Source organism: Pseudomonas sp. AU11447 (assembly GCF_001672555.2).
GTDB classification, from domain to species: Bacteria; Pseudomonadota; Gammaproteobacteria; order Pseudomonadales; family Pseudomonadaceae; genus Pseudomonas; species Pseudomonas nitroreducens.
In genome coordinates, this window is the sequence record NZ_LZDG02000054.1 from 1 (window position 1) to 55940 (window position 55940).

General features: G+C 64.2%; 54 protein-coding genes. 21 read left to right on the forward strand and 33 right to left on the reverse strand.

Annotated features, from left to right (window positions below):
• On the forward strand, positions 1–93 hold a 93-nt coding region (locus A6723_RS31425), incomplete at its 5' end, for an electron transfer flavoprotein subunit alpha (RefSeq protein ID WP_083192896.1).
• A gap of 79 nt (positions 94–172) precedes the next feature.
• On the forward strand, positions 173–1423 hold the full coding sequence (locus tag A6723_RS21120; protein ID WP_065348200.1) for an OprD family porin: 1251 nt from the start codon (positions 173–175) through the stop codon (positions 1421–1423).
• A gap of 63 nt (positions 1424–1486) precedes the next feature.
• On the opposite strand, the gene A6723_RS21125 is transcribed toward A6723_RS21120, so the two are convergent.
• Positions 1487–2527 carry an alpha/beta fold hydrolase gene (locus A6723_RS21125; protein ID WP_054911061.1) on the reverse strand — a complete coding sequence of 347 codons (1041 nt, stop codon included), beginning with the start codon at positions 2525–2527 and terminating at the stop codon, positions 1487–1489.
• 241 nt (positions 2528–2768) lie between these two features.
• On the opposite strand from A6723_RS21125, the gene A6723_RS21130 reads away from it, so the two are divergent.
• Positions 2769–3185, forward strand: coding sequence for a hypothetical protein (locus tag A6723_RS21130; protein WP_139093031.1), 417 nt, complete (start codon positions 2769–2771; stop codon positions 3183–3185).
• 255 nt (positions 3186–3440) lie between these two features.
• Here the strand turns inward: A6723_RS21130 and A6723_RS21135 are convergent, their stop codons facing one another.
• Both A6723_RS21135 and A6723_RS21140 read right to left on the reverse strand, forming a co-directional pair.
• Positions 3441–3665, reverse strand: coding sequence for a DUF2798 domain-containing protein (locus tag A6723_RS21135; RefSeq protein WP_054911063.1), 225 nt, complete (start codon positions 3663–3665; stop codon positions 3441–3443).
• Positions 3662–4246 (reverse strand): flavodoxin family protein, encoded by a 585-nt coding sequence (locus A6723_RS21140; protein WP_054911064.1) that lies wholly within the window; start codon positions 4244–4246, stop codon positions 3662–3664. The genes A6723_RS21135 and A6723_RS21140 overlap by 4 nt, the downstream gene beginning before the upstream one ends.
• A gap of 108 nt (positions 4247–4354) precedes the next feature.
• Here A6723_RS21140 and A6723_RS21145 point away from each other — a divergent pair, with 108 nt between their 5' ends.
• Complete coding sequence (locus tag A6723_RS21145) at positions 4355–4786, forward strand: helix-turn-helix domain-containing protein (RefSeq protein ID WP_054911065.1); 432 nt, start codon at positions 4355–4357, stop codon at positions 4784–4786.
• Between the two features lie 236 nt (positions 4787–5022).
• On the opposite strand, the gene A6723_RS21150 is transcribed toward A6723_RS21145, so the two are convergent.
• Entirely contained in the window at positions 5023–5886 is an 864-nt protein-coding gene (locus tag A6723_RS21150) for a LysR substrate-binding domain-containing protein (RefSeq protein WP_054911066.1), read from the reverse strand.
• Positions 5887–6019: 133 nt separating this feature from the next.
• Between A6723_RS21150 and A6723_RS21155 the strand changes: the two genes are divergently transcribed.
• The 4 genes from A6723_RS21155 to A6723_RS21170 are packed head-to-tail and all read left to right on the forward strand — an operon-like array spanning position 6020 to position 10194.
• Positions 6020–7075 carry an agmatine/peptidylarginine deiminase gene (locus A6723_RS21155; protein ID WP_054911067.1) on the forward strand — a complete coding sequence of 352 codons (1056 nt, stop codon included), beginning with the start codon at positions 6020–6022 and terminating at the stop codon, positions 7073–7075.
• A complete protein-coding gene (aguB, locus tag A6723_RS21160) occupies positions 7075–7977 on the forward strand; it encodes an N-carbamoylputrescine amidase (protein ID WP_054911068.1) in 903 nt (300 codons plus the stop codon). The genes A6723_RS21155 and aguB overlap by 1 nt, the downstream gene beginning before the upstream one ends.
• 2 nt (positions 7978–7979) lie before the next feature.
• Positions 7980–9080 carry an extracellular solute-binding protein gene (locus tag A6723_RS21165; protein ID WP_054911069.1) on the forward strand — a complete coding sequence of 367 codons (1101 nt, stop codon included), beginning with the start codon at positions 7980–7982 and terminating at the stop codon, positions 9078–9080.
• 10 nt (positions 9081–9090) lie between these two features.
• On the forward strand, positions 9091–10194 hold the full coding sequence (locus A6723_RS21170) for an agmatine/peptidylarginine deiminase (protein ID WP_054911070.1): 1104 nt from the start codon (positions 9091–9093) through the stop codon (positions 10192–10194).
• A gap of 237 nt (positions 10195–10431) precedes the next feature.
• On the opposite strand, the gene A6723_RS21175 is transcribed toward A6723_RS21170, so the two are convergent.
• The 3 genes from A6723_RS21175 to A6723_RS21185 form a co-directional block, all read right to left on the reverse strand.
• Complete coding sequence (locus A6723_RS21175; protein ID WP_054911071.1) at positions 10432–11196, reverse strand: NAD-dependent deacylase; 765 nt, start codon at positions 11194–11196, stop codon at positions 10432–10434.
• Positions 11193–12716, reverse strand: coding sequence for a sensor domain-containing diguanylate cyclase (locus A6723_RS21180; protein WP_054911076.1), 1524 nt, complete (start codon positions 12714–12716; stop codon positions 11193–11195). The genes A6723_RS21175 and A6723_RS21180 overlap by 4 nt, the downstream gene beginning before the upstream one ends.
• A gap of 105 nt (positions 12717–12821) precedes the next feature.
• Complete coding sequence (locus tag A6723_RS21185; protein ID WP_054911072.1) at positions 12822–14015, reverse strand: GGDEF domain-containing protein; 1194 nt, start codon at positions 14013–14015, stop codon at positions 12822–12824.
• A 214-nt stretch (positions 14016–14229) separates the two neighbouring features.
• On the opposite strand from A6723_RS21185, the gene A6723_RS21190 reads away from it, so the two are divergent.
• Complete coding sequence (locus A6723_RS21190) at positions 14230–14859, forward strand: FMN-binding negative transcriptional regulator (RefSeq protein ID WP_054911073.1); 630 nt, start codon at positions 14230–14232, stop codon at positions 14857–14859.
• A 123-nt stretch (positions 14860–14982) separates the two neighbouring features.
• On the opposite strand, the gene A6723_RS21195 is transcribed toward A6723_RS21190, so the two are convergent.
• The 3 genes from A6723_RS21195 to A6723_RS21205 all read right to left on the reverse strand — a co-directional run bounded on the left by A6723_RS21195 (position 14983) and on the right by A6723_RS21205 (position 20846).
• Positions 14983–15384 (reverse strand): hypothetical protein, encoded by a 402-nt coding sequence (locus A6723_RS21195; protein ID WP_054911077.1) that lies wholly within the window; start codon positions 15382–15384, stop codon positions 14983–14985.
• Between the two features lie 126 nt (positions 15385–15510).
• The gene (locus A6723_RS21200) at positions 15511–17514 is read right to left on the reverse strand and encodes a U32 family peptidase (RefSeq protein ID WP_054911074.1); all 2004 of its coding nucleotides are present in this window, start codon (positions 17512–17514) and stop codon (positions 15511–15513) included.
• A gap of 155 nt (positions 17515–17669) precedes the next feature.
• Positions 17670–20846: an autotransporter outer membrane beta-barrel domain-containing protein gene (locus tag A6723_RS21205; protein WP_054911075.1), complete on the reverse strand. Its 3177-nt coding sequence runs from the start codon at positions 20844–20846 to the stop codon at positions 17670–17672.
• Positions 20847–21291: 445 nt separating this feature from the next.
• Between A6723_RS21205 and A6723_RS21210 the strand changes: the two genes are divergently transcribed.
• From A6723_RS21210 to A6723_RS21220, 3 genes are all read left to right on the forward strand, one after another.
• On the forward strand, positions 21292–22308 hold the full coding sequence (locus tag A6723_RS21210; RefSeq protein ID WP_065348202.1) for an alpha/beta hydrolase: 1017 nt from the start codon (positions 21292–21294) through the stop codon (positions 22306–22308).
• Between the two features lie 73 nt (positions 22309–22381).
• Positions 22382–22936, forward strand: coding sequence for an antibiotic biosynthesis monooxygenase (locus A6723_RS21215; RefSeq protein WP_054911183.1), 555 nt, complete (start codon positions 22382–22384; stop codon positions 22934–22936).
• Between the two features lie 19 nt (positions 22937–22955).
• Positions 22956–24794 carry an amidohydrolase gene (locus A6723_RS21220; RefSeq protein ID WP_054911184.1) on the forward strand — a complete coding sequence of 613 codons (1839 nt, stop codon included), beginning with the start codon at positions 22956–22958 and terminating at the stop codon, positions 24792–24794.
• 180 nt (positions 24795–24974) lie between these two features.
• Here the strand turns inward: A6723_RS21220 and A6723_RS21225 are convergent, their stop codons facing one another.
• Positions 24975–25721, reverse strand: coding sequence for an anti-sigma factor (locus A6723_RS21225; protein WP_054911185.1), 747 nt, complete (start codon positions 25719–25721; stop codon positions 24975–24977).
• Positions 25718–26227: a sigma-70 family RNA polymerase sigma factor gene (locus A6723_RS21230; protein WP_054911186.1), complete on the reverse strand. Its 510-nt coding sequence runs from the start codon at positions 26225–26227 to the stop codon at positions 25718–25720. The genes A6723_RS21225 and A6723_RS21230 overlap by 4 nt, the downstream gene beginning before the upstream one ends.
• Before the next feature lie 163 nt (positions 26228–26390).
• Here A6723_RS21230 and A6723_RS21235 point away from each other — a divergent pair, with 163 nt between their 5' ends.
• From A6723_RS21235 to A6723_RS21245, 3 genes are read left to right on the forward strand one after another with little or no spacing between them, the layout of a single operon-like run.
• Positions 26391–27431, forward strand: coding sequence for a catalase family peroxidase (locus tag A6723_RS21235; RefSeq protein ID WP_054911187.1), 1041 nt, complete (start codon positions 26391–26393; stop codon positions 27429–27431).
• The gene (locus A6723_RS21240; protein WP_175405571.1) at positions 27431–27994 is read left to right on the forward strand and encodes a cytochrome b; all 564 of its coding nucleotides are present in this window, start codon (positions 27431–27433) and stop codon (positions 27992–27994) included. Before A6723_RS21235 ends, A6723_RS21240 begins: the two co-directional genes overlap by 1 nt.
• Positions 27991–28233 (forward strand): DUF2790 domain-containing protein, encoded by a 243-nt coding sequence (locus A6723_RS21245; protein WP_054911189.1) that lies wholly within the window; start codon positions 27991–27993, stop codon positions 28231–28233. The genes A6723_RS21240 and A6723_RS21245 overlap by 4 nt, the downstream gene beginning before the upstream one ends.
• Positions 28234–28674: 441 nt before the next feature.
• Here the strand turns inward: A6723_RS21245 and A6723_RS31430 are convergent, their stop codons facing one another.
• The 11 genes from A6723_RS31430 to A6723_RS31440 form a co-directional block, all read right to left on the reverse strand.
• Complete coding sequence (locus A6723_RS31430) at positions 28675–29250, reverse strand: hypothetical protein (protein ID WP_218187790.1); 576 nt, start codon at positions 29248–29250, stop codon at positions 28675–28677.
• Positions 29251–29316: 66 nt separating this feature from the next.
• Complete coding sequence (locus A6723_RS32710) at positions 29317–29889, reverse strand: PAAR domain-containing protein (RefSeq protein ID WP_082450925.1); 573 nt, start codon at positions 29887–29889, stop codon at positions 29317–29319.
• On the reverse strand, positions 29886–30383 hold the full coding sequence (locus A6723_RS21250; RefSeq protein ID WP_054911190.1) for a PAAR domain-containing protein: 498 nt from the start codon (positions 30381–30383) through the stop codon (positions 29886–29888). Before A6723_RS21250 ends, A6723_RS32710 begins: the two co-directional genes overlap by 4 nt.
• A 197-nt stretch (positions 30384–30580) precedes the next feature.
• Entirely contained in the window at positions 30581–31606 is a 1026-nt protein-coding gene (locus A6723_RS21255; RefSeq protein ID WP_054911191.1) for a sterol desaturase family protein, read from the reverse strand.
• Between the two features lie 387 nt (positions 31607–31993).
• Positions 31994–32539, reverse strand: a complete 546-nt coding sequence (locus A6723_RS21260; RefSeq protein WP_054911196.1) for a hypothetical protein — start codon at positions 32537–32539, stop codon at positions 31994–31996.
• Positions 32540–32598: 59 nt separating this feature from the next.
• Entirely contained in the window at positions 32599–33297 is a 699-nt protein-coding gene (locus A6723_RS21265) for a hypothetical protein (RefSeq protein WP_054911192.1), read from the reverse strand.
• A 50-nt stretch (positions 33298–33347) separates the two neighbouring features.
• Positions 33348–34109 carry a phosphate ABC transporter ATP-binding protein PstB gene (pstB, locus tag A6723_RS21270; protein WP_054911197.1) on the reverse strand — a complete coding sequence of 254 codons (762 nt, stop codon included), beginning with the start codon at positions 34107–34109 and terminating at the stop codon, positions 33348–33350.
• 76 nt (positions 34110–34185) lie between these two features.
• Entirely contained in the window at positions 34186–35079 is an 894-nt protein-coding gene (gene pstA, locus A6723_RS21275) for a phosphate ABC transporter permease PstA (RefSeq protein WP_065348203.1), read from the reverse strand.
• Entirely contained in the window at positions 35079–36044 is a 966-nt protein-coding gene (gene pstC, locus A6723_RS21280; RefSeq protein WP_054911194.1) for a phosphate ABC transporter permease subunit PstC, read from the reverse strand. Before pstC ends, pstA begins: the two co-directional genes overlap by 1 nt.
• Positions 36045–36119: 75 nt before the next feature.
• Positions 36120–37151, reverse strand: coding sequence for a phosphate ABC transporter substrate-binding protein PstS (pstS, locus tag A6723_RS21285; RefSeq protein ID WP_054911195.1), 1032 nt, complete (start codon positions 37149–37151; stop codon positions 36120–36122).
• Between the two features lie 381 nt (positions 37152–37532).
• On the reverse strand, positions 37533–38240 hold the full coding sequence (locus A6723_RS31440; RefSeq protein ID WP_082450818.1) for a hypothetical protein: 708 nt from the start codon (positions 38238–38240) through the stop codon (positions 37533–37535).
• 293 nt (positions 38241–38533) lie between these two features.
• On the opposite strand from A6723_RS31440, the gene A6723_RS21295 reads away from it, so the two are divergent.
• Positions 38534–39061: a ProQ/FinO family protein gene (locus A6723_RS21295; protein ID WP_054910267.1), complete on the forward strand. Its 528-nt coding sequence runs from the start codon at positions 38534–38536 to the stop codon at positions 39059–39061.
• 124 nt (positions 39062–39185) lie between these two features.
• Here A6723_RS21295 and A6723_RS21300 read toward each other — a convergent pair whose 3' ends face one another.
• Positions 39186–39611 carry a hypothetical protein gene (locus A6723_RS21300; RefSeq protein WP_054910266.1) on the reverse strand — a complete coding sequence of 142 codons (426 nt, stop codon included), beginning with the start codon at positions 39609–39611 and terminating at the stop codon, positions 39186–39188.
• A gap of 449 nt (positions 39612–40060) precedes the next feature.
• Here A6723_RS21300 and A6723_RS21305 point away from each other — a divergent pair, with 449 nt between their 5' ends.
• Together A6723_RS21305 and A6723_RS21310 are read left to right on the forward strand one after the other, a co-directional pair.
• The gene (locus A6723_RS21305) at positions 40061–40534 is read left to right on the forward strand and encodes a hypothetical protein (RefSeq protein WP_054910265.1); all 474 of its coding nucleotides are present in this window, start codon (positions 40061–40063) and stop codon (positions 40532–40534) included.
• Positions 40535–40841: 307 nt separating this feature from the next.
• Positions 40842–42002, forward strand: coding sequence for a GGDEF domain-containing protein (locus A6723_RS21310; RefSeq protein ID WP_054910264.1), 1161 nt, complete (start codon positions 40842–40844; stop codon positions 42000–42002).
• Between the two features lie 274 nt (positions 42003–42276).
• On the opposite strand, the gene A6723_RS21315 is transcribed toward A6723_RS21310, so the two are convergent.
• From A6723_RS21315 to A6723_RS21330, 4 genes are all read right to left on the reverse strand, one after another.
• Positions 42277–43548: a RidA family protein gene (locus A6723_RS21315; RefSeq protein ID WP_054910263.1), complete on the reverse strand. Its 1272-nt coding sequence runs from the start codon at positions 43546–43548 to the stop codon at positions 42277–42279.
• Between the two features lie 333 nt (positions 43549–43881).
• Positions 43882–45507 (reverse strand): NADP-dependent glyceraldehyde-3-phosphate dehydrogenase, encoded by a 1626-nt coding sequence (locus A6723_RS21320; RefSeq protein WP_054910262.1) that lies wholly within the window; start codon positions 45505–45507, stop codon positions 43882–43884.
• Between the two features lie 485 nt (positions 45508–45992).
• The gene (locus A6723_RS21325; protein WP_024762473.1) at positions 45993–47345 is read right to left on the reverse strand and encodes a GntP family permease; all 1353 of its coding nucleotides are present in this window, start codon (positions 47343–47345) and stop codon (positions 45993–45995) included.
• A 107-nt stretch (positions 47346–47452) separates the two neighbouring features.
• Complete coding sequence (locus A6723_RS21330) at positions 47453–47974, reverse strand: gluconokinase (RefSeq protein ID WP_054910260.1); 522 nt, start codon at positions 47972–47974, stop codon at positions 47453–47455.
• 234 nt (positions 47975–48208) lie between these two features.
• On the opposite strand from A6723_RS21330, the gene A6723_RS21335 reads away from it, so the two are divergent.
• Entirely contained in the window at positions 48209–49252 is a 1044-nt protein-coding gene (locus tag A6723_RS21335; protein ID WP_054910259.1) for a LacI family DNA-binding transcriptional regulator, read from the forward strand.
• A gap of 303 nt (positions 49253–49555) precedes the next feature.
• On the opposite strand, the gene A6723_RS21340 is transcribed toward A6723_RS21335, so the two are convergent.
• Genes A6723_RS21340 through A6723_RS21360 form a run of 5 tightly spaced genes read right to left on the reverse strand, consistent with a single transcriptional unit; the run spans position 49556 to position 52995 of the window.
• Positions 49556–50083, reverse strand: coding sequence for a hypothetical protein (locus A6723_RS21340; protein ID WP_024762476.1), 528 nt, complete (start codon positions 50081–50083; stop codon positions 49556–49558).
• Between the two features lie 15 nt (positions 50084–50098).
• On the reverse strand, positions 50099–50620 hold the full coding sequence (locus tag A6723_RS21345; RefSeq protein WP_045217996.1) for a methylamine dehydrogenase light chain: 522 nt from the start codon (positions 50618–50620) through the stop codon (positions 50099–50101).
• A gap of 17 nt (positions 50621–50637) precedes the next feature.
• Positions 50638–51270 carry a methylamine dehydrogenase accessory protein MauD gene (mauD, locus tag A6723_RS21350; RefSeq protein ID WP_054910258.1) on the reverse strand — a complete coding sequence of 211 codons (633 nt, stop codon included), beginning with the start codon at positions 51268–51270 and terminating at the stop codon, positions 50638–50640.
• 4 nt (positions 51271–51274) lie between these two features.
• Positions 51275–51814, reverse strand: coding sequence for a MauE/DoxX family redox-associated membrane protein (locus tag A6723_RS21355; RefSeq protein WP_054910257.1), 540 nt, complete (start codon positions 51812–51814; stop codon positions 51275–51277).
• A gap of 35 nt (positions 51815–51849) precedes the next feature.
• Positions 51850–52995, reverse strand: coding sequence for an amine dehydrogenase large subunit (locus A6723_RS21360; protein ID WP_054910256.1), 1146 nt, complete (start codon positions 52993–52995; stop codon positions 51850–51852).
• 457 nt (positions 52996–53452) lie between these two features.
• On the opposite strand from A6723_RS21360, the gene codB reads away from it, so the two are divergent.
• Both codB and A6723_RS21370 read left to right on the forward strand, forming a co-directional pair.
• A complete protein-coding gene (gene codB, locus A6723_RS21365; RefSeq protein ID WP_054910255.1) occupies positions 53453–54712 on the forward strand; it encodes a cytosine permease in 1260 nt (419 codons plus the stop codon).
• The gene (locus tag A6723_RS21370; RefSeq protein ID WP_054910254.1) at positions 54709–55929 is read left to right on the forward strand and encodes a PucR family transcriptional regulator; all 1221 of its coding nucleotides are present in this window, start codon (positions 54709–54711) and stop codon (positions 55927–55929) included. The genes codB and A6723_RS21370 overlap by 4 nt, the downstream gene beginning before the upstream one ends.
• Positions 55930–55940 lie beyond the last annotated feature (11 nt).

Sequence of the window (55940 nt, forward strand, 5' to 3'; positions counted from 1 at the left end):
AAGGACGAAGAGGCGCCGATCTTCCAGGTCGCCGACTACGGCCTGGTCGCCGACCTGTTCGAAGCCGTACCGGAGCTGGAAAAGACCCTCTGATCCTGCTCATTCCCCTGGCCGGGCCAGCTGTCATCGGCCCGGCGTTTTGCCAACACCCCAGTAGAAAGAAACAAGAACAATGAAAAATCGTCGTACCCCTGTGCTGGTCTCCGGACTGGCGCTGCTGCCCTCGTTCGCCCATGCGGATTTCCTCGCCGACAGCAAGGCCAGCATCGAAGCACGTAACTTCTACTTCAACCGCGATTACCGCCAGAGCGGTGCCGCGCAGTCCAAATCCGAAGAGTGGGCCCAGGGCTTCCTGCTGCGCTACGAGTCGGGCTACACCGAGGGCACCGTCGGCGTGGGCGTCGATGCCCTCGGCCTGCTGGGCCTGAAACTGGATTCCAGCCCGGACCGTTCCGGCTCCGGTCTGCTGCCGTACTCGGCCAGTGACAAGCGCGCCGCCGACGACTACAGCGACCTCGGCCTCACCGCCAAGCTGCGCGCCTCCAAAAGTACGCTGAAGGTTGGCACCTTGCTGCCCAAGCTGCCAGTGGTGCAGTACAACGACACCCGCCTGCTGCCGCAGACCTTCCAGGGCGCGCTGGTGGAGTCGAAGGAACTCGACGACCTCGACCTGCAACTCGGCCAGCTGCGCGAGGTGAAGCAGCGCGATTCGTCCAACAACGAAGACCTGTCGATGACCCGCGGCAACAAGCGCAACATCGTCGCCGGCAGCCACCTGACCAGCGACCGCTTCAACATCGCCGGCGGCACCTACCGCTGGAACAGCCAGCTGAGCACCAGCTACCACTATGCCAACCTCGAAGACCTCTATCGCCAGCACTACGTGAGCCTCGTGCACACGCTGCCGATTGCCGAGGGCCAATCGCTGAAGTCCGACATCCGCTGGGCACGTTCCACCGACGATGGCGGCAGCAACGTCGACAACCGCGCGCTCAACGCCATGTTCACCTACAAGCTGGGCAACCAGGCGTTCGGCCTGGGCCTGCAGCGCATGTCCGGCGACACCGGCTTCGCCTACCTGTCCGGCACCGAYCCGTACCTGRYCAACTWYGTGCAGATCGGCGACTTCGCCAACAAGGACGAACGCTCCTGGCAGCTGCGCTACGACTTCAACTTCGCCTCCTACGGGCTGCCCGGCCTGAGCCTGATGACTCGCTACTTGCGCGGCGACAACATCGACCTGCTCAACGGCCAGGGCAACGGCACGGAGTGGGAACGCGACACCGACGTCGGCTATCTCGTACAGAGCGGCCCGCTGAAGAACGTCGGCTTCAAGCTGCGCAACAGCACCTTCCGCAGCAGCTTCGGCAATGACATGGACGAGACCCGCTTCATCGTCAGCTACACCTTGCCGATCTGGTAACGCGCCAGGCAGCACCGAAAAGCCCCGCTCAGGCGGGGCTTTTTTATGCGTTCGATCCGGGCCTTACCACTTGCTGACGTCGACGACGGCCTTGGCGAATGCCTCCGGTGCTTCCTGCGGCAGGTTGTGGCCGATGCCTCCGGTGAGCGTGCGATGCTCGTAGTGGCCGGTGAACTTCGCCGCGTAGGCCTTGGGCGGTGGATGGAACGCGCCGTTGGCGTCGCCTTCCAGGGTGATGGTCGGCACGCTGATCGGCGGGGCCTTGGCCAGCTTCTGTTCGAGTTCGTCATACTGCGCTTCGCCTGCCGCCAGGTTCTGCCGCCAACGGTAATTGTGGAGGGTGACGGCGACGTGGTCGGGGTTTTCGAACGCCTTGGCGCTGCGCTCGAAGGTGGCTTCATCGAAGTCCCACTTGGGTGAGGCCTGCTTCCAGATCAGCCGGGTGAAATCGCGGGTGTTCTTCGCGTAGCCGGCGGCGCCGCGCTCGGTGGCGAAGTAGAACTGGTACCACCAGAGGAACTCGGCTTCCGGCGGCAGCGGTTGCTGGCCGGCGGCCTGGTTGCCGATCAGGTAGCCGCTGACTGCCACCAGCGCCTTGCAGCGTTCGGGCCAGAGGGCGGCAATGATATCGGCGGTGCGCGCGCCCCAGTCGAAGCCGGCGAGCACGGCCTTGTCGATCTTCAGCGCATCCATCAGCGCGATGATGTCGCTGGCTACCGCGGCGGGTTGGCCGTTGCGCATCGTCCTCTCGGAGAGGAAATGCGTGCTGCCATAGCCGCGCAGCCACGGAACGATCACCCGGAAGCCTTGTGCGGCCAGCGCCGGCGCTACGTCGACGAAGCTGTAGATGTCGTACGGCCAGCCATGCAGCAGGATCACCGCCGGGCCATCCGCCGGGCCATCTTCGGCATAGCCGACATTGAGCAGGCCGGCATCGATCTGTTTGAGCGCCTTGAAGGTGGTGTGTGTGCCGGCCTTCAGCGACGCAGTGGTCTTGCTCTTCTCGCTGGCAGCCAGGGCGACGGCTGGCAATTGGGTGGCGGCGAGGGCCACCGCTGCCAGGCGCATCAGGTCGCGGCGGCTGCTATCGAAGTGCTCCGACATGTCTTTTCCTTGTTGGGGTGGGCCGGACAAAGCGTAGGCGAGCATGAATCCTCTGCTGGGAAAATTCCGGGACGAATGGCACGAAAGTGCGTGCTTGAGGGGGTTATTGGCGATTTTTCCCGTGTCGAACCTCTCACCGGGCAAGGAAAAGTCTGGTCAGGGCGCCGGCCCTCGGCTTATAAAACCCCTTCGCCGCTGTAGACCCGCAAGGATGGCGGCCCCACCAGATCAAGGAACGATGATGCGACGAATCACGATGATTCTGCTCGCCGCCGCCCTGTTGCAGGGCTGCGCGCACCAGAAGACCGGCAACCAGTGCGAAGACAACTTCAACACCGAAGGCGGCTTCATCGCCGGCAAGACCTTCACCTCCAATGTGCAGTTGGACATGCCTTACGCCAAGGTCTTCGACCGGGCGCAGAAGACCCTGGTGAAGGAGGGCTTCACCATCCAGACCGCCGACGAGAAGAGCGGCACCATCTCCGCCTACCAGGGCGTGATCCTGAGCAGCCGGAACGCACCGTTGAACATCGTGGTGGAAAAGGCGGGCTCCGGCTCCAAGGTAAGCTATGTCTTCGTCACCCTGGGCGGCATGTACACCACCGAAGGCGCAGTGCGTGACGGCTTCTGCCGGTTCACTGACGGGATTCGGCAGTAACCGCTGACCTCGGGGTAGGAGCGCGCCATGCGCGCGAATCGCGGGCATGGCCCGCTTCTGCAGGTGTTCGCCGATGGAGCCCGCTCGTGCGAGCAGGGTGGGCATCGTTGCCTAGGTAGGATGGGTGGAGCGCAGCGATACCCATGCTGTTGCGCAGCCAGATGCGATGGGTATCGCTGCGCTCCACGCCATCCTACGTTCTAGGCTCTCTGATATTTCGCGGAGTCTGACGTCAATCGCGGTCGGAGTCCGCTCCTACTCGCGTACCAGTCTCTCGATGAGACGGCGCGTCAGCGGGGCAATGACCAGCACCAGCGGGAAGGCGATGCCCCAACTAGTGAGCCAGGCGCCGAGCCAGAGATGGGCGAAGCCTGGTGCGAGGCCGATGGCGCGCCCGGTGGCAAGGCCGGAGACCAGCAGGCTCATCACCCCGGACAGAATCAACGCGAACAGCAGCGGAGCGTAGCGGCGCGGGATCATGCGTGGGCCTCCTGGTCGAACTGTGGCTGGTGAAGGCGGCTGAGGGTTTCGGCAAAGTGCTGGCCGAACAGCCGTGCGGTCTTCAGGTCGCCGGGGCAGAAGTCCGCTGCAGTCTTGTCGGCCTGGGCCATCAGGCCGGACCAGGAACCCAGGCGGTTGGCGGCTTCCTCGAACGGTACGCCCAGGTGCTGCTCGGGCAGGATCGGGTTGCCGGCCCAGAGCATCCCGTGCTGCATGCAGAAGGTGAACAGCGAGATCAGCGTGGACTGCTTGTCGCCCGCCGGCAGCGCCGAGACGGTGAACCCGGCGGCGAGGCGGCCGCGCAGCTTTTGTTGGCGCCACAACGGTCCGGTGGCGTCCATCAGAGCTTTCAGCGGTGTCGAGACGCCGCCCAGATAGGTGGGAGAGCCAAAGATCAGGCCGTGGTAGGCGAGGAGGGCGTCCGGGCGCCCGATCAGCTCCTGGGCCCTGAGCAGCTGCACGTCGCAGCGGGAGACAAGGCTTGCTCCGCTGGCGATGGTCTGGGCGATGCGCTCGGTGCGGCCGCTGGCGCTGTGGTAGACGATGGCAATGGTTTTCATGGCTTCTCCGTGGGTGCACGCAAGGTGAAAGCCACATCCTGGGTTGACCGGGAGGGGCTTTGGCGTGACCCTACAAGTTCAAGTGAACTTGAAGTCAAGAGGTGATCCATGGACATCGCCGATGTGGCGAAACGCTCCGGCGTGCCGGCATCTACCCTGCGTTTCTACGAGGAGAAGGGGTTGATCGTCTCCCTGGCGAAGCCCGGTGCGCGCCGCCAGTTCGCCCCGCAGATTCTCGACCAGCTGGCGCTGATCACCCTGGGGCAGACAGCGGGTTTCAGCCTGGACGATATCCGCTCGATGTTTGCAGCTGACGGTGGGCCCCATATCGACCGGGCGATGCTGGCGGCCAAGGCGGACGAACTGGATGCCACGATCAGGCGCCTGCGGGCGATGAGCCGGGGATTGCGCCACGCGGCGGCCTGCCCGGCGCCCAGCCACGCCGAGTGCCCGACCTTCCAGCGCCTGGTAAAGGCGGCGGCGAAGAGTGCGCTGGAGGGGAAGAAGGAGCGGGGACGGTTGAGTAAGGGGAAGGTTTGACCCGTTGCGCTTTCGGAGGGCGACTAACCCGGAACGGGTTATCCGCCCTACGGAGGTGAAGTCCTGCGTGGGGCTCGCCCTCACCCTGACCCTGGCTGCGCGCCCTGCTCCAGAGGGAGAGGGGACTGTACGGTGCAACTCCCTCCGAGAGAGGGGCTTTCTGTAGGAGCGAGCTTGCTCGCGAACAATGTCGCCCGGTTACATCCACCTTGGGCGGTTCGCGAGCAAGTTCGCTCCTACAGGGGGGGCCTAAGCGCTGCTTCCAGCCACTCGCAGAACCCCTGCGCCTGCGCATTCCGCTCGCTCTGCTGATGTACCAGCAGCGACCAGTTCGGCCCGCGCACGGTCTGTTCGCTGAGTGGGGCCAGCAAGCCATTCTGCCGAGCATCCCCCGCCAGCAACTGGCTCACCAGCGCGATGCCCAGGCCCTGGCTCGCCGCATCCAGCAGCAATCCGGGATCGGAAAAGTTCAACCCCTCGCTGCGCTGGCCGACATCCGCGCCGCCCTGCACCTGCCAGTGCGCCCAGTCCATCTCCCGCTCACCGTGCAGGGTGGTGCGCGACGGCTCCGCCTGTGCCAGTACGGATGGATGGCAGGCCGGGTAGAGACGATCCTCCAGCAGCACGCGGAAGCGGCATTCGGCCTGGGCGGTGAGGTCGTCGCGCACGGCGATGTCGATGGTCTGGGAGGCCATGTCCGGGGTTTCGTCGGTGGTCAGCAGCCACAGGTCGATCTGCGGGTGGCGCGCGTGGAAGTCGCCCAGGCGCGGCACCAGCCAGTGGCGGGCGAAGGCCGGGGTGGTGTTGACCACCAGTTGGTTGGGCTTGCGGTACTGGTCCAGGCGGCGGATGCCCACCGCCAGTTGCTGCAGCATGGATTGCGTGGTGCTGAGCAGGTCGGCGCCGGCGTCGGTCAGCGCCACCTTGCGCCCGGAGCGGTAGAACAGCGGCTGCTCGACAAAGCTTTCAAGGCTGCGGATCTGCTGGCTGATGGCCGACTGGGTGAGGTGCAGCTCCTCGGCGGCCTTGTGGAAGCTGCCCAGGCGCGCGGCGGCTTCAAAGCCGCGCAGGGCATTCAGGGGTGGCCAGTGCTTGAGCATGATCGATAAGTTCGCCTAATCAGATTTGCGCAAAATCTATCGTTTGTTGTCGCGTTTTTACAGGCCTAGCATGGTCATCAGGCGCCGCTTAATCCTTTTCTTCCGATAAAAATTCCTTACCAAAGGTTTGAATATGCATCGCAATGACGATAGGCAGAACGGCTGGCGCATGCCTGCCGAATGGGTCAACCACGCGGCGACCTGGATGGCTTTCCCGCACAACCGTCCGCTCTGGGAGGGTGGCTGGCGCGTGACGCTGGAGCAGGTGCAGGAAGACTTTGCTCGCGTCGCCAATGCCATTGCCCGCTTCGAGCCGGTGAAGCTGGTAGTGGACCCGTCCGCCGTCGCCCGCGCCGCCGAACTCTGCGGGCCGAACGTCGAGCTGGTGCCGCTGCCCATCGACGACAGCTGGTGCCGCGACTCCGGGCCGACCTTCGTCTGCCATCCGCAACACGGCGTGGCCGGTGTGAGCTGGTGCTTCAACGCCTGGGGCGGCAAGTCCGAGCACACCCTGGACGAAGGCCTGGGCCGCCGCATCCTCAACCACCTCGGCCTGGACTGCTTCGGCACGCCGCTGGCCAACGAGGGCGGGGCGATTCATGTGGACGGCGAGGGCACGCTGATCACCACCGAGTCGGTGCTGCTCAACCCCAACCGCAACCCCGGCGTGAGCAAGCGCGAGATGGAAGAAATCTTCTCCCGCCTGCTGGGCGTGACCAAGACCATCTGGCTGCCGGGCGACCCGCAGTACGTTACCGGCGACATGACCGACGGCCACGTCGACGGTGTGTGCGCCTTCGCTCGCCCCGGTGTGTTGCTGGTGGATGCTACCCACGACGCTTCCAGCACCTACGCCGAAGTCGCCCGCGAGAACCGCCGCGCGCTGGAGCTGGCCACTGACGCCCAGGGGCGTTCCTTCGAGCTGATCGAGCTGTTCGAGGCCAGCGCGGCAGTGGACCCGGAGGCCGAGGTGTTCTGCGCGTCCTACACCAACTTCTACCTGGCCAACGGCGCGGTGATCATGCCGGCCTATGGCATCGCTGCCGACGACGAAGCCGCTGCCGTGCTGGCCCGCGCGTTCCCCGGTCGCGAAGTGGTGCCGGTGCGCATCAACAATCTGGCCCACGGTGGCGGCGGCGTGCACTGCATTACCCAGCAGCAGCCGGCCTGGCCGCTGGGAGGCCTGTGATGAGCAAGCTGACCGTCGCCGTGCTGCAGTTCTCCTGCAGCTGGGACCTGCCGCGTAACCTTGCCGAAGCCGAGCGCCACGTGCGCTCGGCAGCGGCGGCCGGGGCAAGGCTGATCCTCCTGCCCGAGCTGTTCGCCACCCCATACTTCTGCATCGAGCAGGACCACACCCACCTCGCACTGGCCCAGCCCTACGACGACAGCCCGCTGCTGCAGCGCTTCGCCAGCCTGGCGGCGGAGCTGAACGTGGTGCTGCCGATCAGCTGGTTCGAGCGCGCGGGCAATGCCTACTTCAACTCGCTGACCGTGGCCGATGCCGACGGCAGCCTGCTCGGCGTGTACCGCAAGACGCACATCCCCAACGCTATCGGCTACCAGGAGAAGGAGTATTTCAGCCCCGGCGATACCGGTTTCCGCGTCTGGGACACCGCCGTTGGGCGCATTGGCGTGGGCATCTGCTGGGACCAGTGGTTCCCCGAGACCGCCCGCTGCCTGGCACTGCAGGGCGCGGAGATGCTGCTGTTCCCCACCGCCATCGGCTCCGAGCCGGGCGCGGAACAACTGGATTCTCGCGATCACTGGCAGACCGCCCAGCGCGGCCACGCCGCCGCCAACCTGCTGCCGGTGCTGGCCGCCAATCGTATCGGCGAGGAAGTGGCGCCCAGCGATGACGCGCTGCGCATGCGCTTCTACGGCTCGTCGTTCATCACTGACCACAAAGGCGCGCTGCTGGCCGAAGCCGGGCGCAACGAGGCCGCCGTACTGGTGCAGGAGCTGGACCTGGACCTGGCCCGCGAAGAGCGCCTGACCTGGGGCGTGTACCGCGACCGCCGCCCGGAAATGTACGGCCCTCTGCTCGGCCTCGATGGCCGCCACCTGCACCCACGCTGGCAAGGAGTCTGACCATGAACAAGCACCTGCTGATCGGCGCGTTGGGGTTGTCCCTGGCGTGCGTCCTGCAACCGGCCGTGGCGGAGGAAGAAAAGGTCCTGCGCCTGTTCAACTGGGCGGACTACTTCGCCCCCGACACGCTGGCGAATTTCACCAAGGAAACCGGCATCCGCGTCATCTACGACGTGATGGACAGCAGCGAGACGCTGGAAGCCAAGATGATGGCCGGGCACAGCGGCTACGACCTGGTCTTCCCCGGCGACACTGTGGCCGAGCGGTTGATGCGCGCCGGCGCCCTGCAGAAGCTCGATGACAGCAAGCTGACGCAGCTGGCCGATATCGAGCCGGGCCTGCAGACGCTGCAGACCAAGTACCCGTACTCGCGCCACGCGGTGGTGCCCTACACCTGGGGCAGCATCGGCGTGACCTACAACCAGGCGAAGATCGAACAGCGCATGCCCGGCGCACCGGTGAACAGCCTGGACATGCTGTTCAAGCCGGAAGTCGCCAAGCGTTTCGCCGATTGCGGCATCTCCATGATCGACTCGCCGGACGAAGTGCTGGCCGTGGTGCTCAACTACCTCGGCCGCGACCCGCGCAGCGGCAAGCCGCAGGACCTGGCGGACGCCCTGGCGCTGCTCAACGGCATTCGCCCGTACATTCGCAAGTTCCAGTCACAGCCGGTCACCCAACTGGTCAATGGCGACCTGTGCCTGTCGCTGGGCTACAGCGGCGACGTCACCCAGTCGCAACGGGCGGCCGACGAGGCGAAGAAGCCCGAGCGCTTCGAGTACCGCGTCCCGCGCGAAGGTACCTCGGTGTGGATGGACACCATGGCCATTCCCGTCGACGCGCCGCACCCGGAATACGCCTATGCGCTGATCAACTACCTGATGCGCCCGGAAGTGATGGCCGCGATCAGCAACGCCACCGGCTACCCGACCTCCAACGCCAAGGCGCGGCCGATGGTCGAGGCGAGCATGCGCGACAACCCGGACATCTATCTTGATGAGAAGGCCTACGCGCGGCTGTTCCCCGGCAAGGACATCCCCCAGCGCGACATGCGCGCGCGGATGCGTACCTGGACCAGTTTCAAGACCGGCACCGGCGGTTGAGGAGGCGAGGATGATGACACGCAGGAACCTGCTCGGCACCGGCATCACGCTGGCCGCCGGGCTCGGCCTGGGGTTGGGGCGCGTCGCCCTGGCCTCGGGCAAGTGGACCATGCCCGACGAGCACCGCAAGCAGGAACGGGTGTTCGTCGCTTACGCGGCGAGCGCCGACGTCTGGGAAGACCTCGCCCCGGACGTCAACGCCACCGTGGCGCGGCTGGCCCGCGCCATTGCCGAGTTCCAGCCGGTCACGGTGCTGTGCCGGCCTGAACAACAGGCCGAGGCCAAGCGTGCGTGCGGCGGGCAGAATGTCGACTTCCTGCCGGTGCCGGTGGATGACATCTGGGTGCGCGACTACGGCGGTTGCTTCCTTGTCGACGGCACGTCGGGCGGCCTGGCGCTGGCCGACTTCAACTTCAACGGCTGGGGCGGCAAGCAGCACGCCGAGCGCGATCGTGGAGTGTCGGCGGCACTGGCCGAGGACCTGGAGGCCAAGGCCATCGTCAGCGAGCTGTGCGGGGAGGGCGGCGGCATCGAGGTGGATGGCCACGGCACGGCGATCTTCACCGAAAGCTGCTGGGTCAACGACAACCGCAATCCTGGCTGGTCGCGCCCTCGCGTCGAGGCCGAGCTCAAGCGCATGCTGGGGCTGCGCAAGGTGATCTGGCTGCCGGGCATCCGTGGCAAGGACATCACCGATGCGCACGTGGACTTCTATGCGCGCTTCGTCGAGCCGGGCGTGGTCGTGGTCAACCTGGACAACGATCCGCAGTCCTATGACCACGCTGTCACCCGTCGCCACCTGGAGATACTCAAGAACGCTACGGATGCCGATGGCCGCGCGCTGAAACTGCACACGCTGCCGCCGCCGATGAAGCCCAAGCCCAGCGCCTACAACCGCGACAACCCGGATTTCGCGGCCGGTTACATCAACTACCTGCCGGTGAACGGCGGGGTAATTGCGCCGAAGTTTGGCGATGCGGCGGCGGATGAGCATTGCCATGCCTTGCTCAGCGAGCTGTACCCGGACCGCGAGATCGTGCAGTTGAACATCGACCCGATTGCCGCCGGTGGTGGTGGCATCCACTGCGTGACGTTGCAGATGCCGGCGGTGTAGAGCGGTTACACAGGCGGGCTCCTTGTAGGAGCGAGCTTGCTCGCGAACAGCCCCCGGGGCATGGATGCCAGACGGGTTCGCGAGCAAGAACTGGGCGTCCCCCTCGTTCCTACAAGCCCGTTATCGCTGGATGTGCCACGGGGGTCGGTGAATTCGTTTTCGGCGAATAACCCGTTCCGGGTTATTCGCCCTACGGTGAGGTGAGCTTCGTAGGATGGGTCGAGAGTCGTTGCGCGATCAGCGCTCGGCGAAAGCCTCGTTCAGCAAAGCTGGCAGGGCCGTGCCAGCCGCGCTGGCGAGGGCGAAGTCGCGCTCCCCGTGCAGCGGGCCCGGTGCGGGGTTGATGTGCAGGACAGTGGCCCCAGCGCGCCAGGCGATCTGCGGGACTTCGGCCGCCGGGTAGACCACGCCGGAGGTGCCCACGGAGATCAGCAGGTCGCAGTCTTCGGCGGCCTGGAAGGCGTGGTTGAGGGCATTCATCGGCAGGCCTTCGCCGAACCACACCACGCCAGGGCGCAGCGGGCCGCCGCAATGGGCGCAGGCCGGCGGCGGTACGCGGCGCCCTGCCTCAGGCTCATCCGGAACCGGCAGCGCTGCGTCGGGTTCGCGCTGGCAGTCGAAACAGCGCGGGCGCTCCAGTTGGCCGTGCAGGTGGGTGACGTCCTGGCTGCCGGCGCGTTCGTGGAGATCGTCGACGTTCTGGGTGATCAGCGTGAGCTTCGGCACCTTGCCCGCCAGCGCTGCGATGGCCAGGTGAGCGGGATTGGGCTGCGCGCGATGGACGACACTGCGTCGCCATTCATACCAGCCCCAGACCAGCGGCGGGTCGGCACGGAAGGCCTGGGCGGTGGCCAGGGATGCGGCGTCGAAACGCTGCCACAGCCCGCTGAGGCGGTCGCGGAAGGTGGGGACACCACTCTCGGCGGAAACACCAGCACCGGTGAATACCACCACGTGATGGGCTTTGCGCAGGGCGTCGAGCAGGGCGGGTTCGAATATCACGGTGCGGTTCCCGGCAGCGTGGGGGCATTTTCCAGGCGATTGCGGCCGGCCGCCTTGGCGCGGTACAGCGCGCGGTCGGCGGCCTCGATGAGCGTGGCGGCGGAGTTGTCGCTGCCGCCGGGCAGCGTGGCAATGCCGATGCTCGCGGTGATGCGGCCCAGCGGACTGCCCGCGTGAGTGAGATTGGCCTGCTGCAGGCGCTTCATGAACTGTTCGGCGACGGCAAGGGCACCGTCCGCTGCCGTATTGGGCAGGATCACCGCCAGTTCCTCGCCGCCGTAGCGTGCGGCGAGGTCGCCGGGGCGGCGCACGCTGTCGGCGAGGATGCGGCCGATGCGGCGCAGGCAGTCATCGCCGGCGGGGTGACCGTAGGTATCGTTGAAGCGCTTGAAGTGGTCGACGTCGATCAGCAGCAGCCCCAGCGGCGTGCGCTCGCGGTGTGCGCGGCGCAGCTCGGCGATCAGGTGGTCGTCGAAACTGCGGCGGTTCTCCAGGCCGGTGAGGGGGTCGCGGGAGGCGAGGACCTCCAGTTGGCGGTTGGCCTTGATCAGGTCCTCGCGGGCGTCGCGCAGCAGGCGTTCAGTGCCGATGCGGCGCTGGATGGCGAGGATCAGCAGGCTGCCGATCACCACGATGACCATCAGCAGGCCGAAGGCGATGGCGACCGTGCGCAGGGCGTCGGCGCGCCAGGCGGCCAGGGCTTCGTCCTTGCCCAGGGCGACCGAGGTCACCAGCGGATAGCGTTCGTTCTTGCGGAAGGCGTAGATGCGCTCTATGCCGTCCAGCGAGGAGGCGAAGGTCGCGCTGCCGACCGTGGCTTCCTCCAGGTACTGGGTGAAGATCGGCGAGCGCGAGAGCACGCGGCCCATGTCGCTCTCGCGGAAGGGATAGCGCACCAGCACCTGGCCGCTGCTGGTGGCAACGCCGATGGCGCCGGTCTTGCCGATATCGATCTTGCCGAACAGGCGCAGGAAGTCCTGCACGCCGAGCGCCGCCACTATCACCCCGGCAAAGTTGCCCTGGGCGTCGTTGTAGCGGCGGCTGACGGTGATCACCCAGACGCCGGTGGAGCGACTGTGGATCGGCCCGTCGATGTAGGCGTCCAGTGAAGGGTTGTCGCGATGGTGGATGAAGTACGCGCGGTCGGCGCTGTTGGAGCCGGGCGGGAAGGGGCCGGTAGAGGTCATCAGCCAGTTGCCCTGGGCGTCGTAGATGCCGACGCCATTGAGCTGCACGAGCAGGTGCTGCTGCCGTTGTACCAGTTCATTGAGACGTTGCAGCTGCGGAGCAGCGAGGCCTTCGTGCTCCAGGCGTTCGGCGATTCCGAGCAGCAGCATGGAGCTCTGCGTGACGATGCCCTCGACGTAGGTGTCCAGCGCCTGGGTGAGGTTGAGGTTGTGCGTGGTGGTTTCCGCCAGTGTGCGCTCGCGGGCCGACCACAGCTCCCAGATCGTTGCGATGGCGACGGTCAGGCTGATGATCGACAGCAGGAGGACGGCAAGGCGGATGTCGCGTTTCACACTGGCCTCGTTGGGGCGTTCCCTGTGGCGGTCGTCACGCAGGGCGGGCATCGCCCGGCGAGTCCAGGGAGATGCCGGCAGCACGTGCCGGGTTGGCTATGGTGGTCAGACGCCTGGCATGCCGCTGAGTTGCACACGGTTGCGACCTTTCTGCTTGGCGATGTACAGGTGGCGGTCGCAGCGGGCGAGCAACTCGCGCGGTTCATGCAGGCCGCCCTCGTTGGCCATTGCTGCGCCGAGGCTGATGGTCAGCTGGCGCAGGCTGTCAGGCCGGTGCAGGTGCTCGATGCCCTGGCTCGCCACCTGCTCGCGTAGTCGCTCGGCGACGCAGCGCAGGTCTTCGGCGTTGGTCGCCTCCAGCAGGATGGCGAATTCCTCACCGCCATAACGATAGACGTTGGCCCGCCCGCCGCGCAGGGTGCCGACCAGGTTCTCGGCCACCTGGCACAGGCAGCGGTCGCCGGCCTGGTGCCCGTAATGGTCGTTGTACGGCTTGAAGTAGTCGATGTCCGCCATCAGCAGGGCGAAGGGCCGGCCGTGGGCGCGCATGCCGTGCCAGCTTTCGTTGAGCTGCAGGTCCAGGGCCCGGCGGTTGCCCACGCCGGTGAGGCCATCGGTGGTGGCCAGTTCCTGCAGGCGCAGGTTGAGCGAAGCCAGTTCCGCGCGCTGGCGGCGCTCCTCGAGGTCGGCGAGAAAGGCCTGGCGCACGCCCTTGATGTTGGTCCAGCTGATGAACAGGCTGAACAGGGCGATGGGCAGGTAGACCAGGGTGAAGATCAGCAGCGGCTTGACCGCGCCATCATGAATCAGCCAGACGTTGTAGAGAATGATCGCCGAGATGATCGCCGAGACCAGTGCGATGCCTTTGAACGAATAACGCACGCCCAGGTTGCCCAGCAGGATGAACACCACCGAGGCATAGAGGAAGAAGGGCACGTCCGGCGAGGCGCTGCGCTTGAGCAGCTCGAACCAGGCGATGGTGGAGACGATGTCGTGCAACGGCATCAGCATGTCCATCACCAGCACGCTGCGGCTGAAGCGGAACACCAGGAAGATGTTGAGCAGGCCGATCAGGCTCAGACCGCTGCGCAGGAGCAGGGACTCCTTGGCCATGTCCGGGATCAGCAGCGCGTCGGCCAGCACGTAGGAATCGTAGGCGGCCATGGCGATGAAGTTGATCGCCAGCAGGAAGCGCCGGTAATGCTGGATCACGTATGCCTTGTAGGCATCCTGCAGGCGCGGCGGAATTCTCCCCTGGGACTGCCGGGGAGGAACGGCGGGAAACTCGGGTGCGGTCATCGAGAGTGGGAGCCTGTGTCTGCCATCCAGGGCGAATGCTGGCTAAGGGCTAGAGTAGGGGGCGGCGTCATTGCCGTCCAGCAGGGCGATGCATAGGGTGTACCAAATCTTCGCTCGCCGAGGATTGGCTCTGTTGCCAGGGCCTGCAATGGATCTTTATAGGGTGCCAATACGGCGGCATGATGACCATCACCACCTGCAGTCGAGGTCTTTCATGTACGTACCTGCGCATTTCGAGGAAACCCGGGCGGACGAGTTGCACCGGCTGATCCGCGAGTATCCCCTGGGCATCCTGGTCACCGGCCATGACGGCCTGCTGGATGCCAATCACCTGCCATTCGAATTGGAGCTCTCCGCCGAGCGGCCGCTGCTGCGCGCCCACGTCGCGCGCAACAACCCGGTGTGGCAGGAGTCCGACGGCGAGGACGTGCTGGTGATCTTCCGTGGCGAGCACGCCTATGTGTCGCCCAACTGGTACCCGAGCAAGCACGAGGCGCACCGCCAGGTGCCGACCTGGAACTACCAGGTGGTGCACGTGCGCGGTCGCCTGAAAGTGATGGACGAGGAGCGCTTCGTGCGCGGTGTGGTCGGCCGCCTGACCCGCACCCACGAGGCCAGCGAAGCGAAGCCTTGGAAGATGAGCGACTCCACGCCGGAATTCATCAGCGGCATGCTGGCCAACATCGTCGGCATCGAAGTGGAAATCAGCGAGATCGTCGGCAAGTCCAAGCTCAGCCAGAACAAGGATGACCGGGATCGGTTGGGGGCGGCTGAAGCGCTCGGCCAGCGCGGAAACACCGCGCTGGCCGGGGCCATGGTCAGCTCGAAGGACGTGAAGCGATAACCAGGATTCCAGGCCGGTTGCTGGAGCGAGCTTGCTCGCGAACCGCCCTCGCAGCGCAACTGCCGGGGAATCCGTTCGCGAGCAGGCTCGCTCCTGCAGGAAGACCCCGAACGTTGGCGCGGGTCAGAACCCGCCGAGCAGGTCGTGCGAATCCAGCAGGCGCCAGGCGATTTCCGGGTTCTTCTCCAGGCCCCGGCGAATCGCGGCGGGGATGGCCTGGCGAGTCTTGCGGCAGAGGCCGGGCTGGGTCTCGAAACCGAATTCGATGCCGCGCATGGTGCGCACTTCATTGAAGCCAGGGGCAATGTGCAGGCGGATGCCGAGCTGCTCGTAGAGCTTCTGTTGCAGACGCTCCAGGTCGGCCAGGTCCTTGAGATTTTCCAGGCGCTCCAGCAGGCGCTGCTCTTCATGCCGGGTCAGCAGGAGAATGCGCAGGTCGGCGCCGGGATCAGCCAGCAGCCGTTCCCGGTCGCAGTCACAGGCACCGGGTGGGCATTGCTGGCGGAGTGGGGGAGTGGTGGGCATGCTCCCGATCATAGCGGGGGATCGGGGAATTGCGCAGGGGGGTAACTGTAGGAGCGAGCTTGCTCGCGAACCCTGCTCTCGCGGCGGAGCTTGTTCGCGAGCAAGCTCGCTCCTACAAAAAGCGGCTCAGTGCGCCGGCTTGCGTATGGTCTTGAGCAGGTCTTCCGGGCTGATCTGCCCGACGATGGTGTTCACGCCTTCGCTGCCCGGCTGCGGCAGGCCGAGGATGTGGCCCTTGATCTTGCCGATCACGTGCATCTCGCACGGCTTGCAGTCGAACTTCAGGGTCAGCACCTCGTCGCCGTGGATCAGTTGCATTGGCTGCACCTTGGTGCGTACGCCGGTGACGCCCTTGGCCTGTTTCGGGCACAGGTTGAAGGAGAAGCGCAGGCAGTGCTTGGTGATCATCACCGGTACTTCGCCGGTTTCCTCGTGGGCTTCGTACGCGGCATCGATCAGTTGCACACCGTGGCGGTGGTAAAACGCGCGGGCCTTCTCGTTGTACACGTTGTACAGGAACGACAGATGCGACTCCGGGTACACCGGCGGCGGGGTGGTCTCGGCCTTGCGGCCGCCACGCGGGTGGGCCTGCACGCGGGCTTCGGTCAGCGCCTCGATGGCCTCGCGGCGCAGCGACTTGAGCTGGGAGTTGGGGATGAAGAACGCCTGCGGGGCGTCCAGCTCGATGGCGTCGGCGTGGTACTGGGTGGTGCCCAGCTGGCCGAGCAGGTCGTGCAACTGGTCCAGCGCCTGTTCGGGCTTGTTGGCGACACCGAACGGGCCGTCCAGGGCGACGCTGGCACTGACGCCTTCTTCGCTGGTGGCGGTCAGTTCCAGGCGCTCTTCACGCAGCTTGGCGACCCACGACAGGCCGACACGGCGCTCGGCGGACGTCTTCTGCAGCGCCTGCTGCCAGTTGTGGTCGAGGTTGCGCGACAGCGGGTGGTTCGGGCGCAGGCGGTAGAGGCCTTCCGGCATCTCGTTGGGCTCGACGCGGTAGCGGTAGCGCTTCTCGCCGTCTTCCTCGAACTCGCCCTTCGGCTCGGCAATGTTGGCGCGGAAACCGACTACTTCGCGCTTGACCAGCACGTTGAGGCCGTCGCCGTTGGACAGCGGGTCCTTGGTCACCACCAGCATGTCGCGCTTGCCGACCTTTTCCACGGTGCCCACCGGCAGGCCGGTGAAGGTCGGCGAGTCGAAGGCGCCGATGTCGATCTTGCGGTCGCTGACGAAGTAGTCGGTGCTGCCGCGGTGGAAGGTCTTGTCCGGGTCCGGCACGAAGAAGTGGTCGGTGCGGCCGCTGGAGGCGCGGGCAAGGTCCGGGCGCTCGGCGAGGATGCCGTCCAGGCGCTGGCGGTAATAGGCAGTGATGTTCTTCACGTAGCCCATGTCCTTGTAGCGCCCTTCGATCTTGAAGGAGCGCACGCCGGCGTCCACCAGGGCGCTGAGGTTGGCGCTCTGGTTGTTGTCCTTCATCGACAGCAGGTGCTTCTCGAAGGCCACCACGCGGCCCTGGTCATCCTTCAGGGTGTAGGGCAGGCGGCAGGCCTGGGAGCAGTCGCCACGGTTGGCGCTGCGGCCGGTCTGGGCGTGAGAAATGTTGCACTGGCCGGAGAAGGCCACGCAGAGCGCGCCGTGGATGAAGAACTCGATGGCCGCGTCGGTCTCGTCGGCGATGGCGCGGATTTCCTGCAGGTTCAGCTCGCGGGCCAATACCAGCTGGGAGAAGCCGGCCTGGTCGAGGAACTTCGCCCGGCCCAGGGTGCGGATGTCGGTCTGGGTGCTGGCGTGCAGCTCGATCGGCGGGATGTCCAGTTCCATGATGCCCAGGTCCTGCACGATCAGCGCGTCGACACCTGCGTCGTAGAGCTGGTGGATCAGCGCGCGCGCCGGCTCCAGCTCGTTGTCGTGGAGGATGGTATTGATCGTGGTGAACACCCGCGCGTGGTAGCGATGGGCGAACTCCACCAACTGGGCGATATCGCTCACCTCGTTGCAGGCATTGTGCCGCGCGCCGAAGCTCGGGCCGCCGATGTAGACGGCGTCGGCGCCATGCAGGATGGCCTCGCGGGCGATATGCACATCGCGGGCAGGGCTGAGCAGTTCCAGATGGTGTTTGGGCAAGGACATGGTTTCTTCTTTATCAGGCGTGCTTATCAGGTATGGAACGGGCAATCGCGCATTGTACCGGTCAATCGTCGCGCCGGCATCCGTGGCGTGCCGGACGGTGCGCAGGGGTACGCCTGTAAAGAACAGGGCGGCTGTTACCAGCCGCCCCGGGTGGCTCAGTATTCGAACCGGTAGCCGACGTTGGCGTGGTTCTGGTCGAAGTTGTCGCCGTCGCGGTAACCCACTTCCATGAACAGGCTGTGGCCGTCGGTAAGGCGCGTGGAGACGCCCACGGCCGCCTCGCGCCAGCCGCCACTGAAGTCCGAACTCTGCTTGGGCGTGCCGTTGATCCGGTAGCCGATGTCGTCGGCCATCAGCTCGCGAACGTAACCGCCCTTCAGGTACACCTCGGACTTGTGTTTAGCGTTGCTCAGCTCGTAGCCGACGATGCCGCCGGCGCGGGCCAGCAGTGAGTCGTAGTCGTCGTAGTGGATCTTCAGGCCGTTGCTGGCGCGCGAGGAGAAGCCGCCCTGGTCGGTGTAGACCAGTTGCGCCTGGGGCTCGACGAACCACTGGCTGTCCTTCTCGCGGTGCAGGGTGAAGCGTTTGCCGGCTTCCACCGAGGCGGAGTAGCCGTTGCTGCTGCCGGAGCTCTTCACGCGGTTGCCCTGGGTATCGTTGACGCTGAAGTTGTTCTTCAGGTGAGCGGCCTTGAGCACGGCGTCGATGTAGAAGCCGTTCTCGTGCAGCCAGGTGCCGTAGATGCCGACGTGGGTGTTGCGCGCGCCGCCACTGCCTTCGTCGAAGCTCTGGTCGGCCTCGGTGTGGCCGAGCATGGCACCGACGAACAGGTCACCACTGCTGACCGGCACACGCCGGTCGACGCCGAGCTGGATACCCTGGTAGCTCAGGCGGTAACCGTCGAAGTTGCTGCCGGCGAAGGAGTGCAGGCGGCCGCCGTTGGTGCGCAGCCAGACGTTGCCGTCGGTGTCGCGTTCGGTGTAGCGCAGCTCACCCATGCGTTGCAGCAGGGTCTGCATATCCAGGTAGGACAGCAGGTAGTTGGTGTGCACCTGGGCGTGGAAGGCGCGGGTAGTCGAGGTGCCGGGGCCCGGGGCCGGGCCGGGCGGCGTCGGCGCTACAGGGTCGCCGGGTTCGACCGGGCCAGGCGGCGTGGGGTCGACAGGCGGTGTCGGGTCTACTGGCGGTATGGGGTCAACGGGAGGCTTCGGGTCAACCGGAGGCTCTGGATCGACCGGGTCGGTCGGGCCCGGATCAACCGGCGGCGCGGTATAGCCATACAGTTCCCAGTTATCGTCCTCGTTCTTGCGCAGGGCATAGGTGTTGCCGCCCAGCTCCACCAGCGCGCCTTCGTAGAGGCCGAACTGGCCGCTGCCGCCGTTGGTTTCGATGATCTCGATGCGCTCGTTACCCAGGGTGCTCTGCGAGCCGTCGTTGGCCACCAGGACCGAATGGCTGCCGGTGCTGCCGTCGGTACCCGTGATGGTCAGCTTGTCGGTCAGCTGGTTGACGATGTCGGTGTAGAAGTGGAAGGCCCCGGCGCCGCTCAGCGAGCCCAGCTGCAGGCTGCCGTAATGCTCCGGCTGGTTGGCGGCAAAGCCGTTCTGCCAGGACTCGCGGCTGTTGAGGTAGACCTGCGAGTCGTCCTGCAGGTCCAGCGCCGTGAGGTTCGAGGTGGCGTAGTGGTTGGCCTCGCTGCTGTTCTTGTCCAGCAGGAACCAGCGCGAGCCCTTGAGGTTGAGCGTGGCGCTACTGACGCTGCCATCGCCGGCAACGGTGCTGTCGGTCACCGCGCGGCCCACCAGTTCGCTGTTCTCGGCGTTGAGCGTGAAGCTGCTGGCGAACACGCCATCGGCGCTGTTCTGGCTGGCGTTGACGTTGAGCAGGCTGCGCCCGTCCTGGGCGGTGGCGCTGCTGTTGGCGAGGTTCAGGGTGGCGTCCTTCACCGCATCGGCGACATTCATGATGCCGCTGTTCTGCCCGTCACTGGTGCGCCCGGCAAGGCCGCCGACTTCGATCAGCCCGGCGGTGCCGGTGGCGCCGTCGAGGTGTGTCATATCGGTGTCGGTCAGGTCGATCACCTGGCCGCCTTCGAGGCGGTCGCCGTTGCTGGCGAGGCTGTAGCCATTGGCGAAGGAGTAGCGGATCGCGCTGGCGGCGGAGGTGATGCTGTTGCGCACGCCAGCCACCAGCGGTGTGAGCGTGATCTTCGCGCCGTCACCCATCACCCGCAGGCCGGCGGAGTCCCTGCCTTCGGTGGTGATATCGGTCTTGCCGTACACCGTGACTTCGGAGTTGCCGTACTGCGCGCCGGCGTGGCCGCTGTCGACGGGGGCGCTGGCACTGCCGCCGCCCAGCGAGCCTGCGGCCAGACCATGGGATTGCCCGGTGCCGGTGGTATGGATCACCGTCTGGAAGTCCTGATGCTTCTCGCTGTTGATGGTCACCTGAGAGTTGCCGGTGGCCCAGGCGCCGATTTCGTTGAGGCCGCCGGTCTTGATCCGCAGGTGGCCGCCGTCATAGCCGGTGGCGGTGACGTTCGAATGGTTGAGGGCAAACAGCGCATTGGCGCCCGGGCGGCTGGTGGTCTGGTTGAAGTCGCCACCCATGAAGGTGATGGACGAGTTCTTGGTGGCGTACAGGCCCACGCCGTTGCTCAGGTAGGAGGTACCGTTCATGTCCACCAGGTCGAGGGTCACGGTGCCGCCATTGTTGGCTTCCACCGAGCGCTGGCTGGACTTGTTGGTGACCGTCAGCACATAGGGCGTGCCGTCTTTCGAGGTCATGTCGATGGTCCCGCCATTGGCGGCGAACAGGCCCTTGCCGCCGGCGATGGTCAGGTTGGCGTTGCCGTTGAGCTCGGCGCTGGAAGTGGCGCCGTCCACATACATGGCGCTTTTCGGGCTGCTGTAACCCGAACTGGTCGAAGTGGCGGTGAGGTTGCCGTTGAGCACGAAACGTCCGCCGCCGGTGACGGCGATGCCGTTGTAGACATACTTGCTGTTGGAGTTGGTGTTGCTGCCGTAGTTGTAGGTGATGTCACCGTTGACGGTGACCTGGCTGTTGGCGCCCTTGATATCCAGGGTATTGCCGTCGACCTTGCCGCTGACGCCGGTCAGCACCAGGGGTGAGCCGCCGGGGCCGGTCATGGTGATGACAGCACCGTTGCTCACGGCAAAGGTCTTGATGGTGCCGACCTGGGTGAAGTCTTCGTATTGGCCGCTCTGGTTGGCGGTGTAGCGTTGATCGGTTTCGGTGACGCTGTTGGCCGCCGTTGCGGTGGCCACGGCCAGCGGGCTGGCCAGCAGAAGCATCAATGGGGTGTTCTTCATCACGGTTTCCTACCGCCTCTCGGCGGGATGGGTGAAGAGAACCCGGTTGCGCAGTTTCCGTGTGCCGCACCAGGGATTGCCTGGCGTGAAGGGGTGGGGCGGTGGGTTTCAGTGGTGGTGTCCTGGCACTGTGAGTCACTCACGGGAGTTGGTAGCGGCGGCGATTGTTCACTACAGCGCCCGACAACACCCTTGAGCTATGTCAGAAGGTTTTCGAATCCGCCATGGGTATTGAGAAACGTCATGACCAGGCCAGATTGCGCCTGACCTGAATCAGTACGCACCGGCCCTGGAACTGCGCAATTCAGCCGTGCAGGGGGCAGGGCAATGCCCTTGCAAAACTGCAAAGCGACCCTGCAACCCTGTCTATTCCGCGCATTGCGGGCATGAATCAAGATTCGTTCGTCCTTTCGGAACACCTCCCCCACTTTCAAGGAACCGAATCATGAACGCCAAGCAATCCCTGCTCGCCGCCTCTCTCGCCCTGGCCATCGGCAACGTCTTCGCTGCCGGCAACCCGACTGTCGAACACAACACCCAGGCCTTCCTCGAAGCCCTGGAGGCCGGCAAGGGCCAGCCGCTGGAAACCCTGTCGCCCAAGGATGCCCGTGCCGTGCTGACCGGCGCCCAGGCCTCGGTGAAGGTCGACCTCTCCGGCACCCAGGTCAGCGAGAAGACCATCCAGACCGACGTTGGCCCGGTGAAGCTGACCATCGTCCGCCCGGCTGGAGTTAAGGGCACGTTGCCCGCGTTCATGTACTTCCACGGCGGTGGCTGGGTGCTCGGTGACTACCCGACCCACGCCCGCCTGATCCGCGACCTGGTGGTGAACTCCGGCGCGGTGGCGGTCTATGTCGACTACACCCCGTCCCCCGAGGCGCATTACCCGGTGGCGATCAACCAGGCTTACGCCGCGACGAAGTGGGTCGCCGAGCACGGCAAGGAGATCAACGTCGACGGCAAGCGCCTGGCCGTGGCCGGCAACAGCGTCGGCGGCAACATGGCCGCGGTGGTTGCCCTGATGGCCAAGGACAAGGGCACGCCCAAGCTGCGCTTCCAGGCGCTGCTGTGGCCGGTGACCGATGCCAGCTTCGAGACCGGCTCGTACAACCAGTTCGCCCAGGGGCACTTCCTCACCAAGCCGATGATGCAATGGTTCTGGGACAGCTACACCACCGACCCGAAACAGCGCGCCGAGATCTACGCTTCCCCGTTGCGGGCCAGTAACGACCAGCTCAAGGGCCTGCCGCCGACGCTGATCCAGACTGCCGAGTCCGACGTGCTGCGCGACGAAGGCGAAGCCTACGGTCGCAAGCTGGATGCCGCCGGTGTGGCTGTCACTTCTGTGCGCTACAACGGAATGATCCACGACTACGGTCTGCTCAACGTCGTCAACCAGGTTCCGGCGGTACAGGCCGCCATGCGCCAGGCCGGTGAAGAGCTGAAGGTTCATCTGAAGTAAGCCGTCTGTCGAACCAGCCGCTTGCCTCCCTCGCCACCAGGCGGGGGAAGCCACTTCTCTGGAGGGAACCCACATGAACCAGACCACTCAGCAAGAATCCGTCACCCTGATCATCCGTCACCGCGCCCGCCCCGACAGCGTCGCCGCCTACGAAACCATCCTGCGCGAGCTGACCCGCGCTGCCAGCGAGTTCCCCGGCCACCTGGGCGTGGACGTGATGCGCCAGGGCGACCACTTCACCTCGGTCCTGCGCTTCGCCAGCGCCGATGAACTGCAGGCCTGGCTCGACTCGCCGCAGCGCCGCGAGCTGATCGAGCGTGCCGACCCGCACCTGATCGACGGCGAGCAGAAGGAACTGCACCGCGCCCACGAGTTCTGGTTCACCGCCCCGGACAACCCGCAGAAGCAGCCGCCGCGCTGGAAACAGGCGGCTGTCTCCTATCTGGTAATCCTGCCGCTGGTGATGCTGGTGCCGCAGCTCTGGCGCCCGCTGTTCACGCAAATCCCGCTGCTGGGTGGCTTCGTGCCGGCCAACATGCTCATCGTCGCGACCATCGTCCTGCTGGTGGTCTACGTTTTCATGCCACGGGCCACGCGCCTGTTCTCCGCCTGGCTCAACGCCCGCTGATCGAAAGAGGAACATAGCCATGTACGCCGATCTGATCCTGACCAACGGCCGCTTCCACACCGTCGACCGCGAGAAACCCGAGGCTACCGCCGTGGCCATCGCTGACGGCAAATTCATCGCCGTGGGCACCGAGGCGGAGGCCATGGCCTTGCGCGCCGGGGCCACCCGCGTCATCGACCTCAAGGGACGCACCGCGATCCCTGGCCTCAACGACTCGCACCTGCACCTGATCCGCGGCGGGCTGAACTACAACCTCGAACTGCGCTGGGAAGGCGTGCCGTCCCTGGCCGACGCCCTGCGCATGCTCAAGGAGCAGGCCCTGCGCACGCCGTCGCCGCAGTGGGTGCGCGTGGTGGGTGGCTGGAACGAATTCCAGTTCGCCGAGAAGCGCATGCCGACCATCGAAGAGCTGAACCAGGCGGCGCCGGACACCCCGGTCTTCGTCCTGCACCTGTACGACCGCGCGTTGCTCAACCGCGCCGCGCTGCGCGTCGTCGGCTACACCAAGGACACCCCGAACCCGCCCGGCGGCGAGATCGTCCGCGACAGCAAGGGTGAGCCCACCGGCATGCTGGTGGCCCGGCCGAACGCGATGATCCTCTACGCAACCCTGGCGAAGGGGCCGAAGCTGCCCTTCGAGTACCAGGTCAACTCTACCCGCCAGTTCATGCGCGAGCTGAACCGCCTGGGCGTGACCAGCGCCATCGATGCCGGCGGCGGCTTCCAGAATTACCCGGACGACTACCAGGTGATCGAGCAACTGGAAAAAGAAAACCAGCTCACCGTGCGCATCGCCTACAACCTGTTCACCCAGAAACCCAAGGAAGAGCTGGCCGATTTCAAGAACTGGACCAGCAGCGTGAAGTACGGGCAGGGCAGCGACTTCCTGCGGCACAACGGTGCCGGTGAGATGCTGGTGTTCTCCGCCGCCGACTTCGAGGACTTCCTCGAACCGCGCCCGGACCTGCCCGGCAGCATGGAAGCCGAACTGGAGCCGGTGGTGCGCCACCTCGTCGAACAGCGCTGGCCGTTCCGCCTGCACGCCACGTACGACGAATCCATCTCGCGGATGCTCGACGTGTTCGAGAAGGTCAACCTGGACATTCCGTTCAACGGCCTGCACTGGTTCTTCGACCATTGCGAGACCATCTCGCCGAAGAACATCGAGCGGGTGAGGGCGCTGGGCGGCGGCATCGCCATCCAGGACCGCATGGCCTTCCAGGGCGAATACTTTGTCGACCGCTACGGCAAGCAGGCCGCCGAGGCGACCCCGCCGATCAAGCGCATGCTGGCCGAAGGCGTCCCCGTCGGCGCCGGTACCGATGCCACCCGTGTGTCCAGCTACAACCCCTGGACCTCGCTGTACTGGATGGTCAGCGGCAAGACCGTCGGCGGCATGGAGCTGTACCCCGAGGGCCTCTCCCGTGCCACCGCGCTGCAGCTGTACACCCACGGCAGCGCCTGGTTCTCCAACGAACAGGGCAAGAAAGGGATGATCAAGGTCGGACAGATGGCCGATGTGGCCGTGCTTTCGGCGGACTACTTCAACGTGCCGGAGGAAGAAATCAAGGCCATCGAATCGGTGCTGACCGTGGTGGACGGCCGCGTGGTGTTCGGCAGCGGCGACTTCGAGCGCCAGGCGCCAACAGCCATTCCTGTACTGCCGGACTGGTCTCCCGTGGCCAAGGTCCCCGGCCACTGGCGTCCGCAGGGCCCGCTGCAGCAGGCCGTGCACCAGTGCGCCGGCTCCTGCGGCGTGCATGGCCACAGCCACGAGCGCGCCCGGCAGTCGAGCGTGCCGGTGAGTGACTTCCAGGGCTTCTGGGGTGCCTTCGGCTGTTCGTGCTTCGCGTTCTGACGCTGGCGCTGCGGCCTCAATGGTTTAAGCCCTTCTGTAGGAGCGAGCTTGCTCGCGAACCCGCTTCACGCCGGATTGAACGGGTGTTGGCTGGTTCGCGAGCAAGCTCGCTCCTACAAGGTGCCTCGGTGCGCTCCTTGCTCGTGAATCACGGAGCGCGCCTAAACCTTGTTTCTTCCGCTAGAACCCCACCAACTGCCCCACGGCCTGCGCCTGCGGATCATCGCTGCGGCTCACCAGCGCGTAGTTGTAGCCACCCTGGCTCCAGTAACGTGCCAGCAGGTCCCCATCCGTGCGCTGCCCCTGGGGCAACATCTCATGGCGCGGGCCCGGCGGACGGATGAAGAAGGTCAGCCGGCGGCCCTGGCCATCTTCGTAGATCACCAGCGCTGCCGCCCCCTGTTCCGTCGCCAGCAGACGCGCCCCGACTGTCTTCAAGCCAACCTGCTCCAGCGCCGGTGGCGGCACCGCGTTCTTCAGGTAACGCGCCAGCCAGCCGTTCAGGTCGCCGCCATCGCGCAGGTCGAGCCCGCTCTGGCTGGCATCGGCGAACAACCGGTAAGCCTGCACGGCGTCCTGCATCGGCACCATGCCGCGCATCATCGCGTCGCCGCGCATCTGCCAGCCGCCCATGCCGCCGACGCCCAGCGCCACCAGCAGCGCCGCTGCCGTGGCCAGCCGGGTTCGACGGCGTTGCTGGAGCTGACGGCGAATCCGCACCGGGTCCAGTTGTTCGGGAATTGCACTACGCGCCTGCCCGGCAAAGGCCGCGCGCAGTTGCTGTGCATCCTGTCGCCAGCCTTCCACGCGACGGGCGTCGTCCGGGTGGGTGGCGAGCCAGGCTTCCACCCACTGGCGGCGCGCCGGGTCGAGCTGGTCGTCGATGTAGGCGTGCAGATCATGCTCATCGGGAATGCGTTCGTTCATTTCAGTACCCGCAGAGAAGGAGTCGCCGCCTGTCCTTCGCTCAGCGCGCGCAGCGCCGTGCGGGCGCGCGACAGGCGGGACATGACGGTGCCCATGGGAATATCCAGTGCCTCGGCTACCTCGCGGTAGCTCAGGCCTTCGACGCTGACCAGCGTCAGCAGCGCGCGCTGCTCGGCGGGTAGGCGCTCAAAGGCCTCCAGGGTCGAGCGTGCGCTGACGATGTCCTCGGGCGATGCGCTGACCGCGCTGTCCGCGCCGAACAGGCTGAGCAGGCGCGCGTAGCGCTTCGCGCGGCGCTGTCCGTCGATGAAGTGCCGGTAGAGGATCGAGAACAGCCAGGCGCGCAGGTCGCCGTCATCGCGGCGGCCGGTCCAGGCCGACAGCGCCTTCTCCAGCGTGGCCTGCACCAGGTCGTCGGCGCTGCTCGGGCTGCGGGTCAGCGACAGGGCGAAGCGCCGCAGCCGGGGCAGCAGTTCGCGCAGTGAATGGTCGTCCAGTGAATGCATCGGGGCGCCGGGGAGTGGGTGGGTTCGAGCGAGAAAGACGACTGCGGCGGCAATCTATTCCCTGCCTGCGAAAAAATAATTCTTTGGCAGTGATCGGGAATAACCCGGCGCACGGTGCGTCGTACCGGCTCAACGCATTCAGCCTAAGCCTGAGGAGCTGGAAATGACAGAAACACCCACACCCAACGTGCCCCTGCGCCTGGCCGCCATCGGCGCCGTGGTACTCGGCGTGGCCGCCGTCTTCGCCTACGTCGCCGGCTGGCTCGACCCGCAGCGCCTCACCCCGGACAAGGTCATCAACACCCTGGAGCACAACGGCGGCGTCTATCCCGGCTATCGGCGCAACCACGCCAAGGGCCTGTGCGTGATCGGCCACTTCGACAGCAACGGCGGGCTGGCCGATCTGTCCCGTGCCAGCCTGTTCTCGGTCGGCCGCGTGCCGGTGGTGGGGCGCCTGGCCATTCCCGGCGGCAACCCCAAGGCCAGCGACGGTGCGGCCCCGATCCGCAGCCTGGCGCTGCGCTTCCTGCCCAAGGATGGCCAGGAATGGCGGACCGGCATGAACGCCATGCCGGTCTTCGTCGTCCGCGACGTCGCCAGCTTCTTTGCCCTGCAGCAGGCCACCGCACCGCAACCGGGCACCGGCAAGCCCGACCCGGCCAAGGCCGGCGCCTTCTTCAAGGCGCACCCCGAGACCGGGCCCTTCCTGCAATGGGTGAAATCCTCCACGCCATCCTCCAGCTACGCCAACAGCGCCTACTACGGTCTCAACGCCTTTTACCTGGTGAACAAGGACGGCAAGGAGCAGCCCGTGCGCTGGTCCGTGCAGCCTGAAGCGCCGGTCGAGCCGCTGGCCGCCGACAAGCGCGGCGACGCCGACTTCCTCGCCGACGAACTGGCCCAGCGCATTGCCGCCGGCCCGTTGCGCTGGCGCCTGCAGTTCACCCTCGGCGAGCCCGGCGACAGCACCAGCGACGCCACCCAGGCCTGGCCTGCCAGCCGCCGCACGGTGGATGCCGGCGAACTGGTGATCGAGCGCCTGCAGCCGGAGATCGGCGGCGACTGCCGCGACGTCAACTACGACCCGCTGATCCTCCCCGACGGCATCCGCGCCTCCGACGACCCGCTGCTCAGCGCGCGCTCGGCCGCCTACTCGGAATCCTTCAACCGCCGCACCCGTGAGCAGGCCCAGGAGACCCACTGATGAAACCGACTTACTTCCCACTCTCCCTGCGCGTGCTGCACTGGCTCATGGCGGTGCTGGTGCTCGCCATGCTGCTGATCGGCCTGGGCATGGTCGCCAGCGTCTCCCCGCGCCATGCCGCGCTGGTCGCCATCCACAAACCCCTGGGCGCAGCGCTGCTGGTACTGGTGCTGCTGCGTATTCTGGTGCGCCTGACCCAGCGCATCCCCGCGCTGCCCAGCGACATGCCCGGCTGGCAACGCAGCGCCGCACATCTCTCGCACCTCGCGCTCTATGGCCTGCTGCTGGCCCAGCCGCTGGTGGGCTGGACCATGCAATCGGCCGGCGGGTACCCCGTGGTGCTGTGGGGTGGCTTCGAACTGCCCGCGCTGGTCTCGCCCTCGGTGCAGCTCCACGCGATCCTGCGCAGCGCTCACACCGTCATCGCCTACGCCTTGCTGGCGACCATCCTCCTGCACCTGGCCGCCGCGCTGTTCCACGGGCTCATTCGTCGCGATGAAGTGCTCCCGAGCATGACTGGCGCCCCCATGCCACGTACCACTTCCTCAGGAGAACGGCCATGAAGCGATTGCTCGCCGTGGTTTGCCTCTTCACCTCCTGCGCGGCTCTCGCCGCGCAGGACGCACCACCCGCCGAGGACTATCACTTCGGCCAGAAGCTCGACATCAAGCGCGTGGTGCAGGCACCGGAGCTGGACTTCTGCGGGATTCGCGAGGTTGAGATGATCTACGAGGACAGCACCGGGCAACGGCATACGCTGCGGTATCCGGTGTGGGGGCAGGGGTGTGGGAATGAGAACTGACGTTTAGTGGGAAGGGGCTATGCGGCCCCTGTTTCTCGCTAGGAAGATGCGCAAACGCTATTGATACATTAATTCGGTGTCAGCGTTTAGTTTGTTTCGGGCAGCTGGCTTTCTGTCGGGTAATCACCCTCATGTTGTTCAAATCCTCTCCACGAGTGGTGAGCGTGAGGCAGCCTCCCTTCTTGATGTACCAAAGTATGCACAATACGCCGCCGTCCATTGAGCAACTTTCAACTTCATATATCCTTTCTTCGAAAAGTTCCGTTTCTTCGCCGGTCACAGGAAAATCGTTATATTCTCTTTGTTCGAATGTGAATGGCGTCCACCCATTGTTAATTAATTCCTTTCGAAATTCTTTGAAGGATGGTTCGTGAGGGGAAGCGTTGCAAGCGATCGCGATTGTGGAAAATATGATCAATGCAATATTTTTTCGCACAACTGCTACCTCCCGTCTCTACCGCCAAATTCAATGTATTTTTCCCGAATGTCTTCGTATTTTTTAAATGGCTGGGGAGGGTGCCTGTTTCCTTGTTCAGGGCCCTTCTCTAGCGCCGCCCATGGACCAGAAGCTTTTTCCATAGCGTTTTTGAAGTCGTTGACGAGCAGGGGTTGTACCGCACCGGCTCGTTTGAGGATGCTTACGGCAATAAGGTCTTGTGTATGAGGGCTGAAATCGCTGATGCCCATGCCTTTCACTCCGTGATCACGCCAGGTCGCGATAGTTATCTGATATCGCCCTGCTGCTGTAGATCCGCTTAGCCCAGCCCCCGGATGAGTGGACTCATTGGTAAAATGCCATTTTTTTGGATCTTTCCAGGCTCCAGCCTTTGCATGATAGTCGCCGCCTTCGGCCCAGGCGATTGCAGACAAGAAAGCCCTTACGTTCTGGCTCTTTAAATATTCTTCATTTTCTGCTTTTCGGATGGGTCTGCTGTCAATATTTACTACCGTGGGCTTGGATTGGTTTCGTCGCGCTGTCCGGCTTATGCCGGCTTTTATACGTATTTTATTGGTCATCTGAGATCAATCTGGAGTGGTTGAATTCTGTTTTTTGACTTTCTGGTATTTTGCGGAATTCAGAATTTATGAGTTGTGCTCTGATGGGATGGTGTCACCATAAATATATATGGTCACTTCCTCTTCACATGTGGTGAATATTTTTTGGGTCATTCCATCTGCTCCGGTGTTCCCCTGAAGCTCTATTCCGGACTCGGTGGTTATTTTGTAATTCGTGTTGGGGAGAGGGGTTCCGGTTGCTTCATCCATAATCAAGAACTGCTGGCTGAAGTCGGAGCTCTCTACGGACGGAGGAGCTTCGAGAGTGTTGGGTGAACTGCTGGCGATTGATTGTTTGGGTACAGATGAAAGCTCCCCTAACGGCGCAATAATCCGATTGCTCCCATAAGGGCAGCCACAACTCACGATATGGCCATCCACTGCGGCTAATTCGCCCCTCCACCGGTTTCGGGGATCGCCCTCGACGACGACTCCCGGCTTTCCGCACTTGGGGCATGTTGTGGTGGGGTCGCCCCTACGCACTATTCCTCGACGATCGCTCGTGGCGTGTCGCTGCAAGGTACTGATCAGGACGGCGCCGCTGGTGGTCTTGTCGCCGTGCAGGGCTTGGCCACGCCCGTGAATATTGGCGCGATTCATCTTTCGCCCCCGATCTCGGGAAGAAAGTCACTGTCCCACGCATGGTCTTCATACATCACCAGCGTTAATGCGCTTTGCGGCGTATTGATGAGTTCGTCGCCATTGTCCAGTCGGCTGCCGACCAAGGCCATATCGGAGTAGGCTTTTCCAGCTCCCGTGGCGATGAAAGCGAGGCTCCCGTCGGGATATTGGACAGGGTCGCCCTTGCAGGCGAAGGTAACCTCCCTCCCGTTGTCCAGTATGGTTGTCCCGGAGGAACTGCCGCGCATCACTTGGCCGCCCAGTCGGCTTTGGCTGCCTTCGGTGGCCAGCCTGCGGATGCCGATGACGGAGCGGGTTAGTTGGGCGGATTGGTTCCTGCGTACTTCAGCGGCGATTTCAGGGTTGAAGGTGGAGAGTTCTTCTTCTGTGAAGGCGGGCTGCCTCAGCTTCTGGAGAAACGCCTCGGAAACTTCATTGGAGTAGTAAGCGGGGAGTGCGGGTACTTCGGACATGCGTTGCCTCCTGGGTAGCTGAGGCCTCCTGATTGCTGGGAGACCAGACAGAAGTCGAAAACTACCAAGGGTTAGGGTAGGGCGAATGTCGGAAGCGGCCGATCTGTATGCCGGCTAACGAGCTTTTGAACCGTGCTCGAAGTTGCTTTTAAGCGTGAGACTGGGAATAGGTTGTAGGACCAGAGTACGCGGCCTAGTCAGGATGATTTCGGAACTGTGGCGGACGCTCTGTGAAATGGCCTCACCTTCCTTGCAATGTCACCAAATGGCGTCACGATCAGGCTCCACAACGACGAATACCGTGCATCGTCCTGCTCCCCGGCACCGAACTGGATCGGCTCCGGCTCGCGCTGGGTGACATAGAGCGTGCCGAATAGCCAGTCCCACAGCGACAGGTTGATACCGAAGTTCCTGTTGAAGTGCCGGGGCGCGTCGCTGTGGTGGATCTGGTGCTGGGCGGGGCTGTTCAGCACATGTTCGAGCACCGGCCCGAAGGACAGCCACACATGGCTGTGCCGCAGGTTGGTTCCCAGCACGTTGAACAGCAGGATCAGGTAGGTCACGCCGAACAGCGTATAGGCGCTGATCTCTCCGCCGCAGAGGTACCAGAAGGCGCCGGCGTAGGCGCCGAGCAGCGCGGTTCCGGCCAGGTTCGCTGCCAGCTTCTCCACGAAGTGCACGCGGCTCGCCGTGATCGGCGTCAGCACCGCTGCCGAGTGGTGCACCTTGTGGAACGCCCACAGCCAGCGCGAATGGAAGGCGCGGTGCACCCAGTAGTTCTTGAAGTCGCTGACCAGGAACACCCCCAGCCCGTAGAGCAGCGACAGGCCCAGGTTCTCGCCCATCTGCGGCCGCGCGCCCCACAGGTTGGTGAAGAAGGCGATGTAGTCGCCCGAGCGCAGGATGTAGGGATCGACCAGCCCGATGATGGGTACCAGCAACACCACGTTGAGGATGCCGCGCACCAGGTAGTAGCGGTAATCCAGCAGCGCCGAGCGATGAAAATTAACCCGCGCCCCGCCGATGAACTGCCAGAACGACGTCGATTGTGTCAGCCCACGGTGCCGGCGGAAGCGGAACAGCGCGTAGGCGATGGCGTAGGAACACAGCAGGAACACCACGCCGACGCGGCCACTGAGGTCGAAGAGGCCGGAGAGCTGGGCAGTAATGGGGCCGATTACCCACTCGGAGACTTGGCTGTGAAGATGCGAGAGGTCAGGCATGGGCGCTGCGCCGGAAGTCAGGTGTACAGGCTTTTGCTACGAGTGATCGCCCACGGCGCTGAGGCGCTGGCGACTCATGGGGCGTCAGGTGTCCGCTCAGCATGGGACTGGGGGATCACACTGTCAAAGATCAGCGGCGTCGGGGCGGGGTAATTCGACAGAGGGTCGTCAGCAGCCTGGCGTGCGGAGGCGATTGGATTGGCCTGAAGTGGCCTGCTGAGCGGGAGAGTCCAACGATGAGGAGGGGAGGCGCCCGCACGGTGCGCTAAGCCAGGGCGTAACCTTGAGGGAGTCGGCCAAGGACCGACATCCGCGAAGCTGCAGGGTCTGCGCGACGGGCAGGGTGAAGACGTTTGCCAGTAAGCAACGAGCCGCGTGGTTGATGGCTTACGCCGCTGTAGCCATTGGCTGCTGTTGTCGATCCAGCATTTCCTGGAGCTCAGCCACTGAGTCCAGGACTCTCTGCGCCCAGCGCTCATCGTCCGGCCGTACGACAACGACGCGGAACCCGTGGTCATGGCCTTCGCTCTTCACGCCTTCGGAGTCATCGACATGCAGGTCGATATCGAATGCCGGCGGAAGTTTCGAGGGGGAGTTCGCCAGCCCTCGCTCGGTCAGGGCCTGGTTGTGCCGAACGCTGTTGACCACGCCGTCGACGTGGATGCCGTACAACAACAGCCAGCGCCGGATATAGGACGGTGTGCGGCCGGAGGACGTGTAGACCCAGATGCTGCAGCCCTGGCGGCGTAGTTCCCGGGTCAGGGAGCGGGTCCCGATACGCAGTGGTTCGCCAAGCCAGCGATGAATGAACACCGGGAGCCTGCTGGGTTCGACGTCGCTGTGGTGGGGGAGGCAGGCCAGGGTGTCATCGATATCGAACGAAATCCGTATGCGCGGGCGTCCGAATCGGTAAGGCGCAAGGGAGCCCTTCATGGCGTCCCATAGCTGATCCTTGATGGCCAGGCAGGTTGCGAGCATGGGCTGGGTGGTCATCAGGCACCTCCCTGATGGGCGGAGGTGTGTTTTTCGCCAAGGAAGAATCGCTGCGAATCCGCTGCCTGATCTTCGAGGAAGGCTGCGTACTTTTTCTTGATCTTGGGCAATTCGAATAGCGCCTTTACGCCATGCTTGGCAGAGTTGCGGATGACTGATGACGGGTTGTAGTAACCCTTGGCGTTGTCCAGGGTCAGCACGAACGGTGGCAGCCCGGCACGTAGCAGCAGATAGCTGACGATGAGCGAGCCGCTGCGATGGTTACCTTCGATGAACAACTGCGGCTTGCTCAGAATCCGCACATAGACCCCGGCCGCGCGCTTCCACACCGATTCGCTGTGATACGCGCAGTACCAGTTGAACAGGTCCTTGATGCCGCCTTCCACGTTGTTGAAGAAGTGCGCCTCGGTGGCCGCCAGGTGCGGCGCGAATTCCAGCCGACGGGCAGGGTCCCGGCCGCACAGTACGGTGGCGTTGATCTCCAGCATCAGGTTGACCTGCTGCAGATCGAACAGGTCGACGCCCCGTGCGACGTAGTCGTCGATCAGGGCGTAGCCCTCCAGCACGTTGTGCAGCACTTCATCGGTGAACGGATCACGCGGCTCGGTAAAGCACTGGCTGAGCTCGCCGAAACGGCCTTGCACCTCACGCAGCGCACGTTCAATCGCTGGCAGATCAAGACGGCGCGTGGCAGGCATGGGCAACCCTGAAGAAAAGATGAGAGGCTTCATACGACTGCAGGTTCGACTCAGCTGAACTTGCCGCTGATGTAGTCCTCGGTCATTTTTTCCCGCGGGCTTTCGAAGATCTGCTTCGTCGCGCCCATTTCGACCAGGTAGCCCGTGCGCGTGCCTTGGGAAATGTCCACCGAGAAGAATGCCGTCGTGTCAGCGACACGGATGGCCTGCTGCATGTTGTGGGTGACCAGCGCGATGGTGTAGTCCTTCTTCAGCTCGACCATCAGCTCCTCGACACGGCGGGTAGCGATCGGGTCGAGTGCCGAGCACGGCTCGTCCAGCAACAGGACTTCCGGCTCGGTGGCAATGGCGCGAGCGATGCACAGGCGTTGCTGCTGGCCACCGGAGAGCGACAGGCCGCTCACCTTCAGCTTGTCCTTCACTTCATCCCACAGCGCGGCGCCCTGCAGGGCATGCTTGACCCGGTCGCCGATGTCGCCCTTGTAGCGATTGAGGCGCAGGCCAAACGCGACGTTGTCGAAGATGCTCATCGAAAACGGGTTCGGTTGCTGGAACACCATGCCGATGTAGCGGCGCACGACGACAGGGTCCACACCCTTGCCGTAGACGTCCTGCCCGAGGAAATGCACATGGCCCTCGAAGCGGAAACCGCGCACCAGATCGTTCATCCGGTTCAGGCTGCGCAGCACGGTGCTCTTGCCACAGCCGGAAGGGCCGATGAAACCGGTGATCTTGTTCTTTTCGATTGGCACATGGCTGTCACGTACCGCCATGAAGTTGCCGTAGAAAATCTTGTCCAGTTTGCAGTCCATGACCACCTGGGTCTCGGAGCCAACCGGGGCGACTTTCTGTGCAGTAGCTGTGTTCACGATTCGGATGCTCCGTATCTCAAAACTTGGGCTTGCCAAAAATGCGACTGATGACGTTCACGATCAGCACGATCATCACCAGCACCAGCGATGCGGCCCACGCGAGCTCGAGCTGGTTGTCGAAGGGCATGCCGGAGAAGTTGTAGATCAGTACGGAAAGCGAGGCCGTGGGGTTCATCACTGCCAGGCTGCCGTCGTGGTAGATCCAGTAGTTGCTGAACAACGCGGTGAACAGCAACGGCGCGGTCTCGCCTGCGGCGCGCGCCACGGCCAGCATGACGCCGGTGAGGATCGCCGGCAGGCCGGTGGGCAGCACGATCTTCCAGATGACCTGGGCGCGGGTGCAGCCCATGCCGTAGGCGGCATCCTTCATGATCTTGGGCACCATCTTCATCGACTCTTCGGCCGTGAGCACGACGATCGGCAGCATCAGCACGGCCAGTGCCACGCCACCCGCCGGTGCCGAGTAGGTACCGGTGGTCATCACGACCAGGGCGTAGGCGAAGACCCCGGCCAGGATCGAGGGCAGGCCGGTGAGCGTCTTGGCGGCAAAGCGCGCGGCGCTCGCCAGTTTGCTGTCCGGGCCCAGTTCAGCCAGGAAGACGGCTGCCATGATGCCAACCGGAACGGCAATGGCGGCGGCGATACCGACCATGACGAAGGTGCCGGCCAGCGCGTTGCCGAAACCGCCGCCCGTCTCGAAGCCGGTCGGTGGCAGTTCGGTGAAGACTTCCAGGCTCAGGCGCGCACCACCGCGGGTGATCAGCATGTAGAGCACTGAGATCAGCGGCACGCTGGCCAGCAGGGCGCCCAGCCACACCAGCGTGGTCAGCACCAGGCTGCGCAGGGCACGGCCCTCGAGCTTGCGCTGCAGGCTCGGCAGGGCAGATGCGGTAGGAGTGAGGCTGGTCATTACTTGGTCCCCCGCTGGGCGTAAAGCATGATCATGGAGCCGAGTACGTTCACGATCAGCGTGATGAACATCAGCACCAGTGCGGCATACATCAGCACTTCAACCTCGTTCGGCCCGGCTTCGGGGAAGTTCAGCGCCAGCAAGGCTGCCAGCGTGTTGGCCGGTGCAAACAGCGACAGGGAAATGGTGTTCGCGTTGCCGACCAGCATGGCCAGGGCCATGGTTTCACCCAGTGCGCGGCCCAGGCCCAGGACCAGGGAGCCGAAGATGCCGGTGGCAGCGGAGGGCACCATCACCTTGAGGATCGCTTCCCAATGTGTGGTTCCCATGCCGTAGGCGGCCTGCTTGGTCTTCATCGGCACGCTGGCAAGAGCGTCCTGCGAGACCGCGGCAATGGTGGGCAGAATCATGATGGCAAGCACCAGAGAGGCGGGCAGCAACCCTGGCCCGCTCAACGATGTGCCGAAAAAGGGTATCCAGCCGAGCTCGCTGTTCAGCCACGCCGTCAGCGGGCGAATGGCCGGGATCACCACGTAGATCCCCCACAGGCCATAAACAACGCTGGGGATGGCGGCGAGCAGTTCGACGATGGTACGGAACACCGCCGCAAGCTTGGCGGGGAGGAAATCCTGGGTCAGGAAGATCGCCATGCTGACGCCGAACAGGCCTGCGATCAGCAGCGCGATCAGTGCGCTGTAGAGCGTGCCCCAGATGGCCGGCAAAATGCCGTACTTGCCTTGGTTGACGTCCCAGACCGAACCCAGGAGAACGTCCAGGCCATGTTTCTCCATGCCCGGAAGGGCCTTGCGGCCGACTTCGAACACGAGGGCAACGACCAGCACCAGAATCAGGACCACACCCAGGCGTGCAATGGCACGGAAGGTCCGGTCAACCAGGAAATCCTTCGCGGATGGCGGTTGGCAGGCAGAGTCCGGATTTACCGGTACGACAAAAGGTTGGGTCATGGGGGGAGTTCCGGAACAGGTGGAAATCTCATCCGGCGTGGCTGACAGCCCACGCCGGATGAAGACTCGCAGGCGTTACTGGATGTTGGCGGAAGCTTTGCGAACCTGATCGACAACGGCTTGCGGCAGCGGGATGTAGCCCATCGAATCAGCGATCTTCTGCCCTTCGGTCAGGCCGTACTCGACCATTTCACGCATCGCCTTGGCCTTGGCCGGGCTCTCGTTGTGCTTGCGGAAGATCATCCAGGTGTAGGAGGTGATCGGGTAGGACTGGGCACCGTCCGGATCGGGCAGCCAGGCCACCAGGTTTTCCGGGAACTTCACGGCAGCCAGGGCCGCAGCACCGCTTTCTGCGTTCGGTACGACGTACTGACCGGCCTTGTTCTGCAGCTCGGCGAAGTCGACCTTGGCCAGCTTGGCGAAGCCATACTCGATGTAGCCGATGGCGCCAGGGGTCTGGCGAACGGTAGCGGTCACGCCATCGTTCTTCGGCGACTTGATGAATTTGTCGCTGGCCGGCCAGTTGACGGTGTTGCCTTCACCCAGGGCAGTCTTGAACTCCGGGTTGATGGTCGACATGTGCTTGGTGAACACAGCGGTGGTGCCACTGGAATCCGCACGCACGACAACGGTGATCGGCAGGGCCGGCAGCTTCAGCTCAGGGTTGGCCGCGACGATCTGCGGGTCGTTCCACTGAGTGATCTTGCCCAGGAAGATGTTGGAGTAAACGTCGCGCGGCAGTTTCAGCCCTTTGGGGCTGCCCGGCAGGTTGTACGCCAGGACGATTTCGCCGGCGGTCATCGGCAGCAGTTGCACGCCTTCGGCAACCTTGGCGATGTCTTCGTCTTTCATGGCCGAGTCACTGGCCGCGAAGTCCACCGTCTTGTTGAGGAAATCCTGTACGCCCGCACCGCTGCCCTTGGACTGGTAATCCACGGTGACGCCAGCGGATTTCTTGCTGAAGTCCTTGAACCAGGTCAGGTAGATCGGAGCGGGGAAGCTGGCGCCAGAGCCGGTCAGGCGGACGCTTTCGTCGGCAAAGGTGACGGAAGTGGCACACATGGACAGCGTAACGGCGATCGCAGCAGATTTCACAAAGCTTTTCATCGAGGGCAATCCTTTTGATATCGGGCTGCCATACTGTGATCTGGTCCTGTGAAATTTTTATGACAGCGCGGTGGCAAGCGCTCTGGCTCGCCGGCTCGACTGGCCTATCTCCGGGCTTCTGCGACGCGCGTCAGGTGAATTCGCAGCTGCTGTGCGCCGTGGCTGGCGGCCATTTCAGGGCAGGGGCGGAGGTTCAGGGCGGGGAGATTGCCCCTCTGTTCGATGAACACGCGGCGCAATAAATAGTTACGGTCACTCGGCGGTGCCAAGGGATGCAGATGTGTCCGGTTGCCGCCAATGAACTGTTAGGACGAGGCTGCTCGCCAGGGACCGCTATCGGCCAGAAGCGGACATGAATACACCAGCAGGAAACGCTGTTCTTTAAGCTCCAGTCATGATGTAAGGCGCCTGCGAATCCACGAGTAGCTGAGCCCTATCCATTGCTCGTCGAATCACCCTCTGCTCAACAGATGTAAGGCGCTGCCTACCTAGTGAGCAGTCGGCTCCACCAGGATTGACGTGCAAAGAGAACAGTCCAATGAGCTCATCACCTTCCTGATCCAATAGCATCTCCATAAACGCCGAGCTGCGAGTAGTTGCAGCCAGATAGATCAATCCTTCCACGCTTGCCTTGCCGCACCAGAGCACATCATCCCAGAGCTGAGTGACGCCTCGGTCACTGGCAATTACCGGCAGGCGCCAGGAACTGGAGTCTGGATGAGTAGCTTTCAGCGCAGACAACAGGCGCTCCCGAGACAGTATCCTGAGGTCATACCTGTGTTTACCTCGAAGAATGAGACTCGAACTGCTGTGTGATGGATCTACCTCGGACGCATCACTGACAACAATTGCCGTCAGCAGGTAGCTCAGTGATATCTCAGATGGCTGCTCACTCCAGCCATTGATGTCAGATACAGGAGGGATCCAGAGAAGCCGCACGGTCTCCCCAACAGTTGGTCGGTCATATCTGTCGAAGCAAGCAGACGTGGTGCTGCCGATAGCAGGCAGCAGGTCATTGAGCTTGACCATCGGATCGCTGTGGTCAACCGCAGGGCCGTTCGGCCAAAAGGTGGGGCAATAGGTATTCATGGAGCGCGCGTCCTTCGCAACAGAACAGTTTCCCTTCTGGAGCATAGAAACAATTAGAGGATGGCCGTCTGGCTCAGAGAGTAAATCTGGACTGACGCTTCTTGACTAGCCTCGTCATGCATCTATGTCCGCAATGGGTCGGTAGCTGCCCCACGTCACAGGCAGAAATCGGCTAGGAGCGGCCATTGAGGGACCGCTAAATCAGAGGCGATTTGTGCTGATCCAGATGTTCCCAATGGATACGTGGAATAATCGTGCGCCAAGCAATCAACCAAGAAGCTGTGAACTGAACGATGGGTTTTGAACAACTAGCCGTGCTCCGCGACCGCCTGCGGGCTGAAAAAGAGCAGGTAAAAGCCGAAAGCACCAAGCACCGCCAGCGGAAGACCTCCTCCCAGGTAAAGCCTCGCGACCAAGATCCCGCGGTGGAAGTGATCTGGAGATTGCAGAAGCACTTTCCATTGGCCTTCCCTGTTAATCCGGCTCCCAAGGTGCCGCTCAAGGAGGGCATTCTCAAGGATGCTGAGCAACACCTGCAGCAGCTCGGAATAACCAGCGAACAGCTCAAGCTGGGCATCGCCACTTGGTGCCGAGGAATCCGATACTGGGCAAGCATGGTGGAGAATGCACCGCGTCTGGACTTGAACGGCCAGGCAGCCGGCACTGTGACATCTGCTCAAGCGTTGTACGCGAAGCAGCAGGCTTCTCGGCAACGGACCCTAGACCGACGAAATCGTGCGAAGTCGGAAACCACCAGTCCAGGGCCTGCCGCCGATGCCGAGAAGAAACAAGGCACGGAGCCAAACTCAGTCGCCCCCTGAGTGAAGTCGCCGACCTCTTAGATCACTGGCAAGGTAACTACTAGCTGCCTTATACGTCCCTTTGGACGTCTGAAACGTACATCGGCCAAGGGCAGTTACCGGACAGTAGCGGACATCCGCGCGCCTAGGTCTTCAGCAGCGCAGCTGGGATCACCAAGGCGCCGAACGAAACATCGGGCAACTCGGTAGCCGCGGCAGCCAGTTGCATCGAAGCGGGGAGTTCTTTAAGCGTTAACGGCCGCAGCGGCCGTGCTTGCAGCTCGTAGCCTTCGATCCGAAGCTGAGTTACTCGATGGACGTCCGACCAGTCGTAAGCGAAGAATCCACGTTTGGCGAACCTAACGAAATCATCCGGGCGCGGAAGATTGACCAGCAGATCGAAGCCCGACGTTTCGGGAAGCAGATCGACTTCCGGTTCGGTGATATTGATCGATGCAACGGCTGTGAATGGAACGGTTCCGGCTCCACTGGTGGTAAAGATGGCAAGTTGCCCGAGGGCATCGACTGCTATCCACGCCACATCCAGTCCATCAAGATCGTCCGGGGTCACAGGTGTACCTCCCGTGAAATATCAGCATTCGCACCTTGGCGGCGCCCGGACGCCCGACTCGGCACGGCTAGGTCAATTACATACCCGGGCAGCCGCGATTAGAACTGTGCAGGGACAATGTCCGCAATGGGTCGGAAGCTGCCCTTTGGCAACATGCCGGATGGATCGCCTGGCTTGACCTCTTCCAGCCTTCCCCATAACCTCCCGACGCCCCTGTGAAAGCGACAGGGGGCGGGTTTGGCGACCCGAAATCCACAGCGCGACCGCGCCTATAGCGCTGCGACGTATTCCTACGTTCGTAGTGTCTTGCTATGGCAGGCCGCGCAGGGAGACCTTCGGGTCTGCCGGTCCTGTGGTTCCGGTTCGCCAACCTTGCGCGGTTCTGCCACCCCTACCGTTTGGCGACGGGGGAGTGGCCTTTCTGGATTAACCACAAAGGTCTCAACTCCATGGACGACATCTACGTTCCCACCGTTTTCCACCGCTACAACCGTTCCCTGCGCGGTGTGTTGATCGACAACCAGCCCTGGTTGGTCGCCCGCGAGCTGGGCTATCTGATCCGCGAGCGGGTCGAGACTTATGTTCTTCGTCTGGATGATGATCTGTTTCGTGAAGCGCGCCTGGTGACGGGCGGCGGCGAGGAGGTCGCGTTGCTGGTGAATGATTTTGGCGCTTTCCATGTGCTGCATCGGTTTCGCGATCCGGAGCATCGGGAGTTGCGTCGGTGGATCACTGGGCATGTGTTGCCGGTATTGAGGGATCAGGAGCCTGGCAGGGCGGGATTCCCGCAGCGCATGCAGGCAAGAGGGGACGGCCGTGCGCTGGCGGTGCTGGATTGGCAGGGGGAGTTGTGGGTGCCGATGCATGAGGTGCCGAGATTGATGCGTGAGGAGCGGCGCGGGCGTTGGTGGCGCAGGGAGTAGCCGGTTGCGGTGGAGCAGCGGCGGGCTCCTATCCGACCGAGTCCCGGGAGCCCGCTTCCCGCAAGTGGGAGAGGGCAGCACGGAGCAGGGTAAGGTAGGCCGCCCGCTCCGACGATTCAGTGCAGTCGAACTGGGCCTGCGTTGTGCGTGGCGCGGAGATTGCCTTCCGTTGCTCCGTGTGACTACGATCCGTGATTGTAAATAGCCATGCCCCATGCGCTGGCACTCCAGGAGCATCATAGGCGCGTGCTTGCGCCGCTCCTGCACTGTTCGGCTCCCGTTGCCATCCCTCCACTAGCGCGAATCCATGGTTACGACTGTCATCCTCAGCATGCTCTGCGTGCACCTGCTCTGTTTCTGCGTGATGTTCCTGCTGATCAGCAGGCGACTGAATGGCCGGAAGATGGGCATGGATGTGTTTGCGCTGGGCAATCTGTTGCTGGGGCTCGCCTACATCCTGCAACTGCTCGGCGGCCCGGCAAGCTGGGGGGTGATGAGTGTCGTCAACCACACGCTGACGCTCTGCGCGCCGGTGGCCTATGTGCTGGGTGCGCTGCGTTTCTTCGACCGCCCCACGCCAGTGTGGCGTCCACTGCTGTCGCTGGCCGCCGGCTACTTGCTGGCGCAGGTGCTGGTGCAGACGCTGTTCGGCTCGGCGGCGCGCCACGCGCTGTTGGCGGGGGCCTGTGCGGTGCTGTTCCTGGCCATGACCGTGGCGGTGTTGTATGCCGGACGAACCGTTGCCAGGGATCTGCGCGTCGAGATGGTGGTGTTTGCCGTGTTGATCGGCGGCATCTGTGCGCTGAATGCGATCAAGTTCGTGATGATTCTCCACGGAGGAATGGACGCGCTGGATATGAGCAGCAGCTTCCAGCGAACCTTCTACATCTACATGTCCTTCCTGGGGACGGTGCTGCCTCCGTGCGCCGTCTGGCTGGTGCTGCGACGCCTGACGGATGAGCTGCGCACCATGGCCGCCCATGACCCGCTCACTCATCTGCTCAACCGGCGGGGCTTGCTCGACGGGCTGGAGGCGCACTTCCGCTCCCGGCGTGCGGGTGCGGCTTACCTGTTGATCGTGGATATCGACCACTTCAAGCGCATCAACGATACCCACGGCCACCAGGTGGGCGACCTTGTGCTCTGCCATGTCGCGGAAGTCCTCAAGAGCACGGCGCGCCAGGGCGACCTGATCTGCCGCCTGGGCGGCGAGGAGTTCGTGGTGATTGCCCTGAACACGGACGGAGCGGGTGCCTTGCAACTGGCGGAGCGTACGCGAGTGGCGATTGAGCACAGCCAGGTGCCCGGCATCGGTGCGGGTCAGCCGATCTGCTGTACGGCGACCATCGGTGTTTCGCCTGAATTCAGCAGCGCGCATGCGCTGGATGGCGTGCTGCAGCAGGCCGATGCGGCGCTGTACCGGGGCAAGACTTCGGGGCGCAATCGCGTGGAAGGGGTTGTTGCCTAGCGGCTGGTCGCTTCGGGATTGAGGCGGTGGCAGCGGGTTCGCGAGCAGGCTCGCTCCTGCGGGGTGGCTGAGTAGGGTTGAAAACGCGATAGCGTTATTCGCCGCCAGGGGCTGGCGGATAAGCGGTTACAGGCTGTTCGTCCTGCGGTCTAGGCGGGCGTACTGTCGAGGGTGGCTCGGTGTTGGACGTTGCCCTCACCCCAGCCCTTTCCCTGAAGGGAGAGGGCTGGAGAGGGGGCGGAGCGAGGCGGAAAAGGCTGCGTCCGCTCAACCGTTACGCGGCCGGCGGGGTGCCTTCGGCGTTGGCGACCACGGCGTCGATCTGGATCGAGGCGCCTTTGGGCAGGGCCGATACGCCCACGGTGCGGCGCGCCGGCGTGCCGCCAGGGAAGTAGCTGGCGTACACCTCATCCACTGCGGCGATGTCGTCGATGTTGGTCAGGAACAGGTTGACCTTCACCACATCCGCCAGGGCGTGGTCGATGCTTTCGACGATGGCCTTGAGGTGCTTGAAGCACTGGGCGGCCTGTTCCTTCACGCCGCCTGCCACCAGTTCACCGGTCCGGACGTCCAGCGGCAGCTGGGCGGAGATGTGGTTGTAGTGGGAGAAGGCGACGGTCTGGGTGGAGTAGGGGCAACGCGGCGCGGCGTCGGTGTTGTGGGCCTTGATGACGATGCCGTGGCGATCTTCCACCGCTTGCGGCGGGGTGCCGTCACCGTGGGAGACCACGGCTTCGATCTGCACCAGGGCGTCCAGCGGCAGGGCTTTTGCCGCTACCACGGTGCGCGCGGGGAAGTAGCCGACGGCACGGGCGATGGCCGAATCGGGGAAGAAGGTGGTGTAGACCTGGTTCATTGCGTCGGCATCGGCGAGGTTCTTGACGAAGACGGTGATCCGCACGATGTCGTCGAAGGGCACGTCGATGCCTTCGAGGATGTTCTTGATGTTGCGCAGGCACTGCGCGGTCTGTTCCTTGATGCCCCCTGAGACCAGCTTGCCGGTGCGCGGGTCGATGGGCAGCTGCGCGGACAGGTTGTTGTAGTGGGAGAAGGCGACCGACTGGGTCGAGAGCGGGTTCAGCGGCGCATTTTCGGTGCTGCCTTCGACCTTGATCAGGTCGCCCGCCTGCGGGGCGTTGGGGATGGTGCCTTCACCGCAGGTGATGAGGGCTTCGACCTGCACCTGGGCGCCCAGCGGCAGCGCTGCCACGCCAACGGTGGTCAGGGTCGGGACGTAGTCCGGGAAGAAGCTGGCGTGGACTTTGCCGACGGCTTCGGCGTCCGCGATGTTGGTCAGGAAGATCGAGATACGGACGCTGTCATCCAGTTTGTGGCCGATGCTTTCCACCACGGCCTTGAGGTTCCTGTAGCACTGCTCGGCCTGCTCTTTCACGCCGCCGGCGACCAGCTTGCCGCTGGCAGGGTCGATGGGCAGTTGCGCCGACAGGTTGTTGTAATGGGAGAAAGCGACGGTTTGCGAGTAAGGGCCGGTGCCCTGGGGTGCCTTGTCGGTATTTCTCGCCAGTACTGCGTTGTAGCCACTCATAGGGTGCTCCCTGGTTTGCTGGGAATCCGTGGGTTTCGTGGCAAAGGCTCAGTCCGGTTCGTTATCGGTCGTTGCCACTGTTCATTCAGACGACGGATATCGAACTCGTCGAGAGGCGCGCAGACTATCGAGTCTCCAGGGGGGACCCCTTTGACTTAAGGCAAGCGTAGTGGGGTCTTCTTACCGGGTTGTTTCAATTGGCGATGAGCGTTAGTCGGGATGGTTTGCAGGGGGGCTGGGAGGGCTTGAGGAGGAGTCAGTGTATTTCATGGGAATGCCGTGCCTGGGCGCTTCCCTCTCCCTTCAGGGAGAGGGGCTCTGCGCAACTGAGTGTCAGAAGATGTAATCCGTAGTCAGGAAGCTGGAATCGCGGTCACGGATGATCTGGCTGATCAGTTCCTTGTTGGCGTCGGTGAAGCGCGTGGCCACCAGGGTGCGGATGGAGAAGGTGCGCAGGGCGTCATGGACGGAGAGGGTGCCTTCGGCGGAGTTCTTGCGGCCGTTGAAGGGATAGCTGTCCGGGCCGCGCTGGCACTGGGCGTTGATGTTGATGCGGCCCACCTGGTTGACGAAGGCGTCCACCAGCGGGCCGATTTGCGCCGGGTCGTTGCCGAACAGGCTGAGCTGCTGGCCGTAGTCGGATTGCAGGACGTAGTCGATCACTTCGTCCAGCTCGCGGTAGGGCACCACGGGCACCAGCGGGCCGAACTGTTCCTCGTTGTACAGGCGCATGTCGGCGCGCACCGGGCTGAGCAGGGCGGGGTAGAAGAAGCTTTCACGGCTCTCGCCGCCGCCTTGGTTGATGACCTTGGCGCCCTTGGCCAGCGCGTCCTGCAACAGGCCGTTCAGGTAATCGACCTTGCCCGGCTCGGGCAGCGGCGTCAGCGCCACGCCTGGCTCCCAGGGCATGCCGGGCTTGAGTTCGGCGAGCTTGGCGCTGAACTTGTCGAGGAAAGTCTCCAGCACGTCTTCGTGGACGAAGAGGATCTTCAGCGCGGTGCAGCGCTGGCCGTTGAAGGAGAGGGCGCCGGTGATGGCTTCGCTGACGGCGTTGTCGAGGTCGACGCTGGGCAGGACGATGCCGGGGTTCTTCGCATCCAGCCCGAGGGCCGCGCGCAGGCGGTGCGGGCGTGGGTGGAGTTTCTTCAGGTCGGCGGCGCCGGAGTGCGTGCCGATGAAGGCGAAGACGTCGACCTTGCCGCTGGCCATCAGCGCGCTGACGGTCTCGCGGCCGCGCCCGTAGATGACGTTGATGACGCCTGGCGGGAAGCTGTCGCGGAAGGCTTCGAGCAACGGGCGAATCAATAGCACGCCAAATTTGGCGGGCTTGAAGACTACGGTGTTGCCCATGATCAGCGCCGGGATCAGCGTGGTGAAGGTTTCGTTCAGCGGGTAGTTGTACGGGCCCATGCACAGCGCCACGCCCAGCGGCACGCGGCGAATCTGCCCGAGGGTGCCCTGTTCCAGTTCGAAGCGGCTGGAGCGGCGATCCAGTGCCTTGAGCGCCTCGATGGTGTCGACGATGTAGTCGCAGGTGCGGTCGAACTCCTTCTCCGAGTCCTTGAGGTTCTTGCCGATCTCCCACATCAGCAGCTTGACCACGGCGGTGCGCTGCTCGCGCATGCGGGCAAGGAAGCGCTCGACGTGGGCGATGCGCTCGGCCACGCGCAGGTTGGGCCATTCACCCTGGCCGTTGTCGTAGGCGGCCACGGCGGCATCCAGCGCAGCGAGGGCGGCGTCGGCGTCGAGCAGCGGTGTGCTGCCGAGGATGACCTGTTCGTCGCCCTGGTCAGTGGCGAGGAATACCGGGCTGCGCACCGGGGCGAGCGGGCCATCCCAGCGGCGCATCTCGCCGTTGACCAGGTATTCGCGTTGTTCGACCGGCGCGTCTGGGCGCCAGGTGTCGGGGATGTCCGTGAGGCGGGGGAACAGATGGTCGAGCTTGTTGTTGTCGGGCATGACTCATCCCTCGGGAAAGGTGGGCGACTGGTCTGTTTTAGAGCGTAGTTGTATTCAAGTAAATCGATTCAGCTCCGAGGGTACAGGCGGCGCCTATGTAGGGCGAATAACCGCTCGCGGTTATCCGCCTTCGGGCTCGGCGCAGGGGGATTGGCGGATAACGCGTGCCGCGTTATGCGCCCTACGGGTGTTTCGCCGGTTGCGGGGGTTGCAGAGGCTGCAGGAGTTCCTGCTGCTCGGCGTAGCGGGCGCGGATGTCGAAGTCGCGAGGCCAGGCGGGTTGCGCGGGGCGGGCTTTCGGAGTTGCGGAGGAAGTCACGGGCGATACCTCGTTGCAGGAGTCCGGGGCGAAGGGTTCAGCGTTCGCCGGGTAGTGTCGAAGAGGGGTTGATGGGTATCGCTGCGCTCCACGCCATCCTACGAGTGCCCGAGTGAGCCTCGTGCGTAGGATGGGTGGAGCGCAGCGATACCCATCGATCAATGCCTCAGACAAACAGCGACAGCAGCAGGATGAAGCCCAGGCCGACCACCGAGAGGATGGTCTCCATGGCGGTCCAGGTCTTGAAGGTCTCCATCACGCTCATGTTGAAGTACTGCTTCACCAGCCAGAAGCCAGCGTCATTGACGTGGGAAAGGATCAGCGAGCCGGCGCCGGTCGCCAGTACCAGCAGTTCGCGGTTCACGCCAGGGATCAGGTCGATCACCGGCACCACAATGCCTGCGCCGGTGATGGTGGCAACGGTGGCGGAGCCGGTGGCGATACGGATCACCGCGGCCACCAGCCAGGCCAGGAGGATCGGTGAAATCTGCGCGTGGACTGCCATGTGGCCGATCACATCGCCTACGCCGCTGGCCACCAGCATCTGTTTGAAGCCGCCGCCGGCACCGATGATCATCACGATGGCGGCGGTGGGCGCGAGGCTCTGGTCGAGCAGCTTGAGGATCTTCTTCGAGTCGAACCCACGGGCATGGCCGAAGGTGTAGAGCGACAGCAGCAGGGCCAGGAGCAGGGCGGTGATCGGGTGGCCGATCATGTCCAGCCAGGCGCGCACCACATGGCCGTCAGCGAGCATGACGTCGGCGAAGGTTTTCAGCAGCATCAGGAACACCGGCAGCAGCACGGTGAACAGGGTGACGCCGAAGCTGGGCAGGTTGCTGGTGTCCGGCTCGTGGGCAATCTGCGCCACTAGCTCTTCATTGGGCTGGCCGGGGATCATCTTCGAGATCCAGGCACCGAAGATCGGGCCGGCAATGGCGGCGGTCGGCAGGGCGACCAGCAGGCCATAGAAAATGGTCTTGCCGATATCCGCGCCGAATACGCCGATGGCCAGCAGCGGGCCCGGGTGCGGCGGCACCAGGCCGTGCACGGCGGAGAGGCCGGCGAGCAGCGGGATGCCGATCTTGATCAGCGATACACCGCTGCGCCGGGCGACGATGAACACCAGCGGCACCAGCAGGATGAAGCCGATCTCGAAGAACAGCGGGATGCCGACCAGAAAGGCGGCGAACATCATCGCCCAGTGCACGCGCTGCTTGCCGAAGGCCTGGATCAGCGTGCGGGCGATCTGATCGGCACCGCCGGACTCGGCCATCATCTTGCCGAGCATGGTGCCCAGCGCAAGGATGATGCCGACGAAGCCGAGTACGCCGCCAAAACCATCCTGGAAGGATTTGACGATGGTCGCCACGGGCATGCCGGAGGTCAGGCCGAGGAAGCCGGCGGCGATGATCAGGGCGACGAAGGGATGGATCTTGAAACGGGTGATCAGCAGGATCAGGCCGATGATGGTGACCACCGCATCCAGCAGCAGATAGGTCTCGTGGGACATGCCGAGCATGGGGCTCTCCTGTTGTTGTCGTTGTGTGCCGGAGCGGCTCTTCTCTGGGTGCAGAGAGTTTGGTGAGTTGAGATAGCGCTATCTTGAGTGGGCAGGCGCTATCAAGGTCAGTCGCTGGAATGCTGTCGCCACCACAAGTGCGCGGCTTCGGCCAGGTCGTCGACCGGGCGGGTGGCATCCAGGTGCAGGGTCAGCGGTTCGCTCAGCGGCGGTTCGAGGGCGGCGAACTGGCTGTCGATCAGGCTGGCCGGCATGAAGTGACCGGGCCGGGTGGCGACGCGCTCGGCGGCGGCGTCACGGGTCAGCTCCAGGAACACCACGCCCAGGCCGGGCACCGCGCGGCGCAGGCGTTCGCGGTAGATCAGCTTGAGTGCGGAGCAGGTGAGCACCGGGCGCTGGCCGGCGGCGATGGCCTTCTGCAGTTCGGCGGCGAGGGTATCGAGCCAGCCGGCGCGGTCTTCGTCGGTGAGCGGGATGCCGGCGCTCATCTTCTCGATGTTGGCGGTGGGGTGGAAGGAATCGCCTTCGATGGCGAACGCGCCGTTGCGCAGGCAAAGCGCCTCACCGACGCTGGATTTGCCGCATCCGGAGACGCCCATGATGAGGACGGCATCGATGGAAGGGGTCATGGAAAGCCTCATTGCTGAGACAGCGCTGTCTTTGTTGGGCGTAACGAAAAGCATCGGCTGCCTCCGTATTCTTGTCATTCTAGTCGGTCTGTCCTGGCGGCTTCGGCAGTAGTGCTCTGATAACGAGCAAGGGGCCGGCGGGCGAGGGGCCAGCGGGAGCTGGTCTCAGGCAATTGCCCTGGTCGCAAGACAGCGCTACCTTAGTGCCTCGATTTTTGTTTGGCAATACGCCCGATGACCGTCAAGAAGAACGACAAGAAGAACGACAAAAGCTCCCGAACCACCGGCCGACCGACACTGGATGAAGTAGCGCGCCGCGCCGGAGTAAGCCCGATCACCGCTTCGCGGGCGCTGCGAGGGGTGAGCACGGTGGCTGAGGAACTGGCGGAAAAGGTCCGACAGGCGGCCAGCGAGTTGGGCTACGTCGCCAACCCGGCCGCCCGTGCGCTGGCCTCCAAGCAGAGCCACAACATCGTGGTGCTGGTGCCGTCGCTGGCGAACCAGCTGTTCATCGAAACCCTCGAAGCCATCCACGCGGTGATGCACCCGCGCGGCCTCGAAGTGCTGATCGGCAACTACCACTATTCCCGCGACGAAGAAGAGAACCTGCTGCGCAACTACCTCTCCTATCAGCCGCGCGGCTTGCTGCTGACCGGCTTTGATCGCACGGAAAGCGCACGACGGATGATCGAGGCGAGCGGCGTGCCGAGCGTCTACATGATGGACCTCGACCCTGGCGCCGGGCTGCACTGCGTGGGCTTCTCGCAGATTCGCGCGGGAGAGGCGGCGGCCAAACATCTGCTCAAGAGCGGCCGCAAACGCCTGGCCTATATCGGCGCGCAGCTGGACCAGCGCACGCTGCTGCGCGGCGAGGGTTATCGCCGCGCGCTGCAGCAGGCTGGCTGCTACGACCCTGCGCTGGAAATCCTCACGCCACGCCCATCTTCGGTGGGCCTTGGCGGCGAGCTGTTTCGCCAGTTGCTGGCCAGCCAGCCGCAGGTGGAAGGCATCTTCTTCGGCAACGACGACCTGGCCCACGGTGCGCTGCTCGAAGCCATGCGTCACGGCATTCGCATCCCCGAACAGGTGGCGGTGCTGGGGTTCAACGACCTGCCCAGCTCGGAATTCATGGTGCCGCGCCTGTCCAGCATCCGCACCCCGCGCAAGGCCATAGGCACCCATGCGGCGGAGCGACTGCTCGACCTGATCAACGACAAACCGGTGAGCGAACCGGTGATGGACCTGGGGTTCGAGTTGATGGTGCGGGAGAGTAGTTGACTCCAGCGCTTTCGTAGGGCGCATAACGCGCCAGCGTTATCCGCCGTGAGGCATCCGGCGGATAACCTGTTCCAGGTTATGCGCCCTACGGATCTGTTCAGGGAAATCGGTACCTCGGCCGTAGGATGGCGTGGAGCGAAGCGATACCCATCAGGTCCGTGCGCCGTCCGCATGGGTATCGCTGCGCTCCACCCATCCTACGAAAGCCCCCTGCAAATCTGCCGCGCATAAAAAAGCCCGCTGGAGCGGCGGGCTGAATGCGGAGGCAAAACAATCCGGCGGGCAAGCCGCCGGAGCAATCACTCAATACGCATCGCTCATCCCATCGGTGATGGTGATGCCCTGCTTGCGCATTTCCTGGATCAACCCGGCGCGGGTGCCGGGCAGGTTCATCAGGGCCTGGTAGCGCGTGGCTTTGACTTCCTCGGCGGTGTACGGCTTGAACTCGGCGGGCATGCTGTCGCCAGCCATGCCGTCCTTGCGCAGCAGCCAGTTGAGCAGGTCGGCCAGTTGCGCGTCGTTCAGCGCGGACTGCGACATGCCCGGCACGCGCACGAGGAATTGCCGCCCTCCGTCCACCTTCAGGAAGTTGCCGACGAAGCCGTGCAGGCGCGGCGTGTCGTTGGCCTTGCTGCCGCTGCCTTCGGTGAGGTGGCAGCCGGCGCACTGCAACTGGTAGTTGGTGGCCGGGGTGTAGCTGAGCTGGGAGATCGGCTTCTGCACCGCCTCGTTGCCGGGCGCCGGGCGCTGGTGCGGATCGGGGATCGCACGGGCCTGGGCGAGGGGAGCGACCAGGCTGCAGAGCAGGGCGCCGACAACGAGACTACGCATGGGACTTCTCCGGACTCAGACCGCGACGCCGCGGATGATGGTGACGGTGCAGTTGTAGATGCGCGATTCCGCGCCCAGGCACCAGTTGACGTCGTTGTTGTTGAACGGACGGTACAGCGGTTCCTCGCTCTCGTTGCGGGTACAGGCGCACTGGGAGCAGCTGTGCTTACCGCAGCAGTCGTTGTAGGAAATGATGTAGTCCTTGCCGTCGGCCGGGTTGCGGCAGGTACCGATCCAGGTCACCTGGGAAGCATCGGTGCCGGGCGGGCAGGAGGTGGTGGTGCCGCCACAGCAGGTGCAGAGGAAGCCGTCGATGGAGCAGTAGCGCCAGTAGTCGCAGCTGTTCGGATCACCCGGGTCGCCCGCCTTCGGCGCTTCGGCGGCCAGGGCCTTGGAGGTGCGGTCGATCGGCAGGATGATCGGCAGCGCCGCGCCGGCCACCAGCAGCGAGCCGAAGCGGCCCAGCAGCTTGCGCCGCGAGGTGACGTTGGCCACCTGGCGGGAGGAGCGCTCGAACAGGTTGTCGAGGAATTTCATTCTTGTTCTCTCCGTGATCAGTGGCTGTGGCCGTGGCTGGCGTCGTGGGTGTGCACGCCGTTGTGGCTGTGGCCATTCATGTACTGCTGCAGGGTGGCGCTGCCCAGGTGCTCGACCTCGAACAGGCTGTCCAGGTGCTCGCGGGAGTTCACCAGGCCCTTGGCGCGCAGCACGCCCTTGCTGTCGATCAGCGCGGCGTAGGGCAGCTTGCCGATCTGGTAGGTCATGCCGACTTCCGGGCCGACCACGTAGGCGGCTTTTTCCAGGCCGTGCTCGGCGATCAGCGCCTGCTGGGCGGCCATGTCGCCGTCGCTGACGTAGATCACTTCCAGCTCGCCGGCCTTGTCCTTGGCGATGGATTTGATCGCCGGCAGCAGCGATTTGCAGATCGGGCAGGTCGGCGAGAGGAAGAACAGCAACTGGCCGCGCTCGCCTTCATAGCCGAAGTTGACCGGGCGACCGTGGCGGTCGGCGGCGGTGACTTTCGGCGCGGGCTCGTTGACGGCCACACCCTTGTCGACCATCAGCGCGCCGGCCGGAGCGATACGGCCATGCAGGACGCCGATCTGGCGCACCAGCGCCATCACGGTGAAGGCGAGGGCGATGAGCAGCACCCAGAGAAGAATGTTGGAAACGATCAGGCCTTCCATTTGTTCACCTTCCGATGAGTTTGAGCAGACGGGGATGGTTCGCCAGCAGGCTGTCGGCCGCGGCGTACAGGAGCAGGGTGACGGCGCTGGCCGCGAGGATCACGAAGGCGTCGAACACGCCCAGCTCGCGAGCCTGCGGAGCGCTGGCGGCGAGCAGGGCGAGCGCCGCGATGATCGCGTTGCGCAGCAGCAGCACCGGGCGCAGCGGTTGCATCTGGCCGGGGCCGGAGCAGCCGCAGTCGATGTCACGACGACCGCGCCAGAGGTTGATGCCGATGGCGCCGGCATAGAACAGGATCAGCGCCGTGGCGGCCAGGGCCGCCACATGGCGACTCGCCGGCACCAGCAGGGCGAAGGCAATGACGCCCTCGACCACCGGCAGCACGCGGGCCACTGGGCCGACCAGCGAGGCCGGCAGCAGGCCGTAGTCTTCGACCTGGCGGGCGAAGCGCATCGGCGCGCGCAGCTTGTGGCTGGCGGCGCTGGCGAGCAGCACCGCAACGGCCACCGCACTGGCGATGATCAGGATCGGATCGGAAAACATATCCGTACCTCTCAGGGATGACTTGCTAAAAAGGCTTAGTGGCTCAGGACCAGGATCGGCGTCTTGGCGATCTTGTCCATGCTGCCGTTGTACTTGCCGGTCTTCAGGTCGAAGATCTGCAGGCCGCCTTCGATGTCGGTGCCCAGCAGCAGCGGCTTGTCGTCGGTGGTGGCGTGCAGGCTCCACACCGGCTTGGGCGCTTCCAGGGTGCCGATCTTCTTCTGCGTCTTCAGGTCGTAGACCCAGATGAACGGGCTCGGGTCTTCCCATTTGCCGGCGCTGTGCTCTTCATGCATCAGCACGTACATGCGGTTCAGCTTGGGCGCTACGGCCATCAACTGCCAGCCGCCGGTGCCCCAGCCCTTCTTGCGTTCTTCGTCGGTGGTCAGCGACCAGCTCGGCAGCATCTTCGGCTTGTCGCCGGAAACGTCCACCGGCTTGACCATGCCGTCGGTGGTCACGAAGAAGTAGGTCTCGCCCACGGCCAGGCCGCGTTCGTTGAGCTTCTCCTTGTTCGGGTCGAAGAAGGGAGTCTGGCTGCGGCCGACTTCCTTGCCGTCGTCGCCGATCCTGGTGATCTGCAGCTGGCCGTCACCGCACAGCGAGGCGAAGCTGCGCTTGCCCACCGGGTAGTTGAGCACGCAGCCGCTGATGGCGATTTCGCTGGCGACCTTTTTCTCCTGCGTATCGACCACGGTGACCGAGGTGGACGGGGTGAAGTTGTAGATGTAGACGAAGCGGTCGTCGGAGCTCGCGCCCAGGGCGTACTTCTGGGTCAGGATCGAGGCGCGCTTGGCCGGGATTTCCACTTCCCACTTCGGACGCAGGTTCGAGGTGTCCCAGGCGGTCAGCACGTCGGTGCGCACGCCTCGGGTGCCGCGGGAGTAGAAGGTGTCGGCGGAGTACAGGGTCTTCTCGTCGTGGCTCAGGGTGGACGGAGCGACGAAGCCGGTGCTGACCATGCCGAGCATCTTCTTCTGCTCGGGGTCGACCACGGTGACGCGGCCGGCGATGAAGTTCTCGAACTCCACGTCGACGATGTACGCACGGTGCGGCGAGGGCGGGAACGGCAAGACGGTCTCACCGATGCTCTCGGTCGGCAGCTCGGCGTGGGCTGCGCTCATCGCGAGGCAGGTGCCCAGCGCGAGGACCGATGGAGCGAGGAACCTGGCGACGCTCATTGGGTTACTCCCTATTCTTGTGTTGGCGGGCTTTTCGTGGCTTGTCCGCCAGCCACGGGGAGTGGATGGCGGACGGAAGATTGAGGAGAGTCTGCCTGTGTCGGGGTGCGCCGGACTTGTTGTCCGTGCCATTTCCTTGTCTGGGGGTGACAGGGTGTCGCAGGGAGAAAGTGCAGACGGCCGTGGCGTTTGGAAGGAGAAAATCCGCCGAACGGCACAGACATGGATCAAGGCTTTCGTCAGTTTTGGTGCGAAAAAGCTGCATCGTGCCCCGAAAATCCGCACAATGCACATTTGAGCTATCTTGAAACGCCGTTACACCCACCGGAAGTGTGCATTGTGAACAGTTCACAATGTTCGACATGCTCAAAATTTCCGCGTCGTTCCTGATTGGCTTTTCCGGCCCGCTATTTGCGTTGTGCCGGGAGTCCTCAACCAATCCTCGCGGAGACATCTGATGAGTTCCCCCAGTGAGTTCCCCCTGAGCGCGACGCCCAGGGAAGGGCGCAAAGGCCTGCTGCCCATCGCCATGGTCCTGTTCAGCTTCACCTTCTTCACCGGCACCATGTTCGCCGGCGGCAAGATCGGCATGGCCTTCGACTTCGTCGACATGCTCTGGGTCGCCTTCATCGGCAACGTGTTGCTCGCCATCTACGCCGCCGCCCTTGGCCTGATCGCCTCGCGCAGCGGCCTGAACACCGTGCTGATGGGGCGTTTCTGCTTCGGCGAGCGCGGCAGCAAGCTGTCCGACTTTCTCCTCGGCTTCGCCGAACTGGGCTGGTACGCCTGGGGCACTGCCACCGTGGCCATCGTGCTGGTGAAGATGCTGAGCCTGCCCGAGTGGCTGAACATCCCGCTGATGGTGGTGTTCGGCCTGCTGTTCTCGGTCACCGCGATCATCGGCTTCAAGGGGCTGGACATCATGTCCCGCGTGTCGGTGCCGCTGATGTTCATCCTGCTGGTGGCCTCGATGGTCATCGCGACCAACCACGCCGGCGGCTGGAGCGGCCTGCTGGCGAAGGAGCCGAGCCAGACGCTGACCTTCTCCGCCGCCGTGACCATGGTCTTCGGCACCTTCGCCAGCGGCGCGACCCAGGCCACCAACTGGACGCGCATGGCCCGCAGCGGGCGCATCGCGGTGATCGCCAGCGTGGTCGCCTTCCTCATCGGCAACGGCCTGATGATCGTCGCCGGCGCCTGGTGCGCGATCGTCTACCAGAACGCCGACATCGTCGAAGTGATGGTGCTGCAGGGCCTGTCCTTCGCCGCGGTGATCATGCTCTGCCTGAACCTGTGGACCATCCAGGGCCCGACCATCTACAACGTCTCCGCCGCCGCCTGTCACCTGGTGCGCAGCGAGCGCCGCCGCACCATGACCCTGCTGGCCGCCGGTATCGGCATCATCCTGGCCATCGGCGGCATGTACGAGTGGCTGATCCCGTTCCTGGTGCTGCTCGGCTCGATCATCCCGCCGTTGGGCGGCGTGATCATGGCGGACTACTGGTACCGCAACCGCGGTGAATACCCGGCGCTGGTGGGCACCCACATCCCGGCGTTCAACGTCTCCGGCCTGGTGTCCTACGCCGTCGGCGCGGGCCTGGCCTACGCCTCGCCGTGGATCGCACCGCTGGTGGGCATCGCCGCCTCGGCCATCTGCTACATCGTCCTCACCGAAGTCACCCGCGCCCGCGCGCCGGTGGCCGAGCCGCGCGCTTGAGCCTGAGCGTCGAGGAAATCCTCCGTCTGCCGGGGCTGGAAAGCCTCGCGCTGCGGGCCGGCGCGCGCAATGTGCATCGCAGCGTGCGCTGGTCCTACGTGGCGGAAAACGTCGGCATTGCCGACTGGGTGATGGGCGGTGAGCTGGTGTTCGTTACCGGCATCAACCACACCCGTGACGAAGCCAACCTGTTGCAACTGGTGCGCGAAGGCGTCGCCAGCGGCATCGCCGGCATCGTCATTCTTACCGGTGACGAGTTCATCCAGCGCATTCCCGAGTCCGTGGTGCATCTGGCCGAGGTGGAAGGGCTGCCGCTGATCGAGCAGCCCTACGCGCTGAAGATGGTCATCGTCACCCACCTGATCGGCACGGCGCTGGTGCAGATGACCCAGGTGAAGACCTCGCGCCGGGACATCCTCGGCCAGTTGCTGAGCGGCGACTTCCCCAGCCTGGAGATCGTACGTCGCCGCGCACAACACCTGGAGTTGCCGCTGGAAGCCCCGCGGCGCCTGGTGGCGCTGCGGCTGTCCGGCGTCGACAGGCTGTTCCAGCAGCACGAACCGGAAGAGGCCGAGCGCGCACTGCAGCTGACTCGCCAGCGCCTGCTCGACCATCTCGAAAGCTGGCAGCAGGAGCGCCCCGAGCGCCTGCCGGTGGTGATCCAGGGCGACCTGTTCGTCCTGCTGCTGACCGATTCCGAAAGTGCCGAGCGCCCCGAACTGCACGCCCTGGCCGCCGAACTGCAGCGGGAGCTGGCTCCGCTGCGCGCTTACCTTGGGCTGTCTGCCCGCGCCGATTCCTGCGCGGAATATCCCCGCGCGCTGCTCGAAGCGCGCCAGGCGCTGGATGTCGCCGAAGGCATGCAGGCGCCGGGCGGCGTCTGCGACTACCGTGAGCTGGGCGTGCTGCGCCTGCTGCGGGCGATCCCCGATCGCGCGGTGATCGAGCAGTTCATGAAGGACACCCTCGGCCCGCTCAACGATGCGGGCCGCAAACAGCCGCACCTGCTGATCGAGACGCTCGACGCGCTGGTCCAGGAAGGCGGCAACGCGCTCAAGGCGGCACAGCGCCTGGGCATCCATCGCAACACCCTGAACCAGCGGATTGCGCGCATCGAGGCCCTCAGCGGCCAGTCCCTGGACGACGCGCAATTCCGCCTGAATACCTCCGTGGCGCTGCTCATCTGGCGCATGTCCAGCGCGCCGCGCCACGAATAGCCTGAAGAGGA

Coding starts and splice junctions, on each gene's coding strand:
- A6723_RS21125 (WP_054911061.1), bottom strand. CDS start 2,527: ATGTCGGAGCACTTCGATAGCAGCCGCCGCGACCTGATGCGCCTGGCA.
- A6723_RS21130 (WP_139093031.1), top strand. CDS start 2,769: ATGCGACGAATCACGATGATTCTGCTCGCCGCCGCCCTGTTGCAGGGC.
- A6723_RS21135 (WP_054911063.1), bottom strand. CDS start 3,665: ATGATCCCGCGCCGCTACGCTCCGCTGCTGTTCGCGTTGATTCTGTCC.
- A6723_RS21140 (WP_054911064.1), bottom strand. CDS start 4,246: ATGAAAACCATTGCCATCGTCTACCACAGCGCCAGCGGCCGCACCGAG.
- A6723_RS21145 (WP_054911065.1), top strand. CDS start 4,355: ATGGACATCGCCGATGTGGCGAAACGCTCCGGCGTGCCGGCATCTACC.
- A6723_RS21150 (WP_054911066.1), bottom strand. CDS start 5,886: ATGCTCAAGCACTGGCCACCCCTGAATGCCCTGCGCGGCTTTGAAGCC.
- A6723_RS21155 (WP_054911067.1), top strand. CDS start 6,020: ATGCATCGCAATGACGATAGGCAGAACGGCTGGCGCATGCCTGCCGAA.
- aguB (WP_054911068.1), top strand. CDS start 7,075: ATGAGCAAGCTGACCGTCGCCGTGCTGCAGTTCTCCTGCAGCTGGGAC.
- A6723_RS21165 (WP_054911069.1), top strand. CDS start 7,980: ATGAACAAGCACCTGCTGATCGGCGCGTTGGGGTTGTCCCTGGCGTGC.
- A6723_RS21170 (WP_054911070.1), top strand. CDS start 9,091: ATGATGACACGCAGGAACCTGCTCGGCACCGGCATCACGCTGGCCGCC.
- A6723_RS21185 (WP_054911072.1), bottom strand. CDS start 14,015: ATGACCGCACCCGAGTTTCCCGCCGTTCCTCCCCGGCAGTCCCAGGGG.
- A6723_RS21190 (WP_054911073.1), top strand. CDS start 14,230: ATGTACGTACCTGCGCATTTCGAGGAAACCCGGGCGGACGAGTTGCAC.
- A6723_RS21195 (WP_054911077.1), bottom strand. CDS start 15,384: ATGCCCACCACTCCCCCACTCCGCCAGCAATGCCCACCCGGTGCCTGT.
- A6723_RS21200 (WP_054911074.1), bottom strand. CDS start 17,514: ATGTCCTTGCCCAAACACCATCTGGAACTGCTCAGCCCTGCCCGCGAT.
- A6723_RS21205 (WP_054911075.1), bottom strand. CDS start 20,846: ATGAAGAACACCCCATTGATGCTTCTGCTGGCCAGCCCGCTGGCCGTG.
- A6723_RS21210 (WP_065348202.1), top strand. CDS start 21,292: ATGAACGCCAAGCAATCCCTGCTCGCCGCCTCTCTCGCCCTGGCCATC.
- A6723_RS21215 (WP_054911183.1), top strand. CDS start 22,382: ATGAACCAGACCACTCAGCAAGAATCCGTCACCCTGATCATCCGTCAC.
- A6723_RS21220 (WP_054911184.1), top strand. CDS start 22,956: ATGTACGCCGATCTGATCCTGACCAACGGCCGCTTCCACACCGTCGAC.
- A6723_RS21225 (WP_054911185.1), bottom strand. CDS start 25,721: ATGAACGAACGCATTCCCGATGAGCATGATCTGCACGCCTACATCGAC.
- A6723_RS21230 (WP_054911186.1), bottom strand. CDS start 26,227: ATGCATTCACTGGACGACCATTCACTGCGCGAACTGCTGCCCCGGCTG.
- A6723_RS21235 (WP_054911187.1), top strand. CDS start 26,391: ATGACAGAAACACCCACACCCAACGTGCCCCTGCGCCTGGCCGCCATC.
- A6723_RS21240 (WP_175405571.1), top strand. CDS start 27,431: ATGAAACCGACTTACTTCCCACTCTCCCTGCGCGTGCTGCACTGGCTC.
- A6723_RS21245 (WP_054911189.1), top strand. CDS start 27,991: ATGAAGCGATTGCTCGCCGTGGTTTGCCTCTTCACCTCCTGCGCGGCT.
- A6723_RS31430 (WP_218187790.1), bottom strand. CDS start 29,250: ATGACCAATAAAATACGTATAAAAGCCGGCATAAGCCGGACAGCGCGA.
- A6723_RS32710 (WP_082450925.1), bottom strand. CDS start 29,889: ATGAATCGCGCCAATATTCACGGGCGTGGCCAAGCCCTGCACGGCGAC.
- A6723_RS21250 (WP_054911190.1), bottom strand. CDS start 30,383: ATGTCCGAAGTACCCGCACTCCCCGCTTACTACTCCAATGAAGTTTCC.
- A6723_RS21255 (WP_054911191.1), bottom strand. CDS start 31,606: ATGCCTGACCTCTCGCATCTTCACAGCCAAGTCTCCGAGTGGGTAATC.
- A6723_RS21260 (WP_054911196.1), bottom strand. CDS start 32,539: ATGAAGGGCTCCCTTGCGCCTTACCGATTCGGACGCCCGCGCATACGG.
- A6723_RS21265 (WP_054911192.1), bottom strand. CDS start 33,297: ATGCCTGCCACGCGCCGTCTTGATCTGCCAGCGATTGAACGTGCGCTG.
- pstB (WP_054911197.1), bottom strand. CDS start 34,109: ATGGACTGCAAACTGGACAAGATTTTCTACGGCAACTTCATGGCGGTA.
- pstA (WP_065348203.1), bottom strand. CDS start 35,079: ATGACCAGCCTCACTCCTACCGCATCTGCCCTGCCGAGCCTGCAGCGC.
- pstC (WP_054911194.1), bottom strand. CDS start 36,044: ATGACCCAACCTTTTGTCGTACCGGTAAATCCGGACTCTGCCTGCCAA.
- pstS (WP_054911195.1), bottom strand. CDS start 37,151: ATGAAAAGCTTTGTGAAATCTGCTGCGATCGCCGTTACGCTGTCCATG.
- A6723_RS31440 (WP_082450818.1), bottom strand. CDS start 38,240: ATGAATACCTATTGCCCCACCTTTTGGCCGAACGGCCCTGCGGTTGAC.
- A6723_RS21295 (WP_054910267.1), top strand. CDS start 38,534: ATGGGTTTTGAACAACTAGCCGTGCTCCGCGACCGCCTGCGGGCTGAA.
- A6723_RS21305 (WP_054910265.1), top strand. CDS start 40,061: ATGGACGACATCTACGTTCCCACCGTTTTCCACCGCTACAACCGTTCC.
- A6723_RS21310 (WP_054910264.1), top strand. CDS start 40,842: ATGGTTACGACTGTCATCCTCAGCATGCTCTGCGTGCACCTGCTCTGT.
- A6723_RS21315 (WP_054910263.1), bottom strand. CDS start 43,548: ATGAGTGGCTACAACGCAGTACTGGCGAGAAATACCGACAAGGCACCC.
- A6723_RS21320 (WP_054910262.1), bottom strand. CDS start 45,507: ATGCCCGACAACAACAAGCTCGACCATCTGTTCCCCCGCCTCACGGAC.
- A6723_RS21325 (WP_024762473.1), bottom strand. CDS start 47,345: ATGCTCGGCATGTCCCACGAGACCTATCTGCTGCTGGATGCGGTGGTC.
- A6723_RS21330 (WP_054910260.1), bottom strand. CDS start 47,974: ATGACCCCTTCCATCGATGCCGTCCTCATCATGGGCGTCTCCGGATGC.
- A6723_RS21335 (WP_054910259.1), top strand. CDS start 48,209: ATGACCGTCAAGAAGAACGACAAGAAGAACGACAAAAGCTCCCGAACC.
- A6723_RS21340 (WP_024762476.1), bottom strand. CDS start 50,083: ATGCGTAGTCTCGTTGTCGGCGCCCTGCTCTGCAGCCTGGTCGCTCCC.
- A6723_RS21345 (WP_045217996.1), bottom strand. CDS start 50,620: ATGAAATTCCTCGACAACCTGTTCGAGCGCTCCTCCCGCCAGGTGGCC.
- mauD (WP_054910258.1), bottom strand. CDS start 51,270: ATGGAAGGCCTGATCGTTTCCAACATTCTTCTCTGGGTGCTGCTCATC.
- A6723_RS21355 (WP_054910257.1), bottom strand. CDS start 51,814: ATGTTTTCCGATCCGATCCTGATCATCGCCAGTGCGGTGGCCGTTGCG.
- A6723_RS21360 (WP_054910256.1), bottom strand. CDS start 52,995: ATGAGCGTCGCCAGGTTCCTCGCTCCATCGGTCCTCGCGCTGGGCACC.
- codB (WP_054910255.1), top strand. CDS start 53,453: ATGAGTTCCCCCAGTGAGTTCCCCCTGAGCGCGACGCCCAGGGAAGGG.